This is a genomic window from Bradyrhizobium sp. Ec3.3 (genome assembly GCF_000472925.1).
Taxonomy (GTDB): Bacteria; Pseudomonadota; Alphaproteobacteria; order Rhizobiales; family Xanthobacteraceae; genus Bradyrhizobium.
The window spans coordinates 160172-216044 of the sequence record NZ_AXAS01000008.1; the positions used below are offsets into that span (position 1 = coordinate 160172).

Genomic DNA, 55873 nt, shown 5'->3' on the forward strand with positions numbered 1-55873 from the left:
CGCCGCCGTCGGAATACGAGAACCGGCACCGCCTGCGGCTCGTCTGCGGCAACGGCCTGCGCGGCGACATCTGGGAGGATTTCCAGGCGCGCTTCGCGCTCCCCCGTATCCTCGAATTCTACGCGGCGACCGAAGGTAATTTCTCGCTGTTCAACGTCGAGGGCAGGCCGGGTGCGATCGGCCGCATTCCGCCGCTGCTCGCGCATCGTTTCCCGGCGGCGATCGTCAAGCTCGATCCTGATGCCGGCGTACCCTTGCGCAATGCCGACGGCCTCTGTGTCGCCTGCGCACGCGGCGAGGCGGGCGAAGCCATCGGCCGCATCGGCTCCGCCGATGAAGGCGGAGGCCGTTTCGAGGGCTATACCGACGCCGGCGAGACAGAGAAGAAGATCTTGCGAAATGTCTTCGCTCACGGCGATGCCTGGTTCCGCACCGGCGACCTGATGCAGCTCGACGACAAGGGCTTCTTTCATTTCGTCGACCGCATCGGCGACACGTTCCGCTGGAAGGGCGAAAACGTCGCGACGTCAGAGGTCAACGACGCCGTGCGTGATTGCACCGGCGTGGTCGACGCAACGACCTACGGCGTCAGCATACCCGGCACTGACGGCCGTGCCGGCATGAGCGCGATTGTGGTCAACGAGGGCTTTGATCTCGCCACACTCGCGGGCCATCTCGCCGCGCGTCTGCCTCCTTATGCCCGTCCCGTCTTCATCCGCATCTCGCACGAGCTCGATGCGACCGAGACCTTCAAGCAGAAAAAGAACCAGCTCGCGCGCGAAGGATTTGATCCCGGCGCGATCACCGATCCGCTGTACGTGATGGAACCGAAGTTGGGGGCCTACATTGCGCTGGATCAGCAGGTTCATGCGCAGATCGTCGACGGATCGATCAGGCTCTAACGTATGAATGAATATGCCTCCACGCTAATAGTGCGCTCCCTCCCCCCTTGCGGCCCCTTGCGGGGGGAGGGTCAGGGAGAACGGTAGCCCCAGGGAGGATGCCAGACGCCTGCGGATCGCCGGCAATAGAGCGCTCGCGCGCCTACACCGAGGGAGCGTGCCGTGTGGCACCTCCCTCCCTGCCGCTCCACCGCAAGGGGGGAGGGAATGAGAGAAGGTGCTCACCTCATGTCGGTCACTGCAAAATTGACAGCGGACTTCGACGCTGGAATCTGCAAAAACAGAGATAGGTCCAATTTTATCTGAATTGTCCAAGAAGCCATTTACTTCTGTCCGGTAAACCACGGAGCAACGGGAGGCGGGCACTCCGCCGAAGACGACCAAACGACAACAAACACGAAGCGAGCGCAGCCATGTCGGTAAGGTTAAAGGTCACTGAAGCGATCAAGCAGATTGCCAGGGAGCAGCACGTCACGCTGCCGGAGCTGACGGACGACCTGTCGCTGCATGAGACGGGTTTCGACTCGCTCGCCTTCGCAATCCTGGTCGCGCGCCTCGAGGACGAGATCGGCGTCGATCCCTTCACGATTTCCGAGGACGCTGCCTTCCCCGCGACCGTCGGCGATTTCGTGCGGGCCTACGAAAATGTCCCCGCGTGAGATCCTTGCACTCCGCGACTATCTCGGCGCGGAGCTGAAGGGACGGACGCTGTCGGATGCGCATCATCTGGCGTCGCTGACCGACGTGCTGTCGCAGACGGTCCTGGGCGGTCGTCTCGGCGAGTTGTCCGGCCGGTCGGTGCTGCTGAAACTGTCGGACCAGCTCAAATCCGGCCTTGCCATGATCGAGATCGACGGCATCGCCCGTCGCATGCTCTTGTGCCCGCCGGATCTCAATCCCGCGTATCTCGATGCGCTGATTGCGGACGCGGAGATCGACGCTGTCGTGACCGACGAGCCGGAATTCTGGAAAGACAGCGCGATCCCGCTCGTCGTGATCGCGCAACTGCAGCTCACGCCGGCCGCGCCTGCGAAGACCGAGTGCGCAACCGAATGGCTGATGCTGACCTCGGGCACCTCTGGCGTGCCGAAGATCGCAGCGCATACGCTGGAAGCGCTGACCGGCGCGATCCGGGCCGAGGCGCCTGCGCGCGGTCCCGCGCCGGTCTGGGCTACTTTCTACGACATCCGCCGCTATGGCGGCCTCCAGATTTTCCTGCGCGGGATCCTTTCCGGCGGCTCGATGGTGCTGTCGGACGCACATGAGGTCCTCGCGGACCATGTCGCGCGGCTGAACGCGCGCGGTGTCTCGCACATTTCCGGCACGCCCTCGCGTTGGCGCAAGCTCCTGATGAGCGGTTCGGTCGCGCAATTTGCGCCGCGCTATGTCCGCCTCTCCGGCGAGATCGCCGACCAGGCCGTGCTCGACGGCCTGAAGGCGGCATTCCCCGGCTCCTCGATCGGCCATGCCTATGCCTCGACGGAGGCCGGCGTCGGCTTTGCCGTCAATGACGGGCTCGAAGGTTTCCCCGCCGATTATATCGGCGTGAACCCAAACGGCGTCGAGATGAAGATCGTCGACGGCTCGCTGCGCATCAGGTCGAAGCGCACCGCGCACGCCTATATCGGCCGCAATGCCGGCAAGCTCGCCGAGGATGACGGCTTCGTCGACACCGGTGACATGATCGAGCTGCGCGGTGACCGCTATCATTTCGTCGGCCGCCGCGGCGGCATCATCAATATCGGCGGGCTGAAGGTTCATCCCGAGGAGATCGAGGCGGTCATCAACCGTCATCCGGACGTGCGGATGTCGCGCGCGAAATCGCGGAAGAGCCCGATCACCGGCGGCATCGTCGTGGCCGACGTGATCCTTGCCGACGGCACCGATCCGGCGCGGGCGAAGGAAATCCGCGAGCAGATCCTGGACCAGTGCCGGGCGCAGCTTGCCTCACACAAGGTGCCGGCGGTGATCCGCATCGTCGAGACGCTCGACGTCACTCCGGCCGGAAAGCTGGCGCGCACCGATGCATAACGTCCTCATCACCGGCGGCAGCCGTGGCATTGGCCTTGCGATCGCGACGCGGCTCGTGGGCGCCGGTTACAACGTGATCGCGGTGGCGCGGCGCGAGACCGAGGAACTCGCGGCCGCGGTGCGCACGTCGGAGAAGCGTCTGCATTTCCGTGCCTGCGACCTCGCGGTGATCGACGCGATCCCGGCTTTCGCAAAGCTGGTGCGCGACGAGTTCGGTACGATCTATGGCCTCGTCAACAATGCCGGCCTCGGCACCGAGGGGCTACTCGCGACCATGCACAATTCCGAGATCGAGGCACTGGTGCAGCTCAACGTGCTGTCGCCGATCATCCTCACCAAATATATCGCGCGGCACATGATGGCGGATGGCGCAGGCCGCATCATCAACATCTCCTCGATCATCGCCTCCACGGGCTATAACGGCCTGTCGGTCTATGGCGCGACAAAGGCGGCGGCGACCGGTTTCACGAAATCGCTGGCGCGCGAGGTCGGCAAGCTCGGCATCACCGTGAATGCGATCGCGCCCGGCTTCATCGACACCGAGCTGACGCATAATCTCTCCGACGAAGGCCGCAAGCGCATCGCCGGGCGCAGCGCGCTGCGCCGCTTGCCGGAGACTGACGACGTCGCGCGGATGGTCGAGTATCTGCTCGGCGAGGGCGGACGCAACGTCACGGGAACGGTGTTCACGATCGATGCTGGAAATACCGCTTAGAGCATGATCCGGAAAAGTGTGCAGCGGTTTTCCGAAAGATCATGCTCAAACTAGAATAGGGAACTTTCAGCGCCACAATTGAGTTGATCGGGCTCAATTTCATTTCCGCGCATTTGGTTCTAAGATGCCCCGCAATCGGTTGTGTTACGTCAATCGATCTGCCCTAATCGACAGGGAGCAGTGCATGACCGCATCGAACCTTCCGCGGGTGTCAGCGCAGTCATCTCAAGCAAGAGAGAGCGTCAGTAACTGCAAGCCGATGTCGCATCAGAATTCCGGCGATCACGGCTACGAAATGTATCCGCAGCAATTTGTCCGGCTTGTCGGCTGCCATGATGTGCACGCGCCCTCGGCGGCGGAGAAGGAGAAGCTGCACTAGCGCTTTTGTGCGCTCGTCTCAGCCCTTGCGCTTCGGCAGATCGATCCGTTCATTTGAAAATTCCGGCGGGCCTTCGGTGAGGCGGCGAATGCGCCGTTCGCGCTCCTCTGCCGGCAATGCGGGGTCGAGCAATTGATCGAGCTGCCTCGCCGCGCGCTCCTCGATCTCGATGTGATCGCGCGTGATCGTGCCGTGGACGATGGGGACCGCGCCCGCAGCCTTCAGGCCGAGCATAACCAGCTGGCAGATCGCATCCGAGCGCGCGATCTGGTGGACCTCGGCCCAGGCATCGACTGCGGCGGTCAGGTCTTCCGACATTCGCACCGCGCTGACGGCATCGAGCCCCGTACGCCTGCGCACGGGAGCTGCGGAATCCTTCTTGCCGGTATCAGCCACCCTGATCGTCCCGTGAGCAAGCCTTCAGACGTTTTAATTGTAAGCGCTCCCGGCGGCAGCCGGTTTGATGCCGGTCAATGACAGCCTGCGGCATTGCAGCGCGGTCCCGGCTTGTTGTCCGGCCCCGTTTCAGCCAATGATCGCCAGGGCTCGTCATCGGCGAACCCGGATCAATTCTGCAACGTATCTCCTCTTCGAAGCTCACCAGCCATCCGGCCTCAGGCGATGACAGCAGGCGTCCCCTTCTACGGCAGCATCTCCGTCTTCCGCGGCTTTACCAGCCTGATGGATCCCTCCCTCTATTCACCGCTGCCGGATGACTGGACCATCGGGGTGGCCGACATCGTCGATTCCACCAAGGCGATTGCGGCGCAGCGCTACAAGGCGGTCAACATGGCCGGTGCTGCGGTGATCGCCGCCGTCACCAACGCGCTGGAGGGCAGGGAATTCCCCTTCGTGTTCGGAGGAGACGGCGCGAGCTTTGCGGTTGCGCCCGGCGACCTCGATCGTGCCCGCGACGCGCTGGCGGCAACGGCGACCTGGGTCAGGCAGGATCTCGATCTGAAGATGCGCGTCGCGCTGGTGCCGGTCAGCGCGATCCGCAGCGTAGGCCTGGACGTGCGCGTCGCGCGCTTCGGGCCGTCGGCCAACCTGTCCTATGCGATGTTCTCCGGCGGAGGTTTGGGGTGGGCCGAAGCCGCGATGAAGCGCGGCGAGTTCGCCGTTGCCGAGGCGCCCGACGGGACGCAGCCAGATCTGTCCGGCCTGTCCTGTCGGTTCGAGGAGATCCCGGCCTCGCGCGGGCTCATCCTGTCCGTGCTGGTGGTGCCGGCGCGCGGTGCCGATCCGTCTGCCTTCCGCAAGGTGATCGAGGACGTCCTCCATCTCGTCGAGCGCAGTCCAGATGCGGGGCGGCCGGTGCCGCCGCAGGGCCCGCCGCTGAAATGGCCGCCGCAGGGGCTCGACTATGAGGCGCGTGCGAGGCGCGGCGGCTCGCTGCTCAAGCGCCGCATCAGCGTGCTGGCCTATACACTGTTCGCCTATTTGATCGTGCGCTTCGACATCAAGGTCGGCGGCTTCGTGCCCAAAACCTATACGCGGCAGGTCGTCGAGAACTCGGACTTCCGCAAATATGACGACGGCCTGCGCATGATCCTCGACTGCACGCCGGAGCTCGAGCGCGACCTGAGCGATCGGCTTGCAGCGGCGGCGAAGAGCGGCATCGTGCGCTACGGCCTGCACCGGCAGGATGCGGCAATGATGACCTGCTTCACGCCCTCGGCGCTGCGGAGCGACCACGTCCACTTCATCGACGGCGCGCGCGGCGGCTATGCGTCGGCGGCAACGGCGTTGAAGGCGACGGCGTGACGCCATTCTCGTACCCCGGACGCAGCGCAGCACCGAAAGCGCGTTCACGCGCGTCTTCGACGCGCTATGGTGATGCGCTGCAGGGCCGGGGCCCATAAGCATGTGGGTCCCGGCTCTGCGCAGCGTCACTGCGTGCCGCAGTGCTTCCGGGACATGAGAGATCAGCTCAGCGGCCCACGCGCGTCCAGGTCTCGCCGCCGCACAAGGCACCGACACAGCCTTCGACGCGGAGCGTATCAGTGCCGGTGACGGAGATATTGCTCGCATACATGCTGCCGTCATCAGCGTTGTAGATCTGCCCCGACCATTTGTTGGGACCGGTGGCCTGCATGCCGTTGAATAGCGGCAAGCCGATCAGCGGGCGCCTGGCGAGCGCGGGATTTGGATTCTTGCTGTCGCTCGCGGGCTGGCCGGTTGCGGTGTCGTAGGGCTCCTTCAGCCAGACGATGACGCCGCAGATGCCGCCGCCACATTTGCTGACCTTGACGCGCGCGTCGCCCGCCTGCGTCAGCCAGGTCCCGCTCGCATCCGCGCTCTGCGCGCGTGCCGAGGGCGCACCGAACAGCGCAGCAGAGAGAACGATGAAAACAGCGAATCTGCAAATCATGAGAAGCCCCGAAAATGGAGGCGTCTCCATAGCAGCAAATCGCCATCATGCAACGCGCGGCTGCATCACATTCCTGCGTTCATTTGCCCCAGCGCGCAAGGGCAACGGACGTTGCGGTGGACAGTCCGAATACCGTCATGGCGCCGCCGATCAGGGCGAACAGCGTCCAGGCGGGCGCCTGGGCAGCCGTGAGCGCGACGCCGCCGACGGCAACGATCAGGAGTCGCGCGGTTGACGCAAGCACCGGGCCTCCGACACGCGCGGCACCTTGCGAGGAGAAATACAGCGAAACGCCGACGCCGAAGAACACGAAGGCCGGCCCCGCCCAGTGGAAATAGCTGTGCGCAGCGGCGGTGACGCCGGCATCGCGGGTGAAGAGCGAGACCCAGATCGCCGGATCGAGCGCGACGGTCACGCCGATCAGCCCGACTGTGAGGCCCGCGGCTGCGGCCGCCGTCCACGCGACGCGCCGCGCGCGCTGCAACTGTCCGGCGCCGATCGCCATGCCGACCATCGGCACCGAGGCAATGCCGAAGGCGAAGGTGATCGGGATCAGCAAGAATTCCAGTCGTGAGCCGATGCCATAGCCAGCGAGCATCTCGGTGCCGAAGCTTGCGAGAATTTTCGTGAAGATCAGGATTGTGAGCACAGTCTGCAGCGGCGACAGGCAGGCCACCGCGCCGACCTTGAGGATGTCGAGGAACATGCCGCGCTCGAACCGGAATGCGCCAAAATTCAGCGGCAGGCGGCTGAGACCCGCGAGCAGATACCAGACGAAGAAAATGGCCGCGAGCATGAAGGCGATGAGCTGGCCGGAGGCAACGCCGCGCATACCGAGTTGCGGCACGCCGAACAGGCCGAGCCCCAGCGTGCCGCCGACCACGACCTGCACCAGGCTGGTGCCGATCAGCGTCATCGAGGGCAGGCGCATGTCGCCGGTGCCGCGGATCACGGATGCGAGCGTGTTGACCAGCCAGATCGCGATCGCGCCGGAAAACAGCACCTGCGAATAATTGCAGGCTTCTTCGAGGACATTGCCGCCTCCGCCGAGCAGCGTGAAGAAGCTGCGGCCGAAGACCAGCATCATCACGGTGAAGAACAGCCCGCCGCAAATGCCGATGATGGCGGCGTGCACCGCCAGTATCGCGGCGCGATCCCGGTCGCCCGCGCCGAGCGCCCGGCTGATCGCAGACGACACGCCGCCACCCATCGCGCCCGCGCTCATCATCTGCGTCAGCATCGCGAAGGGAAACACCAGCGCGATCGCGGCGAGCGGAATCGTGCCGAGCCGGCCGATATAGGAGGTCTCGGCGATCGCAACCAGTGTGCTGCCGACCATCGCGATCATGTTGGGGATCGCCAGCCGCAACAGTGTCGGCAGGATCGGCGCGGTCAAAAGGCTGGCTATGGGCGACGTCATCGGGGCACGCGACGGTGCGGCGTCTATGGGGGCGTCGATCGTCATGCGTCACCGGACGAAATTAAATGATGGTCAACATACTACAAGGCAGGCATCGTCCGCGCCAGCCCTCCGTTCACGCAGGGCTCACCACGGCAGGCCGCATAGGTCGATGGTGCCCAGGCGCGGCGCGCGGACGATGTCGAAGACGAACGGCGCCGTGCAGTCGAAGCGGATCCGTCCCTCCGGCTGCTCGCAATAGACATCGCCGGTGAAAGGATGCCAGTTACGAGCCTGGTAGAACGCGAAATTATGTGGCTCGCAGAACAGGAGCGCGAAGCGGACTGCCTCGTTGGCGCGCATGGTGTGAATAGCGGCATCGATTGCGAGCGTCGCGTAGCCGCGTCCACGGCAGTCCTCGCGAGTCACGACGCCGCCGATGCCGCCAATATGGACCTTGCGGCCGTTCCAGGTGATGGTGCGGAAGTAGATGCCTACATGACAGGCAAGCCCACCCTCGGGCGCCTCGATCAACACGCGAAGCTCGGTATTGGCCCATTTGATGTGGCCCCAGGGCCGCTTCTCTACGGCATCGCGCGGCCAGACTGCCTTGAACAGCGGATCGGCGATCGGCCACGAGGCGTCGCCGTTCAAGATGTCGATCTCGATGCTCATGGGTCCGCCTTTGCTAACTCCGCGCGAGGATGCATTCGTTCTCTCTTAAACGCTTCAAAGGCAATGATATTTTACGCCCCGTCCACGAGCCTGGTTGCGGGCCTGATCTTGTGCGTGAGTTTGGGCAATGAGGCCATGCCGTCGCATCAGGCGTTTTCGCAAATTCTAAGGTATTTAACGGCGCAGGAACCTTCTATAAGGGGTGACCGTTAGAACACGTTCCCCACCCAGTTGCGGACAACAAGCCATGACCTTTACGCTCCCCCCTCTCCCTTACGCCTATGACGCCCTCGGCCAGTACATGTCGAAGGAAACGCTGGAATATCACCACGACAAGCATCATCAGGCCTATGTCACCAACGGCAACAACGCGCTCAAGGGGACCGAATGGGAAGGCAAGTCCCTTGAGGAGATCGTGAAGGGCTCCTTCGGGAAGAACCCGGCGGTCTTCAACAATGCCGGCCAGCACTACAACCACATCCACTTCTGGAGCTGGATGAAGCCCAATGGCGGCGGCACCAAGCTGCCCGGCAAGCTCGAGAAGAAGATCAATGAGGACCTCGGCGGCTTCGACAAGTTCAAGGCGGACTTCCAGGCCGCCGGCGTCGGCCAGTTCGGCTCCGGCTGGTGCTGGCTCCAGGTCAAGAACGGCAAGCTCGAGATCTCCAAGACGGCGAACGGCGAGAATCCGCTGGTGCATGGCGCCACGCCGATCCTCGGCTGCGACGTCTGGGAGCACTCCTACTACATCGACTACCGCAACCGCCGCCCCGACTATCTGAAGGCTTTCGTCGAGAACCTCGTGAACTGGGAATACGTGGAGTCGCTGTTCGACAAGGCGTGAGATAGCAACTCGTGTCATTCCGGGGCGATGCGCAGCATCGAACCCGGAATCTCGAGATTCCGGGTTCGCACTTCGTGCCCCCTGAATGACAGAAACAACGAAAGGGCGGTCGCGTCTTGCGACCGCCTTTTTGCTGCGCGGAATTTGCCTCCGCCTCGCATAGCCCTGCGCGGGGCGCGCATCGCCCCCGCCATCACTGTGTTTGCATCGCGTCAGTGGCGCCCTTAAGCAGAACGGGCATCCCCTCGATCCGACCCGAGCCCGTTGTCAGAACCTTTCCCGAACAATCCGGCGCCTGCCGAGGACGCAGAGTCCGAGCCGCGGCCGGGGCGCATCCGCAAGCCGATCGGCTGGTCGACCATCATCATCGCGGTGCTCGTGGCGGTGAGCGCGGCGCTGGTCTGGCGGCGTGACGGCACCGAAGGCGTCCTCGACATTCTCACTCACGATCTCTCGCTGTTTGGCGGCATCCTGCCGCGCGTGCTCGCCGGCTGCCTGCTCGGGGCCTTCATCTCGGAGATCCTGCCGCACGAGAAGGTGTCGCGCTCGCTCGGGCCGAACTCCGGCCTGATGGGCCTTTTGATGGGCACCGCCTTCGGCGCGATCCTGCCGGGCGGGCCGTTTACCGCCTATCCGGTGGCGAGCGCGCTGCTCGCGGTCGGTGCCGATTTCGGCGCCACCATCGCCATGGTCGTGAGCTGGACCCTAATCGGCTATGGCCGGGCGGTCGCCTGGGAAATCCCCATCATGGGCACGGATTTCACGCTGTGGCGGATCGTGATCTCGCTGCCGCTGCCGGTGCTCGCCGGCGCGCTCGGTCGCTTCGTCTATGTCCGGCTCTATCCGAAGCGTGATGCAGAGGACGACGAGACGTGAGCGCCGCACTCCTCATCGATATCCTGTTGTGGGGCTCGGTGCTCGGCGTCGGCCTGCTCGCCTTCCGCCGTGGCAAACCCGTGTTCAAGGCCTCGCTGCGCGAGGGGTCGATGGATTTCATCAACATCGTGCCGCGGATCGCGCTGGGCGTGATCGGCTCCGGCTACATCGCCGCGATCATCCCGCAGGAGGTGATTACCGGCTGGCTCGGCCCCGATAGCGGTTGGCTCGGGGTGGCCACCGCTGTGGTCGCCGGCGCTGCCACGCCCGGCGGCCCCGTGATCGGCTTCTCCATCGGCACAGTGGCGCTGAAGTCCGGCGGCGGCGTGCCGCAGGTGGTCGCCTATGTCGTCGCCTGGGCGCTGTTCGCCTTCCAGCGGGTGATCCTGTGGGAAATCCCCTTCATGCCGGCCCGTTTCGTCTGGTTCCGCTGCGCCGTCTCGGTGCCTTTCCCGTTCGTGGCGGCGGCCATCGCCATGGTGATCGGCAAGCCGTGAGAGGACTTGAACGTTTTGGGACGTCATTCCGGGGCGATGCGAAGCATCGAGCCCGGAATCTCGAGATTCCGGGTTCGGCTCTTTGAGCCGCCCCGGAATGACAGCATTCCGGGCGTGGACAGGGGTAATGTTATAATATAACGTTCCCGGATGGTCCCCGCCGCGTCCCACGCCCATCATCACGACCATTCCCATGACCACGCCCATGCCCATGGGCATGACCATACGCACGCCCACGTCCACGATCCCCTGGCGCCGCACCCGGCCCAGGCCGCGCCCTGGTCGATCCTGCGCATGACCATGGCGGGCCGCCTGGCAGCGGCGCTTGCCGTCTGCGCGGTGCTCTGGGGCATGGTCTTTCTGGCGATGAGGTGACCATGGCGGCGCTCGGTTTCCACAATGTCACCCTCGGCTATGACCGGCACCCGGCGGTCCATCACCTCAAGGGCGAGATCGTGCCTGGGGCGCTGGTCGCGGTGATCGGCCCGAACGGCGCCGGCAAGTCGACGCTGCTGCGCGGCATCGTTGGCATCCTGAAGCCCCTCGCAGGCAGCATTCATCTCGGCGGGATCGATCAGCGCGATATCGCCTATCTGCCGCAGACCGCCGACATCGACCGCAGCTTCCCGATCTCGGTGTTCGATTTCGTCGGCACGGGCCTGTGGCGTGGGATCGGCCTGTTCGGCGGCATCGGCAAAGCGGCGCGCGAGAGGATCCTGCGCGCGATCGCCGCCGTCGGGCTGAACGGTTTTGAGAATCGCCCGATCGGCACGCTCTCCGGCGGGCAGATGCAGCGCGTGCTGTTCGCGCGCGTGCTGCTCCAGGATGCTGCGCTCATCGTGCTCGATGAGCCCTTCAACGCGATCGACAGCAAGACCACGGCCGATCTGCTCGCCCTGGTGACGCGCTGGCATGGCGAGGGCCGCACCGTGCTCGCCGCGCTCCACGACATGGAGATGGTGCGGGCGCACTTCCCGCAAACGCTGTTGCTCGCGCGCGGTCCGGTGGCCTGGGGCGCGACCGCCGAGGTGCTGACGGCGGAGAACCTCATGGTCGCGATGCGGATGTGCGAAGCGTTCGACGACAGCGCGGCGGCCTGCGCCGACGATGACGAGCGCTCGCAGGCGGCATGACGCACGATGTATGACGCGCTGATCGGCCCCTTCACCGAATTCGAATTCATGCGGCGCGCGCTCGCTGCCGTGATCGCGCTTTCGCTTGCGGGCGCGCCGATCGGCGTATTCCTGATGCTGCGGCGGATGAGCCTCGTCGGCGATGCCATGGCGCATGCGATCCTCCCCGGTGCCGCGATCGGCTTCCTGCTCTCCGGCCTCAATCTGTTCGCGATGACTGCCGGCGGCCTGATCGCAGGCTTTGCGGTCGCCATCCTCGCCGGCGTCGTCGCGCGCTCGACGGGCCTGAAGGAGGACGCCTCGCTCGCGACCTTTTATCTGGCTTCGCTCGCGCTGGGCGTCACCATCGTCTCGATCAAGGGCACCAATATCGACCTCTTGCACGTGCTGTTCGGCAACATCCTCGCCATGGACGACCAGACGCTGCTGGTCGTCGCCTTCAATGCCACGGTCACGCTGCTCGTGCTCGCGGTGATCTACCGCCCGCTGGTGATCGAGAGCGTCGACCCGCTGTTCCTGCGCACCGTGAGCCGTGCCGGGGGACCAGCGCATCTCGCTTTCCTCGCCCTCGTCGTCATCAACCTCGTCAATGGCTTTCAGGCGCTCGGCACCCTGCTTGCGGTCGGCCTGATGATCATGCCCGCCGGCATCGCGCGGTTCTGGTCGCGCGATCTCACCGCGATGATCTCTATCGCCGTCATCGCAGCAGGGGTCTCGGGCTATGCCGGGCTCGTGCTGTCGTTCCAGACGCGGATACCCTCAGGGCCGGCGATCATCCTGGTGGCGACCGCGTTCTACGTCGTCTCCGTGCTGTTCGGCAGCGTCGGCGGCCTGGTCCGGCAGATGTTTCCCGGCCGGCATCTGGAGGCGTGATGCGCCGCTTCCTGCTCCTCGTCGTTGCATCCCTCTTGATCACCTCACCGCTTCAAGCGGCGGAGCGGCTCAATGTGGTCGCGAGCTTCTCGATCCTCGCCGATTTTGCCCGCAATATCGGCGGCGATCGCATCAACCTCACCACGCTGGTCGGCGCCGACAGCGACGTCCATGTCTACACGCCGGCGCCGGGGGATGCGAAGCGGATCGCGGACGCGAAACTCGTCATCGTCAACGGGCTTGGTCTCGAGGGCTGGCTGCCGCGGCTGGTGCAGTCCTCGGGCAGCAAGGCGACCGTCGTGACGGCGAGCGCCGGCATCGCGCCGCTCAAGCTCGGCTCGGATTCCGATCCGCATGCCTGGCAATCGATCCCCAACGCGAAAGCCTATGTGACCAACATCGCCGCCGCGCTGGCCGCGGCCGCGCCTGAGGATGCGGAAGTTTTCCGTAGGCAAGCCAAGGCCTATCTGGAAAAGCTCGAAACGCTCGACCGCGAGGTGCGCGAGGCCATCGCAAAAATTCCCCCCGAGCGGCGCAAGGTGATCTCGACCCACGATGCCTTCGGCTATTTCGCTGCCGAATACGGTATCCAGTTCATCGCTCCGCTCGGCGTCTCCACCGAAACCGAGCCCAGCGCCCGCGATATCGCCGGCATCATCGGGCAGATCCGGGCCCAAAAAATCCCGGCCGTGTTCCTCGAAAATATCAGCGACGACCGGCTGATCCGTCGGATCGCCGCGGAGACCGGCTCCAAGGTCGGCGGGACCCTGATTTCCGACGGTTTGACGGGCGAAAAGGGGTCCGCCCCCACTTACATTGACATGGTCAGGCACAATATAAAGGCCCTGACCAGCGCGCTTGACCACTAGGGCAGGGGCCACCCCGCCTCGCGTCGCGCGAAAAAGCCCGATGTCGGAGTAGTTATGTCTGAAGTGACCTCCCCCAAGATTCCCGTGACCGTGCTGACCGGCTATCTCGGGGCCGGCAAGACCACGCTTTTGAACCGCATTTTGTCGGAGAACCACGGCAAGAAATACGCCGTCATCGTCAACGAATTCGGCGAGATCGGCATCGACAACGACCTCATCATCGGCGCCGATGAGGAAGTGTTCGAGATGAACAATGGCTGCATCTGCTGCACCGTGCGCGGCGACCTCGTGCGCATCATGGACGGCCTGATGAAGCGCAAGGGCAAGTTCGACGCCATCATCGTCGAGACCACGGGTCTTGCGGACCCTGCGCCGGTCGCCCAGACCTTCTTCGTCGACGAGGACGTGCAGAAGAACGCGCGTCTCGATGCGGTCGTGACGGTGGCCGATGCCAAATGGCTGTCCGACCGGTTGAAGGACGCGCCCGAGGCCAAGAACCAGATCGCGTTTGCCGACGTCATCGTGTTGAACAAGACCGACCTCGTCTCCAAGGGTGAGCTCGCCGAGGTCGAGGCCCGCATCCGCGGCATCAACCCCTATGCGAAGCTGCACCGCACCGAGCGCTGCTCGGTAGCCTTGGCTGACGTGCTCGACCGCGGCGCCTTCGACCTCGACCGCATTCTCGATATCGAGCCGGACTTTCTGGAGGCCGATGATCATGACCACGACCATGATCATCACCACCATCACGGCCACGACCATCATCACCACCATGATCACGGCCATGGCCTGAAGCACTATCACGACGAGGAGATGCAGTCGCTTGCGCTCAAGACCGACAAGCCGCTCGATCCCAACGTGTTCATGCCCTGGCTGCAGAACCTCGTGCAGGTGGAGGGTCAGAAGATCCTGCGCTCCAAGGGCATCCTCGCCTTCCACAACGATGACGACCGCTACGTCTTCCAGGGCGTCCACATGATGCTGGAGGGCAACCACCAGCGGAAGTGGAAGGAGGGCGAGCCGCGCGAGAGTCGTCTCGTCTTCATCGGTCGCGAATTGCCGGAACAGGCGATCCGCGAGGGTTTCGAGAGCTGCATCGTCTCGTGATGAAAGAGTTTACGCCAGCTCCCGATTCACCCTCGATCGTCTCGGTCACCGACCGCGTCAAGCCGGTCGCGCTCGGGATGGCCGTGACGTCGGTGCATTTTCTTGGCCCGCGCGCCGCCTTCGTCGGCGGCGAGGAGAACGTCGCATTAGTCGACGCGAGCGGTGAAATCAATATGGTCGCCGTCCACGGCGGTGGCATTCTGTCCACGGCCAGCGATGGCAAGCGCCTCATTATGGGTGGCGACGACGGCAAGGTCGTCTCGCTCGACGGCAAGGGCGAGGTGACGCTGCTCGCGACCGATCCCAAGCGGCGCTGGATCGATGCGGTGGCGCTGCATCCCGACGGCGCCTTCGCCTGGTCGGCCGGCAAGTTCGCCTTCGTCAAGAGCGGCAAGCTAGAGGAGAAGTCGATCGAGGTGCCCTCGACCGTCGGCGGCCTTGCATTTGCGCCGAAGGGCCTGCGACTTGCCATCGCGCATTACAACGGCGCGACGCTGTGGTTTCCGAACATGGCGGGATCTGCCGAATTCCTGCCCTGGGCCGGCTCGCATCTCGCCGTCACCTTCAGCCCGGACAACAAGTTTCTGGTCACCGCGATGCACGAGCCTGCGCTGCATGGCTGGCGGCTCGCCGATAACAGGCATATGCGCATGACCGGCTATCCCGGCCGCGTCCGCTCGATGTCCTGGAGCGCCGGCGGCAAGGCACTGGCGACGTCGGGCGCCGATACCGTGATCCTGTGGCCGTTCGCGAGCAAGGACGGCCCGATGGGCAAGGAGCCCGCGATGCTCGCGCCCCTGCAGGCGCGCGTTTCGGTCGTCGCCTGTCATCCGAAGAACGACATCTTTGCCGCCGGCTACAGCGACGGCACCGTGCTGATGGTGCGGCTGGAGGACGGCGCGGAGATTCTGGTCCGCCGCAACGGCACCGCGCCGGTCGCGGCGCTCGCCTGGAACGCCAAAGGTACGCTGCTTGCATTCGCCGACGAGACCGGCGATGGAGGGCTGCTCGAGCTTTGAGTGGGATGGGTCTTGGCGAAATCGACGCCGCGGCTCGCTTCACCTCTCCCGCTTGCGGGAGAGGTCGCGCCGAAGGCGCGGGTGAGGGCTCTCTCCGCATCGGGGTTCTCGATTGCGGTGACACCCTCACCCCAACCCTCTCCCGCAAGCGGGAGAGGGAGCGCACCTGCTTCTTGGCGCGCAGCTAGACCACGTTTACCGCCGCGAGGGGCCATGCGGTTTCTGACGACCTTCCAGCTTGCTGACTTCCTCGACACGCTGATCAGCCTGTTCACGGCCTTCGTGCTGGGAACGCTGATCGGTGCCGAGCGGCAATATCGCCAGCGCACCGCGGGCCTGCGCACCAACGTGCTGGTCGCAGTCGGTGCCGCTGCGTTCGTCGATCTCGCCATGCACCTGACGGGTGCCGACGGCGCGGTCCGCGTCATCTCCTACGTCGTCTCCGGCATCGGCTTCCTTGGCGCCGGTGTCATCATGAAGCAGGGCATGGACGTGCGCGGGCTGAACACCGCGGCGACGCTCTGGGCCTCGGCCGCCGTGGGCTCCTGCGCCGGCGCCGACCTGGTCGCGCAGGCCGTCGCACTCACGGTGTTCATCATCGCGGGCAACACGCTGCTGCGCCCCCTGGTAAACGCGATCAACCGCATCCCGCTGAACGAGAAGGCACTGGAGGCGACCTACTACTTCAAGGTCGCGGTCACGACGGAAGCCTTGCCCGACATGCGCGACCGCATCGTCGACAAGCTCGAAGCTGCGAAATATCCCGTGGCGGATGTCGAGGTCGCCGAGATCGGCGACGACATCCTGGAAATCGTCGCAAAGCTGGTCGCGACCGCCGTCGATCCGAACGAGCTGAACGCCGTGGCGGTCGACATGCAGCGCCAGTCCGGCGTCCGGCACGCCACCTGGGAAGTCAGCACGACGGACTGAACGCGGTGCTTCCACAGGTTCCCTGCGGCGACATCGCGCGGAACTGCGGTCGGGCCATTTCGTTGATGCTGCGAACGAATTCGCGGGTAGCGTTATGGCCGGCAAGCAAGACAAGCTCAGATTTCACCGGGATCTCTTGATCGCCTGTTTCCTGTTCGGAGCGGGCGTCCTGATCTCCGGCCTGTCGCTGGCGCAGATCCGGGCCGAGAGCCGGATGCAGACCGCCCAGGCCACGCCGCCGCTGCAGGGTACGCCGGCGCCGGATGATCACAGCAGGACGCCTGCGCAATCAAAGCCGGGCGGCGAACGCCCCACCACCCCGGCGCCTGAGCCCGCGCACCCGGATCCGCAGACCCAGGGTGCCGCCAAGCCGGTGTTGCCACAGGCGCCAGCCGAGAAGATCGCCCCGCCGATCAAGGAGCCGCCGCTCAAGGAGAAGTAGTAGGCGTTATCCACGTCCTCGGTGTCATCACCCGCGAAGGCGGGCATCCAGTATTCCAGAGACAGCAAGAGGATACGGAGAGGCCGCGGCGTACTGGATGCCCCGCCTTCGCGAGGGCATGACAGCGTGTTGGGGGCAGAACAGGCCCAGCCAGCCGTCACCGGCTACTTTGCATGGGGTTGTTTTCGACATTTTTGATGCCCCGCCTTGGCAGGGCATCACGCTGGCGCGCCGTCAGCGCACCAGAATATTCCGGAACTGCCAGGGATCGCTCGTATCGATGTCTTCCGGAAACAGTCCCGGACGATCCGTCAGCGGCGTCCAGTCGGTGTAGAAACCCTTCACCGGGCCGAGATACGGCATCTGGATTTCCAGCAGACGATCGAAATCCATCTCGTCGGCTTCGACGATGCCTTCGTTCGGGTTTTCCAGCGCCCACACCATGCCGCCGAGCACGGCGGAGGTCACTTGCAGGCCGGTGGCGTTCTGATACGGCGCGAGTTTGCGGGTCTCTTCGATGGAGAGCTGCGAGCCGTACCAGTAGGCATTGTTGTCATGGCCGAACAGCAGCACGCCGAGTTCGTCGATGCCATCGACGATTTCATTCTCGTCGAGGATGTGGTGCTTTTCCTGCATCTTCGCGGCGCGGCCGAACATTTCATGCAGCGACAGCACGGCATCGTCGGCCGGATGATAGGCATAGTGGCAGGTCGGCCGATAGATCGCCGTGCCCGATGCGTCACGCACCGTGAAGTAATCGGAGATCGAGATCGATTCGTTGTGGGTGACGAGGAAGCCATACTGCGCGCCGCGGGTCGGGCACCAGGTGCGCACGCGCGTGTTGGCGCCGGGCTGCATCAGATAGATGGCGGCGCCGCAGCCGGCTTCGTGGGTACGCGCATTCTCGGGCATCCATTTTTCGTGGGTGCCCCAACCGAGTTCGGACGGCTGCACGCCTTCCGACAGGAAGCCTTCCACCGACCAGGTGTTGACGAAGACATCAGGCTCTTTCGGCGACTTGGAGCGCTGGGTGTCGCGTTCGGCGATGTGGATGCCCTTGACGCCAGCCTGCCGCATCAAGTCCGCCCATTCGGCTTTGGTCTTCGGCTTGGGGGCATTGAGCTTCAGGTCGGCGGCGACATTGAGTAGCGCCTGCTTGACGAAAAACGAGACCATGCCGGGATTGGCGCCACAGCAGGAGATGGCCGTCGTCGAGCGCGCGGCGCGCGCCTTCTTGGCGGCCAGCGTCACTTCGCGAAGGGCGTAGTTGGAGCGCGCTTCGGGACCCTTCGAGGCATCGAAATAGAAGCCGAGCCAGGGCTCGTTGACGGTGTCGATATAGAGAGCGCCGAGTTCGTTGCAGAGCTCCATGATGTCGGTCGAGCCGGTATCGACCGAGAGATTGACGCAAAAGCCCTGGCCGCCGCCTTCAGTGAGCAGCGGGGTCAGCAAGTCGCGATAATTGTCCTTGGTCACGCCCTTCTGGATGAACCTGACATTGTGCTTCTCGCAATGTGCCTTGCGGCCCTCGTCCTTGGGATCGATCACGGTGATGCGCGACTTGTCGTAATCGAGGTGCCGCTCGATCATCGGCAACGTGCCTTTGCCGATGGAGCCGAAGCCGACCATGACGATGGGACCGGTAATCTTCGCGTAGATCTGCGAGGGGGGGCTCATGGGATGGTTTCTCCGGAACGTGCTGGCGGACAAAGGGTGAGGGTGGATCAGGCGCTGCGGCGCTTGGCGGTCACTTCGATCTCGACCTTCATCTCGGGCTTGTAGAGCGCCGAGACGGCGAGAAGCGTGGCGGCCGGGCGGATGTCGCCGAGGACTTCCCCGCAGACGGCGAAATGGGCATCGGCATCCTTGATGTCGGTGAGGTAGTAGGTCACGCGGACGATGTCGGCCATCTCGAATCCGCCCTCCTTTAGGGCGGCCTCGATGGTCTTGAAGCAGTTGCGTGACTGGCTCGTGACATCTGATGGCATCGTCATGGTCGTGTAGTCGTAGCCGGTGGTTCCGGCGACGAAGGCGAACTCGCCGTCGATCACGGCGCGGCTGTAGCCGGCGGTCTTCTCGAAAGGCGAGCCGGTGGAAATCAGGCGACGGGACATCTGTTCGACCTCGACTGAAGGGGTGTGTTTCGCGGGGTTAAAGGGCCTTTCGAGGCCCTGCGCAACCCCCGAGAAGGCGGTGAAGGGAGCTCAGCGGGACTGCTGCGTCGTAGCTTGCGACGGCGGCGGCGAGCCGCTCCACCGCCGCACCAGGATGTCCCTGGCGATCATGATCGCGATCAGGACGAACAGCACCGATGTGATCAGGCTGCGCAGGCGCGGGCGGGCATCGCCGCTGGATGCGGCCGGGGTCTTCGCCATGATGGACGTCCCCTTTTAGGCCGCGTGCGCGTGCAGACGCGCTGCCCGCCGTTTGGGCAGCGTTGCGCCGGTCGGAACGATCATCCCGGCCGCGTCGTCCAGTGCGCCCGCCTGGAATTCGAGGCCGAGCAGCCGCTCGCGCTCGAACGGGCCGGGCAGCGAGAGCGCGCCGGTCTTCTCGGCCGAGAAGCCGAAGCGGGCGTAATACGGGGCATCGCCGAGCAGGATCACGGCGGCATGCCCGCGCGCCCGGGCGGCGGCCAGCGCTTGATGCATCAGCGCGGCGCCGATCCCGAGCTCGCGGCAGGCAGGATCGACCGCGAGCGGTCCGAGGACCAGAGCGGGCCTGCCTCCGGCGCTGACGTGCCACAGCCGCACGGTTCCCACGAGCTTCCCCTCGCGCATCGCCGACAGGGCAAGGCCTGCGGCAGGTGCACGTCCGTCGCGCAGGCGCTGGCAGGTGCGGCCGTGGCGGTTCTCGCCAAAGCAGGCATCGAGCAGCGCTTCACGCATCGCAACGTCGGCAGCACGCTCCGCACGGATCGCGAACGGAGCGGCTTTCGAGATGAGGGCGACCTGTGGCTTCCGAAGAGCAGTCATGACACGTCAGTCCTCGCTTGGAGCCGCGGACATGCGTCCACGAGCACAAGCGTCGTCAGAAATCGCAATATCAGGGAAGGGAGCCGGCAAGCCGGCCCCCGGTTTATCAGGCCTCGAAAGCGAGGCGGATCAGATGTGATACGTCTTCAACGGCGGGATGCCGTTGAACGCCACCGACGAGTAGGTCGACGTATAGGCCCCGGTCCCTTCGATCAGCACCTTGTCGCCGATCTCGAGCGTCACCGGGAGCGGATACGGGCTCTTCTCGTACAGCACGTCGGCGGAATCGCAGGTCGGGCCCGCGAGCACGCACGGCGTCATGTCCGCCCCGTCATGCGGAGTGCGGATGGCGTAGCGGATCGACTCGTCCATGGTCTCGGCGAGACCGCCGAACTTGCCGATGTCGAGATAGACCCAGCGCACCTCGTCCTCGTCGCTCTTCTTCGAGATGAGCACGACCTCGGACTCGATCACCCCAGCGTTGCCCACCATGCCGCGACCCGGCTCGATGATGGTCTCGGGGATCTGGTTGCCGAAGTGCTTGCGCAGCGCGCGGAAGATCGACCGGCCATAGGTCACTACCGGCGGCACGTCCTTCAGGTACTTGGTCGGGAAGCCCCCGCCCATGTTGACCATCGAGAGGTTGATGCCGCGCTCGGCGCAGTCGCGGAACACCTGCGAGGCCATCGCCAGCGCACGGTCCCACGCCTTCACCTTGCGCTGCTGCGAGCCGACATGGAAGGAGATGCCGCACGGCTCCAGGCCCAGACGCTTGGCGAGGTCGAGCACCTCGACCGCCATCTCCGGGTCGCAGCCGAACTTGCGCGACAGCGGCCACTCGGCGCCGGCGCAGTCATAGAGGATGCGGCAGAACACCTTCGCAGCTGGGGCGGCGCGGGCGACCTTCTCCACCTCGGCAGCGCAATCGACCGCGAACAGCCGAATGCCGAGCGCGAAGGCGCGCGCGATGTCGCGCTCCTTCTTGATCGTGTTGCCGAAAGAGATGCGGTCGGGCGTCGCACCCGCGGCCAGCGCCATCTCGATCTCGGCGACGGTTGCGGTGTCGAAGCAGGAGCCCATGGACGCCAGCAGCGCCAGCACTTCCGGCGCGGGGTTCGCCTTGACGGCATAGAACACGCGGCTGTCGGGCAGCGCCTTGGCAAAGCTCTGGTAATTGTCGCGCACGACCTCGAGGTCGACGACGAGGCACGGCTCGGTGTCGAGGCCCTCGCTGCGGCGGTTGCGCAGGAAATCCCTGATGCGATCGGTCATAGCACCCTCCAAACGGCCCCAGCGACGGAGCCCGTTCAAAATGTTCTCGGACAGGGGTGCTTTGGCGCTGCCGCACGATGGAGACGCGACAGGGCCGAGAACCCGAGACCGAATTGTGCTGCCGTGGATTGGTTGGGAATTTTCCCGCCCGCTCACCTGGCAATGAAGGACAAGCCTTTTCAGTAGCCCGCGCCGGCGTTGGAATGCCGGTAGAGACCAAAAAAGCCCGATCCGTCGTTGCTTTAAGTCGCGTCCCCCGTTGAGAACGAGGTGCGCCGGTTCGCCTCCGGCTGCCAGTCACGGTTGCAAAGAGCAAAGTCACCTTCGACTAGGCATCTCTTTGAGAGAGATGCTGGACACTCCGGGTTTGCTTCAGTCTTCCGACTTCTGCACTTCCGAAGAGCCCCTCGGCTTCTTCACCCCTTGGCGGCTGTCCGGCCTCTTGTCCGGATACCTACCGACTGACACACGACCACAGGCACGTGCGAAATTGGGCAAGAACGCACATAAGCGTTTTGACTCTGCTTCGCAAGAAATTTTTTAGGCTGAGAGCAGAATTGCCTAACGACTGCTTGCGCTGTGATGCGCGAGCGACGCTGAAGATGAACGGCTGTTAAGTTTGCGCGCGCTGCGAAGCGTGTCGTGCTCGCGCGCGTCGCCTCACGCGCGCTTCGTGAACGGCTCGACGCGTTGAGCCGCGCGGATGAACGCGGTCATGACGAGCACGCCGAGTGCGAACAGCACGGCCTGCACGATGTGCGCGCCGGTGTCGTCGAGCCCGAACAGAATTGCGAGCGCCCAGCCGCCGGCAAACGCCGCGCCGAACACCTCGGCGCCGATCAGGATGGCGGCGCTGATGACAGTGATGACGCTCGGCCAGACGATCCGGCGGGAGGAGGAGGCAGGCGCGTTCATGAGCTTTAGATCCGTGGTCTTTGAGGGCCGCAATCTCCCCGAAAAGGGGCCCGGGAGCAAGGCCAAATGGCGCAAAAAAGCCCCATCGCGTGCTATAGCTGGCTGCAACAAACCCAGCTCAAAAAAACGGGACAAGTCATGTCAGAACCCAGCGAAAATACCGGCGCCGCGCCGGCCGAGACGAACCCGCTTCTGAAGGCCTGGGTGACGCCATTCGCAACCCCGCCGTTTGACGAGATCAGCCCGGAGCACTTCCTGCCGGCCTTCGAGCAGGCCTTCGCCGATCACTCCGCGGAGATCGCGGCGATCGTCCACGATCCGGCAGCCCCCGACTTCGCCAACACCATCACGGCGCTCGAGCGCTCCGGCAAGCTGCTCAACAAGGTCTCGGCCGTGTTCTACGACCTCGTCTCCGCGCACTCCAATCCGGCGATCCTGGAGATCGACAAGGAGGTCTCCTTGCGGATGGCGCGGCACTGGAATCCGATCATGATGAACGCGGTGCTGTTCGGCCGCATCGCCCAGCTCCACGAGAATCGCACCAGCCTCAATCTGACGCCGGAGCAGCTGCGCCTGCTCGAGCGCACCTACACCCGCTTCCACCGCGCCGGCGCCGGCCTCTCCGAAGAGGCCAAGGCGCGCATGGCCGAGATCAACGAGAAGCTCGCCCAGCTCGGCACCAGCTTCAGCCATCATCTGCTCGGTGACGAGCAGGAGTGGTTCATGGAGCTCGGCGAGGACGACCGCCAGGGCCTGCCCGAGAGCTTCGTCGCGGCCGCCAAGGCTGCGGCAGAAGATCGCGGCATGGCCGGCAAGGCCATCGTCACCCTGTCGCGCTCCTCGGTCGAGCCATTCCTGAAGGGCTCGGCGCGGCGCGACCTGCGCGAGAAGGTCTACAAGGCCTTCACCGCGCGGGGCGACAATGGCAACGCCAACGACAACAACGAGACCATCGTCGAGATCCTGAAGCTGCGCGAGGAGAGCGCCAATCTCCTGGGCTATCCGACCTTCGCCGCCTACCGGCTCGAGGATTCGATGGCCAAGACGCCGGACGCGGTGCGGGTCCTGTTGGAGCGGGTCTGGAAGCCCGCGCGGGCGCGCGCGCTCGCCGATCGCGACGAGATGCAGGCGCTGATCACGACCGAGGGCGGTAATTTCCAGCTCGCGCCCTGGGACTGGCGGTACTACGCCGAAAAGCTGCGCCTCCAGCGCGCCAATTTCGACGACGCCGCGATCAAGCCATTCTTGACGCTCGATCACATGATCGCGGCGGCCTTCGACTGCGCCACGCGCCTGTTCGGCATCACCTTCGAGGAGCGCAAGGATGTCCCGGCCTGGCACCCGGACGTCCGCGTCTGGGAGGTGAAGGACCGGGACGGCAAGCACAAGGCGCTGTTCTATGGTGACTACTACGCCCGGCCATCAAAGCGCTCCGGTGCCTGGATGACGTCGCTGCGCGACCAGCAGAAGCTCGACGTCGAGACCGCGCCGCTCGTCATCAATGTCTGCAACTTCGCCAAGGGAGCCGGCGGGGAGCCCTCGCTGCTGTCGCCCGACGATGCCCGCACCCTGTTCCACGAATTCGGCCACGGCCTGCACGGCATGCTCTCCAACGTGACCTATCCGTCGCTGTCGGGCACCTCCGTGTTCACCGACTTCGTCGAGCTGCCCTCCCAGCTCTATGAGCACTGGCAGGAGCGGCCGGAGGTGCTGCAACAGTTCGCCCGCCACTATCAGACCGGCGAGCCGCTGCCCGACGACCTGCTCCAGCGCTTCCTCGCGGCGCGCAAGTTCAACCAGGGCTTTGCCACCGTCGAATTCGTCTCCTCGGCACTTCTCGACCTCGAATTCCACACCCAGCCGGCGGCGGCCGCGCAGGACGTGCGCGCCTTCGAGAGACAAGAGCTCGAGAAGATCGGCATGCCCGGGGAGATCGCGATGCGGCACCGGCCCACGCAATTTGGCCACATCTTCTCCGGCGACCACTATGCTGCCGGCTATTACAGTTACATGTGGTCGGAGGTGATGGACGCTGACGCCTTCGGCGCCTTCGAGGAGGCCGGCAACATCTTCGATCCGGCGGTGGCAAAGCGCCTGCACGACGACATCTACTCCACCGGTGGATCGGTCGATCCGGAAGCCGCCTACGAGGCCTTCCGTGGCCGGCCGCCCGAGCCGGATGCGCTGCTGCGCCGGCGCGGCCTGCTCGACGCCGCGCAGGCGGCCTGATGGGCATGCGCGCCCTGTTCGGATGGCTGCTCGCCGCTGGCCTCTCGCTTGCGGCGGGGGTGGCGCAGGCGCATCCGCACGTCTGGATCACCGCGACCAGCGAGTTGATCTACGCGCCCGACGGCTCGATCACCGGTGTCCGCCACGCCTGGACTTTCGACGACATGTTCTCGGCCTATGCGACCCAGGGGCTCGAGGGCAAGACCAAGGGCAGCTACACGCGCGAGGAACTGGCTCCGCTCGCCCAGACCAATGTCGAGTCGCTGAAGGAATATGCCTACTTCACCTTCGCCAAGGCCGACGGCAAGAAGGAGCGCTTCAATGAGCCGGTCGACTATTTCCTCGACTACAGGGACACCGTGCTGACCCTGCACTTCACGCTGCCGCTGAAGACGCCGCTGAAGCCGAAACAGCTCGTGCTGGAGGTGTTCGACCGCTCCTTCTTCATCGACTTCCAGATGGCCAAGGACAACCCGGTCAGGCTGGTCGGCGCGCCCGCCGGCTGCCAGATGAAGCTGGAGCGGCCGAATGACGGCACCGCGAGCGCCCAGAAGCTCAACGAGCAGACCTTCATGAACGGCGAAAACTCGAACTTCGGCATGATGTTCGCCAACAAGATCACCGTGGATTGCCCGTGACCTCTTTCCTTCGTTCTCCGCTTGCGCGTGCACTCGGCACCGGCGCGGCCGTCCTTGTCGCGGTCTGGGCCGTCGATGCAGCGCTTCATGATCTCTTCGCGCAAAACCCCTTCGGCGGGCCGCGCCCCGCGCCCGAGCCGGAGGCCGGCGGCATCATCGGCTGGCTGCTGGCCAAGCAGTCGGAATTTTACCGCGAGATGTCTGCAACTATCCGCGCCGCGAAATCCGACGGTTCGGTGTGGACGCTGCTCGCGATCTCCTTTGCCTACGGCATCTTCCATGCCGCCGGCCCCGGCCACGGCAAGGCGGTGATCTCCTCCTACCTCGTCGCCAACCAGGAAACGGCACGGCGCGGCATCGTGTTGTCCTTTGCCTCGGCGCTGATGCAGTCGCTGGTCGCGGTCCTCATCGTCGGCATCGCGGCCTGGGCGCTGAACGCGACCGCCAAGACCATGTGCAGCGCCGAGAAGGTGATCGAGATCGCCAGCTACGCCCTGATCGCGGCGTTTGGGCTCCGCCTCGTCTGGGTCAAGGGCGGCGCCTTCATCCGCGCACTCCAGGCCTCTCAGCCGGTGCCCGCGATAGCCGGCGTGCCGCATCACCACGATCATCACGGCCACCATCACAATCATCATGACGAGCATGGTCATGGTCACGACCACCATGACCATCACCACCACGGCCATGGCCACGCGCATGCCCACGACCAGGTCCATGGCGAGCATTGCGGCCACTCCCATGGCCCCACGCCGGGCGAGCTTGCCGGCCCCGGCGGCTGGCGGCGTGGCCTCGCGGCAATCCTCACCGTCGGCATCCGCCCCTGCTCGGGCGCGATCCTGGTGCTGGTGTTCGCGCTCGCCCAGGGACTGTTCTGGGCCGGCATCGCCGCGACCTTCCTGATGGGGCTCGGCACCGCGATCACGGTCGCGACCATTGCGGTCATCGCCGTCTCCGCCAAGGACGTCGCCCGGCGCCTGAGCGCCGGCCGCGACGGCGGCGGCGCGCTCTTCATGCGCGGCATCGAATTCGCGGCCGCCGGCCTCGTGCTGCTGTTCGGCGCAGGCCTGCTGCTGGGCTACCTCGCCGCCGAACGCACGACGTGTTTTTGAGATGCACTCTTTTTCCCTCTCCCCTTGTGGGAGAGGGTGGCTCGGCGCTGCGAAGCAGCGGCGAGACGGGTGAGGGGTCTCTCTCTCCACGCATGAATCACTCAACCTGAACGCGCGGAGATAGCCCCTCATCCGGCGCGTCGCGCCACCTTCTCCCGCAAGGGGAGAAGGGAAGAGAGAAGTCACACCGGCAGAAACCGCTTCAGGGCGGGCATGAAGAAGATCGCGACATTGATCGCAAAACCGATGCTCCAGAGGATCGACCGCAGCGTCGGACGGTTGCCGAGATAGGTGAAGACGTAGGCGACCCGCACGATCAGGAAGAGCGCGGCGAGCTCATCGACCAGGCGCTGCGGGGAATCGCGGAATTCGGCGAGCAGCACGGCAATCGCGAAGAACGGGAAGGTCTCGATGCCGTTCTGGTGCGCGCCCAGCGCGCGCTGCGAGATGGCATCCTCATAGAAGGCCGGGTCGCGCGGTTTCGAATTGTCGAAACGACCGAACCTGATCCATTTGATCGAGGCGATCGTCGCAAGATAGAGCAGCAGCGCTCCAAATATGCACCATTCCGCGAGCGTCATGGTTCCTTCCCCCTGCACCCCCGAAACCCTAGCGAAGTCGGCCCAATCTTGACAAGTTCGGCCCAACGCGCGAACCCGTTGGGCCATGACGCGCGTTCTCCCGATCGACACATCGAAGGCCACCGCAGCTCCGGCCGCTTCGCGTGTCGGCGTGCTGCTCGTCAATCTCGGAACGCCCGACACCGCGGATGCCCCGGGCGTGCGCGTCTACCTCAAGGAATTCCTGAGCGATCCCCGCGTCATCGAGGACCAGGGCCTGGTCTGGCAGTTCGTGCTGAACGGCATCATCCTGCGCAGCCGGCCGCGCAGCAAGGCGCTCGACTATCAGAAGATCTGGAACACCGAGAAGAACGAGTCGCCGCTCAAGACCATTACCCGCTCGCAGGCCGACAAGCTCGCCGCCGCACTCGCCGACCGCGCGCATGTCGTGGTGGACTGGGCGATGCGCTACGGCAACCCGTCGATCAAGTCCGGCATCGATGAGCTGGTCGCGCAAGGTTGCGACCGGATCCTGGCGGTGCCGCTCTATCCGCAATATTCCGCCTCGACCTCGGCGACCGTCTGCGACGAGGTGTTTCGCGTTCTCGCCCGCCTGCGCGCGCAGCCGACGCTGCGGGTGACGCCGCCTTACTACGAGGACGAGGCCTATATCGAGGCGCTCGCGACCTCGATTGAGGCGAGCCTGGCGAGCTTGCCGTTCAAGCCGGAGCTGATCGTCGCCTCCTTCCACGGCATGCCGAAATCCTATGTCGACAAGGGCGATCCCTACGAGAGCCACTGCGTGGCGACGACCGAGGCGCTGCGCCGCCGGCTCGGCATGGACGCCTCAAAGCTGCTGCTCACCTTCCAGTCGCGCTTCGGTAATGACGAGTGGCTTCAGCCCTATACGGACGCGACCATGAAGCGCCTGGCGCAGCAAGGCGTGCGCCGCATCGCGGTGGTGACGCCGGGCTTTGCCGCCGACTGCCTGGAGACGCTGGAGGAGATCGCGCAGGAGAATGCCGAGATCTTCAAGCACGGTGGCGGCGAGGCGTTTGCCGCGATCCCCTGCCTCAACGACAGCGAGCCCGGCATGGACGTGATCCGCACCCTTGTGCTACGCGAGCTGCAGGGCTGGATCTGAGGGGCGCCCCATGAAGCGGCGCGAGGTTCTGGCACTTCTCGGCTGCGCCGCGCTGCTGCCGCTGCCGGCGGTGGCGCAGCCGGCGCCGGCCGGGCTGCGCCGGCTCGGCGTGCTCACAGTGACGGCAGCCGATGACGCGATCGGGCAGATGCGCGCGACGATCCTGACCGATGCGCTGGCTACACTTGGCTGGAAGGAGCAGGACAATCTGCGGATCGAATGGCGCCATGGCGGCGGCGATCGGGCGCTGATCGCGCGGCAGGCCGGCGAGCTGCTTGCGCTCAATCCCGACATCCTGCTCGCCATCGGCACGCCGTCGGTCGTGGAATTGCGCAAGCGCGCCGCGGCAACGCCGATCGTGTTCGCCGTCGTCACGGATCCCGTTGGCCAGGGTTTTGTCAAAACCCTTTCGCATCCGGGCGGCAACATCACCGGTTTCACCGACTATGACGGGCCGATGGCCGGCAAATGGCTGGAGATGCTGACGCAGATCACGCCGAAAGTCTCCCGCATCGCCGTGGTCTACAATCCATCCACGGCGCCTTTCGCCGGCCTCATGCTGCCCGCGATCGAACAGGCGGCCCGCTCGCTCGGCGTGTCGGTCGACCCAGTGCCGGTCCATGACGCGGCCTCGATCGCGGCGCTCGCGGCCCGCAAGGGCGAAGGCCTGCTCGTCCTGCCCGATTTCTTCACGCTGGCGAATCGCGCGCGCCTCCAGGCGGCGGTCGCCGAGGCACGCATCCCTGCGGTCTACTGGAGCCGGACCTTCGTCGATGAGGGCGGCCTGATGTCGTACAGCACCGATAGCGCCGAGCAGGTGCGGCGCGCCGCCGCCTATATCGACCGCATATTGAAGGGCGCAAGGCCTGCCGATCTTCCGGTGCAAAACCCGACCAAATTCGAGCTTGCGATCAACTTGCGGACTGCACGAACGCTCGGCGTCACCATCCCGCCGGCGCTGCTTGCGATCGCCGACGAGGTCATCGAGTAGCAGGCGCATCCGTTGGGGTGGCCCGGCCGCCTTTCAAGAGCCTCGCCGCCAATACTTAATGGCCGTCGTTCCGGCTTCGTGCGTCTTGTGAAATGATCGCCGCAGGCCGACGTAAAGAGTGCCGCTGAACCGGTCGGGACGGGAATCCGACCAATGAACGGCGCGGGAAACGCCTTTTCCCGCCTTGGAGGACCTATGAGCGGTTTCGATATTTTTGCTATTGCACTGGTGTTTCTCGTCATCGTCACGCTGCTTGCCGGTGTGAAGACGGTGCCTCAGGGCTACGACTGGACCATCGAGCGGTTCGGCAAATACACCCAGACGCTGTCGCCCGGGCTCAACCTGATCGTGCCCTATTTCGATCGCGTCGGGCGCAAGATGAACATGATGGAGCAGGTGATCGACATTCCCGAGCAGGAGGTGATCACCAAGGACAACGCGACGGTGAGCGTGGACGGCGTTGCCTTCTACCAGGTGTTTGATGCTGCGAAGGCGAGCTACGAGGTCGCCAACCTCAACAACGCGATCACGGTCCTGACCATGACCAACATCCGCTCGGTGATGGGCTCGATGGATCTCGACCAGGTGCTGTCGCATCGCGACGAAATAAACGAGCGTCTGCTGCGTGTCGTCGACGCCGCGGTCTCGCCCTGGGGCGTCAAGGTCAACCGCATCGAGATCAAGGACATCGTGCCGCCGGCGGATCTCGTCGAGGCCATGGGCCGGCAGATGAAGGCCGAGCGCGTCAAGCGCGCCGACATTCTGGCCGCCGAAGGCCAGCGGCAGTCCGAGATCCTGCGCGCCGAGGGCGCCAAGCAGGGCCAGATCCTGCAGGCTGAAGGCCGCCGGGAGGCCGCATTCCGCGACGCCGAAGCGCGCGAGCGCCTCGCGGAGGCCGAGGCCAAGGCGACGCTGATGGTGTCGGAGGCGATCGCCAAGGGCGACGTCGCCTCATTGAACTATTTTATCGCCGACAAATATATCAAGGCGTTCGGGCAATTTGCGGAGGCCCCGAACCAGAAGATCATCATGCTGCCGATGGAAGCCGTGAGCCTGCTTGGCTCGCTGGCCGGCATCGGCGAGATCGCCAAGGCGACCTTCGGCGAGAGCGCGGCGTCCGCATCCGCCGCCGCCCGCCGCGGCTCGGTGCCGCCGGCGGGAAGCTCGCCGCCGGTAGTGCCGCCGCAGCAATAAGATAACCCAGAGGTCGTGTCATGACCGACATGTTCGTCACCCTCGGCACCTGGAACTGGCTGATCTTCGGCTTCATCCTGATGGCGCTGGAGGTATTCGCGCCGGGCGTGTTCCTGTTCTGGCTCGGGCTCGCTGCGCTGCTGGTCGGGCTGGTCTCGTTCGTCGCCCATCCCGCCTGGCAGGCGCAGCTCGTGATGTTCGCGCTGTTCGCCGCCGCCGCAGTCCCGCTATGGCGGCGCCTCGCGCGCGGCAGGATCGACACCAGCGCGAGCCCGCACCTCAACAAGCGCACCGAGGCGCTTCTGGGCCGCGAGTTCACGTTGGAGAAGCCGATCATCGATGGAAGCGGCACCGTGCGCATCGGCGACACCGTCTGGCGCGTCGCCGGCCCCGATACACCAGCCGGGACGCGGGTGAAGGTGGTGCAGGTCGACGGCGCGAACCTGACGGTGGCAGCGGCGTAGCTCCTCTTACCCTCCTCCCTTGCGGGGGAGGGTGGATCGCCGCGGAGCGGCGAGACGGGTGAGGGGTCGCTCTCCGCGTGTGCTTCTCGCGATCGAGTTTGTGGATGCAACCCCTCATCCGGCGCTTCGCGCGACCTTTTCCCACAAGGGGCGAAGGGAGGTTGAGGTGCGCGGCTGTTCGAATTCTACTTCCTCCACCTTTCCGCAAACCGGTGCAGCGGCATGAAGGTCTCGCACAATTCCCGCCCGAGCGGCGTCAGGCTGTAGCCCCCGGCATCTCCGAGCTCCACGAAGCCCGCCTCGCGCAACTCCGTGAGCCGGGCTTGTAGCACCGTGGGGGATGCCTCGTCACAGGCGCTGCGGAGCGCGCGGGAGGTGAGGGGAGCGCCGCGCAATTCCCAGAGGATCCGCAGACTCCAGCGTTTCCCCAAGAGGTCCAGCAGGGCCATGATCGGCCGGCCCGTGCGCGAGCCGCGTACGCTGCGTTGCCCTGCCAGTCTCGCCATGTCGCCCGCCCCCCTTGCGCGCTGCTACGGATAGTGTAGCGTATCGCTACAAGTATTGTAGCAGAGGGATCGGCCATGTCACAGACGATGTCGCGCATCGCGCCGCTGGATCCGCCTTATCCGCCCGAGATCGATGAGCAGTTCAACCGCATCATGCGCGGCGCGCCACCCCTGATGCTGTTCCGGGTGATGGCGGGACACAAGCGCGCCTGGGACAAGTTCCGTGCCGGCAGCCTCCTGGATCCGGGGCCGCTGTCGTTGCGCGAGCGCGAGATCGTCATCGACCGCACCTGCGCGCTGAACACATGCGAATATGAATGGGGCGTGCATGTCGCGATCTTCGCGGGAGCCGCGGGTCTCACGGATGAACAGGTCCGCGCCACCGCTCATGGCGAGGCGACTTCAGCCTGCTGGTCTACGGCCGAGCAGGCGCTGATCGCGGCCGTCGATGCCTTGCATCACCGCGCAACGCTTGATGACGTGGAGTTTGCCGCGCTCGCAGCGCATTACGACGACGCCCAGATTTTGGAGATCATGATGCTGTGCGGGGTCTATCGGACGGTGTCGTATCTGGCGAACGGGCTGAGATTGCCGCTGGAGGAGAAGGCGGCGCGATTTCCGGCGAACTAAGCGTCTCAGAATCTCTCCGCGGTGACAGTCTGGATTGGTTCGCTGCGCTCGCAATGACGGAGAGGAGGCAGGCAGTGCGCGCCCTACATCCTCCGTGTCATTTCGCGGCGCGCCTCTTGGCGCGAGCCCCGAATCCATTTCGCCACGGGTCACGCGGATGAATGGATCCCGGGCTCATCGCTGCGCGATGCCCCGGGATGACGAGAGTTGGCTTAAGCCACGCCGGCCCGCAACAGATCGTGCAGGTGCACGATGCCGACCGGCTTGCTCGCTTCGGCCACGATCAGCGTCGTGATCTTGCGCGTGTTCAGCACCTCAATCATCTCGGTCGCGAGCATGGAGGGCGGCACGGTCTTCGGCTGCTTCGTCATGATGTCGTCGACCGTCGCGGTCAGCAGATCCGGCCGCATGTGCCGGCGCAAATCGCCGTCGGTGATGATGCCGGCGATCTCGCCCGTACTGCTCACGATGCAGACGCACCCCAAACCCTTGGCCGACATCTCGACTACCGCTTCCGACATCTTCGTGCCGACCGGCTTGACGGGGATCTCCGTGCCGGTGCGCATGTAGTCGCGGACGAATTTCAGCATCGCGCCGAGCTTTCCGCCGGGGTGGAAATGCGCGAACTCCAGCGCCGTGAAGCCGCGGCCTTCGAGCAGCGCGATCGCGATGGCATCGCCGATCGCGGCCTGCATCAACGTCGAGGTGGTCGGCGCCAGATTGTGCGGGCAGGCTTCGCGCGCCTTGGGCAGCTCGATCACGATATCGGCGGCCTGTCCGAGCGCGGAGCCTGCGTTCGACGTCACCGCGATCATGGGAATCGCAAAGCGCGCCGAGTAATTCACGAGGTTCTTCATCTCCGGCTGCTCGCCGGACCAGGACAGCGCCATGATGACGTCGTCGGTGGTGATCATGCCGAGGTCGCCATGGCCGGCTTCGGCGGCGTGGACGAAGAAGGCGGGCGTGCCGGTCGAGGCGAGCGTCGCTGCGATCTTGCGCGCCATGTGCCCGGACTTGCCGAGCCCGGTGACGACGACGCGCCCCTTGGCGTTGCGGATCTTGTCGATCGCCGCTGTGAAGCTCGCCCCTAGCGGCCCCTTCAGCGCGGTTGCGAGCGCGCCGATGCCGCCGCTCTCCGTCTCCAGCGTGCGCAGCGCGGATTCGATGTCGGAGGAGGCGGGGCCGGATGATGGGGTCATCAGCGGTTTCGAGCTCGGCATGTTTTGATCCAGGGAAGAGGGGCAAACCCGGTTTGCGCGTGGCCGCTTGCTTAGCACGGCCGCGGCGGGGAGGCGACGTGAGGAGGTCCGCCCTCAACGGGTCATTAACCATAATTGTTTTAACTCCATTAACGATGGTTCCCGCGTCCCCCGCGGAAGCCGTCGCGGAAGTGTCGGAATTCGTTGGAGTTTTTTCCATCGTGGGGTCGCCTCCAGGCAGGAGCCGGAGCAAGCGCGCGCACGTCTTGCGCGCCGTCTTGCCATGCCTTGCGCTGACCATGCTGGAGCGCGCGCCCGCCGCCGCCCAGAGCCTCACACCGGACCTCTTCAATCCGAACCGCGGCGGCTTCGTCTCGCCGGACACGCTCCCCACGCGGCGCACGGCCACGACGACGTTCGCGCAGCCCCCGTCGGATGGCTTGCCGGCGCTGCCCGATCCCGGCGCCGATCCGCGCAAGAGCAAGGACACACCGGCGCCCTCGCGCGTCGGCCAGGTGCCGACCTATGGCCTGCCCGCCGCCAATGGCTCTGGCGCCTCGGGCTATGACTCGCTCAATCGCAAGCGGCAGCAGCCAAAGCTTTATCCGGGGCAGCCGAAGCCGAAACGCGCGCCCGGTCCCGGCACCCCGGCTCCGGCCGCGACGTCCGCACCAGGCATCGGCCTGCCGCGCATCGCGCCGCCGCCGTCGGAGACCGCCAACAAGACGCCGGTGCCGGCGGCGATGGCCGGCACCGTGCCCGGCCAGCCGCTGCGCCGGCGCCTCAAGCTCGACGATGATCCCTTCGGCCCCGTCGGCGATTATGCCGGCAGCTTCCTGATCAAGGGCGCGCTCGAGCTCTCCGGCGGCTATGACACCAATCCGGCGCGCCTCAACAAGCCGATCGGCTCGCCGCTCTATGTCGTGGCACACGAGCTCGTCGTGATGTCCGACTGGGAGCGCCACGCGCTGGTCGCGGACCTGCGCGGATCCTTCACCGGCTATGGCAACCAGTTGCCTGCGACGATCGACGGCGTCGCCTCGCCCGCGCCCGTCGAGATCAACCGCCCGGATTTCACCGGCCACATCGACGGCCGCATCGACGTCGACCGCGATCTCAGGCTGACTTCGGAGCTCCGCCTGCGGCTTGCCACCGACAATCCCGGTAGCCCGAACATCCAGGCGGGACTTCAGAGATATCCGATCTACGCCACCTACGGCACGACACTCGGCGTCGACCAGACCTTCAATCGTTTCGAGGTCGCCGCCGGTGCCACGGTCGACCGCACGGCGTACACCAACTCCAAGCTCACCGACGGCACGGTTTCCAGCAACGACGACCGCGACTTCAACCAGTATGGTGGTGTGGGGCGCTTCTCCTACGATCTCAAGCCGGGCCTGAAGCCATTCCTGGAGATCGAGGGCGACACCCGCGTGCACGACCAGGCTGCCGACCGCAATGGCTATTTGCGCGATTCAAACGGTGGCTACGCCAAGGTCGGCACGTCCTTCGAGTTCTCGCGCATCCTCACCGGCGAAATCTCGATCGGCTACGCCGCGCGCAACTATGTCGATCCAAGGCTCAGCCAGCTCAGCGGCTTCCTGACCACGGGCTCGCTGGTCTGGAACGCGAGCGGACTGACCACCGTGAGATTCAATTCCGACACTCAGATCCAGGAGACGACGCTTGTGGGCTCCCCGGGCATCCTGGTGCGCACTTACGCCGTTGAAGTCGATCACGACTTCCGTCGTTGGCTGACCGGCATCGGCAAGTTCACCTACGGCACGTATGACTACCAGGAGAATGTGCGTAAGGACAAAACGTACTCGATCGAAGGCGATCTCATCTACAAGCTCAACCGCAACCTCTGGGTCAAAGGTACCCTGCGCCACGACATCCTGAATTCGAACGTCCCGCTGTCGAGCTCGCAGGCGACCGTGGTGATGCTGGGGGTGAGGTTGCAGAATTGACGTGAAGGAAGAGTGATTGTATTGGCGGACACGTGCCCGCTACGCACTCCGCCGTCATGCCTCGCCAAGGCAGGGTATCCAGTACGCCGCGGCTGATCCGTATACGTTTGACGTCTCTGGAATACCGGATCGCCCGCTCCAGTGCGCAATTGCGCACAAGGCGGGCGATGACAGTCTCACATGTGGCAGCCAGCTCGCGAAAACTTATCGCGGCAAATCCGTCTTCCCCATCAGGAACGTGTCGATCGACCGCGCGCAGAGGCGTCCCTCGCGGATCGCCCACACCACCAGCGACTGGCCGCGGCGCATGTCGCCGGCGGAGAACACGTTGGGGCGAGAGGTCTGGTAGTCGAGCGTGTTCGCCTTGACGTTGCCGCGCGGGTCGAGGTCGACCGAGAGCAGCTTCAAGAGGCCCTCGTGCACGGGGTGCACGAAACCCATGGCGAGCAGCACGAGCTCGGCATCGAGCTCGAATTCGGTGCCGGCCATCGGCTTGAACTTGTCGTCGACGCGCACGCAGTGCAGCTTCTTGACCTTGCCGTTCTCGCCGGAAAACTTCTGCGTCAGCACGGCATATTCGCGGATTGCGCCTTCAGCTTGGCTCGAGGACGTCCGCATCTTGAGCGGCCAGTTCGGCCAGGTCAGGCCCTTGTTCTCGCGCTCGGGCGGCGCCGGCATGATCTCGAGCTGGGTCACGGACTTGGCGCCCTGGCGCAGCGAGGTGCCGATGCAGTCGCTGCCGGTATCGCCGCCGCCGATGACGACGACATGCTTGCCGCCGGCGAGGATGTCGGTGACGCCGTTCAAAGGCTCCTCGGAGTTGCGGCGGTTCTGCTGCGGCAGGAAGTCCATCGCGTATTGGATGCCGTCGAGGTCGCGGCCAGGGATCGGCAGGTCGCGCGGCGCTTCCGCACCGCCGGTCAGCGCGATGGCGTCGTACTCGTTGAGCATCTCGCGCGGATCGACGTTGCCGGCGGCACCGACATGGCTGTTGTAGTGGAAGGTGACGCCCTCCGCCTCCATCTGCGCGACGCGGCGGTCGATGATGTCCTTTTCCATCTTGAAGTCGGGAATGCCATAACGCAGAAGGCCGCCGGCCTTGGCGTACTTCTCGTAGAGATGCACGTCATGACCGGCGCGTGCCAACTGCTGTGCGCAGGCCATGCCGGCCGGACCCGAGCCGATCACCGCGACCTTCTTGCCGGTCTTCTCGGTGTTGATCTCCGGCTTCAGCCAGCCGTTCTCCCAGGCGCGGTCAACGATCGCGCACTCGATGGTCTTGATGGTGACCGGGTTGTCGTCGATGTTGAGCGTGCAGGAGGCTTCGCACGGCGCCGGGCAGATGCGGCCGGTGAACTCCGGGAAATTGTTGGTCGAATGCAGGTTGCGCGAAGCCTCTTCCCAGTTGCCCTGGTAGACGAGGTCGTTGAAGTCGGGGATCTGGTTGTTGACCGGACAGCCGGGCGTGCCCGGCGCGACCGAACCGGTGCCGTGGCAATAGGGAATGCCGCAATTCATGCAGCGCGCGGCCTGGTCGCGCGTTTCCTTCTCCGAGAGCGGAACGACGAATTCCTTGAAATGCTTCAAGCGCTCGGCGACCGGGGTGTACTTGCGATCATACCGTTCGATTTCGAGAAAGCCCGTGATCTTGCCCATTAAACCCGTAGTCCCTGCCGCTTCGTTTTTCATTTCGAACCCCATTCCTGAGGAACGCGGAATACGCGTCTCGAAGGATGACGGCCCGGATGGAGGCCTCATGGTTCGAGACGGCGCTTTCGCGCCGCCTCTGCCCACGAGGGGTTAGACTTACGCGCCGATCGCGATTTTCGGCTCGGCGTCCGCGTTGGCCTGCATTTCGCGCAGTGCACGCCGGTACTCGACCGGCATCACCTTGCGGAATTTGGGCAGCCATTCCTTCCAGTTCGCGAGGATCTCGATCGCGCGCCTGGAGCCGGTCGCCTTTTCATGGCGCGAGATCAGGACGTGCAAGCGCTCGACGTCGGAATCGAGCAGGTTCTCGAACACGTCGACCCGGCCATGCGCCTCGAGATCACCGGAGTGGTTGTAGGTGCCGGCGTTGATCAGTTCCTCCGACAGCACCGGCTCGAGCTCGACCATCGAGAGATTGCAGAGCTTGTCGAAATCGCCGGCCTCGTCGAGCACATAGGCGATGCCGCCGGACATGCCGGCCGCGAAGTTGCGCCCGGTCTTGCCGAGCACGACCACGATGCCGCCAGTCATGTATTCGCAGCAATGATCGCCCGCGCCCTCGACCACCGCCACGGCGCCCGAATTGCGCACGGCAAAACGTTCGCCGGCGATGCCGCGGAAGTAGCACTCGCCTTCGATCGCGCCGTACATCACGGTGTTGCCGACGATGATGCTCTCTTCCGGCACGATACCGCCGTTGCGCGGCGGCTTGACGATGATCTTGCCGCCCGACAGGCCCTTACCGACATAGTCGTTGCCTTCACCCTCGAGCTCGAAGGTGACGCCGTGGGCGAGCCACGCGCCAAAGGCCTGGCCGGCGGTGCCCTTGAGGCTGACATGGATCGTGTCATGCGGCAGTCCTGCATGGCCGTAGATCTTGGCCACCGCGCCCGACAGCATCGCGCCGGCGGAACGATCGGTGTTGTTGATCTCGGCCTCGATCTTCACGGGCGCGCCGCGGTCGAGCGCGGGCGTCGCGTTCTCGATCAGCTTGCGATCGAGCACGGCCTCCAGATGATGGTTCTGGCGCTCCGAGTGATAGATCTTCTGGCCCTTCTCTTCCTTCTGCTTGACGAACAGCTTCGAGAAGTCGAGGCCCTTGGCTTTCCAATGCGCGACCAGGCGGGTCTGGTCGAGCATCTGGGTCTGGCCGACCATCTCGTTGAAGTTGCGGAAGCCGAGGCTCGCCATGATCTCGCGAACCTCTTCGGCGACGAAGAAGAAGTAGTTGATCACGTGCTCGGGCTGGCCGGTGAAGCGCTTGCGCAGGACGGGGTCTTGCGTGGCGACCCCGACCGGGCAGGTGTTGAGATGGCACTTGCGCATCATGATGCAGCCGGCCGCAATCAGCGGCGCGGTCGCAAAGCCGAACTCGTCGGCGCCGAGTAGCGCACCGATCACGACGTCGCGTCCGGTGCGGAAGCCGCCGTCGACCTGGACCGCGATGCGGCTGCGCAGCCGCTCGCGCACCAGCGTCTGGTGGGTTTCGGCGAGGCCGATCTCCCAGGGCGAGCCTGCATGCTTGATCGAGGTCAGCGGCGATGCACCAGTGCCGCCCTCGAAGCCCGCGATGGTGACATGGTCGGCGCGCGCCTTGGCAACGCCCGCGGCCACCGTGCCGACGCCGATCTCCGAGACGAGCTTGACCGAGACGTCGCCCGTCGGGTTAACGTTCTTGAGGTCGTAGATGAGCTGCGCCAGGTCCTCGATCGAGTAGATGTCATGGTGCGGCGGCGGCGAGATCAGGCCGACGCCCGGCGTCGAATGCCGGACTTTTGCGATCGTCGCGTCGACCTTGTGGCCGGGCAACTGGCCGCCTTCGCCGGGCTTGGCGCCCTGCGCCATCTTGATCTGCATCATGTCGGAGTTGACGAGATATTCCGTCGTCACGCCGAACCGGCCCGAGGCGACCTGCTTGATCGCCGAGCGCATGCTGTCGCCGTTCGGCAGCGGCTTGAAGCGGTCAGCTTCTTCGCCGCCTTCGCCGGTGTTCGACTTGCCGCCGATCCGGTTCATGGCGATCGCAAGCGTCGTATGCGCCTCACGCGAGATCGAGCCGAAGCTCATTGCACCCGTGGCGAAACGCCTGACAATGTCCTTGGCCGGCTCGACCTGGTCGAGCGGCACGGGCTTGCGCTTCTCTTCTTCCGCGCTCTTGATCCGGAACAGGCCGCGCAGCGTCAACAGGCGCTCCGACTGCTCGTTGAGGATCTTCGCGAAGGCGCGATAGCGCTCCTGCGAATTGCCGCGGGCGGCGTGCTGGAGCAGCGACACCGATTCGGCCGTCCACGCGTGGTCCTCGCCGCGGGTGCGGTAGGCATATTCGCCGCCGACATCGAGCGCGGTCTTGTAGACCAGCGCCTCGCCGAACGCGTCGGCATGGCGGCGCACGGCCTCTTCCGCGATCTCGGCCAGACCCACGCCCTCGATGCGGGTGTGGGTGCCGGCGAAGAACTTGGACACGAAGTCCGCCTTCAGACCGACCGCGTCAAAGATCTGGGCGCCGCAATAGGACTGGTAGGTCGAGATGCCCATCTTGGACATCACCTTCAGCAGGCCCTTGCCGATCGACTTGATGTAGCGCTTGACGATCTCGTAGTCGTCGAGCGGGCCGGGCAGGCGGTCCTTCATCGCGATGATGGTCTCGAACGCGAGGTAGGGATTGATCGCCTCCGCGCCGTAACCGGCAAGGCAGGCGAAGTGATGCACCTCGCGCGGCTCGCCGGATTCGACGACGAGGCCGACCGAGGTGCGCAGGCCGGTGCGGATCAGATGATGATGCACGGCGGCGCAGGCCAGCAGCGAGGGGATCGGCACGCGGTCCGTGCCGACCATGCGGTCGGACAGGATGATGATGTTGACGCCTTCGCGCACCGCGGCTTCCGCACGCGCGCAGAGTTCGTCGAGCACCTGGTCCATGCCGGCCGCGCCGAGGCCGGCATGGAAGGTGGTGTCGAGCGTGCGCGACTTGAAGTGGGTATCGCCGAGATCGGCGATCGAGCGGATCTTTTCGAGATCCGCGTCGGTCAGGATCGGCTGGCGCACTTCGAGGCGCTTGGTGGTGGCGAGGCCCTGCAGATCGAACAAGTTCGGCCGCGGTCCGATGATCGAGACCAGGCTCATCACCAGCTCCTCGCGGATCGGGTCGATCGGCGGGTTAGTGACCTGCGCAAAGTTCTGCTTGAAGTAGGTGAACAGCGGCTTGGGCTTGGCAGACAGCGCCGAGACCGGCGTGTCGTTGCCCATCGAGCCCGTGGCTTCCTCGCCGGTGGAGGCCATCGGCGTCATCAGGATCGTGATGTCTTCCTGGCTGTAGCCGAACGCCTGCTGCCGGTCGAGCAGCGACAGGTTCGAGCGCACGCCGGTGGTCGGCGCCTTCGGCAGCTCCTCCAGCACGATCTGGGTGCGGTCGAGCCACTCCTTGTAGGGATGGCTCTTGGCAAGCTCAGCCTTGATCTCGTCGTCGGGAATGAGGCGACCCTGGTCGAGGTCGACCAGCAGCATCTTGCCCGGCTGGAGCCGCCACTTGGTGACGATCTGGTCCTCCGGAATCTTCAAGACGCCCATTTCGGACGCCATCACGATGCGGTCGTCCTTGGTCACGAGATAGCGCGCGGGCCGCAGGCCGTTGCGGTCGAGCGTGGCGCCGATCTGGCGGCCGTCGGTGAAGGCGATCGCGGCCGGGCCGTCCCACGGCTCCATCAGGGCGGCGTGATATTCGTAGAAGGCGCGGCGCTTCTCATCCATCAGGGGATTGCCGGCCCACGCCTCCGGAATCATCATCATGACGGCATGCGGCAGCGAGTAACCGCCCTGCACCAGGAATTCGAGCGCGTTGTCGAAGCAGGCGGTGTCGCTCTGCCCTTCATAGGAGATCGGCCAGAGGCGGCTGATGTCCTTGCCGTAGAGCTCGGAGCTCACGGAAGCCTGACGCGCCGCCATCCAGTTGACGTTGCCGCGCAGCGTGTTGATCTCGCCGTTATGCGCGATCATCCGGTAGGGATGCGCCAGTGACCAGGTCGGGAAGGTGTTGGTCGAGAAGCGCTGGTGCACGAGCGCGAGCGCGCTCTCGAAATCTTTCTCGTGCAGGTCGGGATAGTACTTGCCGAGCTGGTCGGCGAGGAACATGCCCTTGTAGATCACGGTGCGGCAGGACATCGAGCAGGGGTAATAGCCCGCGAGGCCGCGGTCGCGGCGCTGGTAAATCGCCTGCGAGATCGACTTGCGCAGGATGTAGAGCCGGCGCTCGAACTCCTCGTCGGTCTTGGCGGCGCCGTTGCGGCCGATGAAGACCTGCATGTGGTTCGGCTCGGTCGGCTTCACGGTGACACCGAGCGAGGAGTTGTCGGTCGGCACGTCGCGCCAGCCGAGCAGCTTCAACCCTTCGGCCTTGATCTGATCGGTGATGATGCTCTTGATGACGTTGCGCCAGGCGCTGTCGCGCGGCATGAACAGCGCGCCGATGGCGTATTCACCCGGAGCGGGCAGCGAGAAGCCGAGCTCCTTGGCCTTGCGGGTGAAGAAGGCGTGCGGGATCTGCACGAGGATGCCGGCACCGTCGCCGAAGCGCGGATCGGCGCCGACCGCGCCGCGATGCTCGAGGTTGCAGAGGATGCTGAGCGCGTCCGAGACGATCTGGTGCGACTTCTTGCCCTTGATGTTGGCGATAAAGCCGACGCCGCAGGAATCCTTTTCCAGGGTCGGATCGTACAGGCCTTCGGCCGGCGGGCGGTACGTGTGCTTTTCAAGCGGACGATCAGTCGTTTTCGAGGCGACCGTCGCCGACAGCTCTTCTGCCACGATGTTTGCGCGCTCGAATTGCGACCCGTTCATTGTTCCGTCCTCTTCATGCGGCAAGCTGTCTCACCGCCATCTTCGGCGCACCTTGGGCGTACCGCGGCACCCGCTCTTTGGGCCACCGCTCGTCCGTTGCGAGCCGCATTTTCTTAAATTCAGGCCTGGGCGTTCCACGTCCCCGAGAACGGCTTTAGCCTGCAACTTCTTGGCGCTCGAGAGCGCCGCTTTGCGTTGCAATCCCTGTGCCGGGATCACAAGCGGAATTAAGACAGCTTTCCTGTCCTAACCATCACCTTGCCAAAATTTTGTCTAGCACACAAGCACGCAAAAGTCCCGATTCCCAAGGTGTCAATCACGCGCTTTCCCGCATCAGGTCCGCCCCGGATTTAAGGCAAACGCGCCGCGATCCGGCCCTGAGGGCGTCGGAATCCCGGGGGAAGCTTCGGATCAGCCCTTCGAAAGGCGCGCCATGGCTGAACAAGCGAAAGAGCGCATGCCGTCCGCGGGCCTGACAGGAGCGTTTCGACCATGAAGTTGTTCACAGGATGGGTGGCTACCGCCGCATGCGTGCTGGCGGTATCTGCTGCCGACGCGCAGGTGCTGGGGAACGGAGGGCTCCGCGGGCCCGCCACTACCGTCTCGGATTTCGACGGGCCCTATGGCCCGCCGGAGGCGCCGCCGCCGTCGCGTGCCTATGGTTACGGCTATGAATATGAGCGCCCGCCCGTCCCGGCGCTGCTGCCGGCAACCGAGGTCTACGCCGTGCTGCGTGAAAACGGCTTCTCGCCGTTGGGCATCCCGCGCCTGCGTGGGCTGGTCTACACCATCGCCGTGATCGACCGCCGCGGCGACGACGGCCGGCTTGTGATCGACGCCCGTGACGGGCGGATTTTGCGCTTCATGCCGGCCTTCGGCCCCGGCTTCGGCATGGGGCCGGCCTATGACGAAGGTGCGGTAGCACCTTACGGGCCGCAGGGCGCGCTGCCGCCGCCGACTGTGATCCGCAGCGCCGCGCCGCGGCCACCGGCTCCGATCCCGCATGTCGCAAGCCGCACCGTTCCGATTCCGAAGGCCGCCCCGCTACGCGGCGAGACTCCGGTGGCCGCCGCCAAGCCGGCAGCATCCGAGCCCGCGTCGCAGCAGGTTCAGGCGCCCCGGGCTCGGGCCGAAGCCTCGCAGCAGGCCGCAGCCGTGCAGGCCAAGCCCAGCGAGGCCGCGCCGCAAGCAAGCGCGCCGACAGTCGGCCAGACCAAGCCCGTCCCGACCATCTTGCCGACCCAGGACATGCCGGCCGCGCAGGGATTGGAGTAGGCGACGAGGCGCGCAGTTGAACGGTCGCTTGATGCGAAAACTGCGCGCCACACTCACGGCTTCGTCCCGGACTTCGCCGGGACGACTTGGGGGGAGAACCGAGCGAGACGAAAGGCGCCAGGAAAATCCTGGCGCCTTTTGCGTTCAATCGCGTTGCGCACTCAGCTCTGCCCGTATCCGGCCGCTTGCAGGATCAGATTCGCCACCTCCTTCGGACGCGACACCAGCGACAGGTGGCCGGCGTCGAGTTCGACGGTGGTCGCGTGCATGCGCTTGGCGAGGAAACGTTGCAGGTCGGGGTTGATGGTGTCGTCGTTCTTCGACACCGCATACCAGCTCGGCTTCGCATGCCACGCGGCGTCCGTCGTGCGGCCGGCGAAGATCGAGGCCGCCGTCGGCCACTGCACGGCGTAGAGCTCCTTGGCCTTCTCCGGCGTAACGCCGTTGGCAAAATATTTCAGGAACGCGTCCCCGGAGAGTTTTGTGAAGCCGTCGCGCTCGACGATGCCGGCGCGCACCGGGCCGGTCGGGAATTGCTTCGACAGCGCCACGAAATCCTCGTTCGCATCCGGCGCTCGCGCGGCGATGTAGACGAGCCCGGTCACCTTTGGATCGGTGCCGACCTGGCTGATCACGGTGCCGCCCCAGGAATGCGCGACCAGAACCGTCGGGCCGTCCTGTTCGGCCAGCGCGCGCTCTGTGGCCTCGACGGATTCGGAGAGCGACGTAAGCGGGTTCTGCACGGCCGTGACATGCAATCCTGCCGCCTGCAAGATCGGGATGACCTCGGACCAGCTCGAACCATCAGCCCAGGCGCCATGCACCAGCACGACATTCTTCGCCTTCACCGGCGCCGTCGATTGCGCGTAGGCGAGGGTGATGGGCGCGGCCAACAGGCTCGCTGCGACTAACAGGGTACGCCAAACTTTCATGGTCGATCTCCGTCTGTCTTGTTCGATGCCAGGAAGGACGGACTGCGCCGCAGCCTCGTTACGCCGCTTCACCGCTCTGTGATGCAGTGCAAACAGGACAAACAAAAACGCCCCGGGGCACCGGGGCGTTTTCGCAACTTGAAAGTCGAATGTGATGGACGCCTTAGGCGGCGGCCTTCTCGCCCTCGATCACCTGCGTGGCCTGCGCGCTGGCGTTGATCGCGATCTGGCGCGGCTTCTTGGCCTCGGGAATCTCGCGCACGAGGTCGACATGGAGCAGACCGTTCTCGAGCGAGGCGTCCTTCACCTGCACGAAATCGGCAAGCTGGAAGGCGCGCTCGAAGGCGCGTGCGGCGATACCGCGATAGAGCACTTCGGACTTGCTGTTCTCATTGGCGACTTTCTCGCCCTTGATCGTCAGCGTGTTTTCCTTCGCGACGATGGATAGCTCGTCCTTGGAGAAGCCGGAGACCGCAACCGTGATGCGGTAGGAGTTCTCGCCGGTGCGCTCGATGTTGTAGGGGGGATAGCCGGGGCTGCCGTCCGAGGTCGTCTGGTCGAGCAGGTTGAAGAGACGGTCGAAGCCGACGGTGGAGCGATAGAAGGGAGTCAGGTCGTAGGTACGCATGGTTAGTCCTCCATTGAGCGACTGATCTGGTAACCCGCCCGCCAATCGGGCCGGGCTTTAGTCTGTGTGCAGCCTGATGCTCGGGTTCCCGAAGCACTGGTAGCGGCCTGCACGAAAATGATATGGGTGGGGTGAAACAGCGTTCAAGAGGGCGATAGCAGCGCCTTTTCGGCGCTCCCGCCCCTTGATTCCTGGCATTTCCTGCCCATGACGCTGGTCTCGATTCCCGCCAATCCCGTTCCCGAAAACGTCGTCAGCGGCACCATCAAGACGCCCGACGGCGCCGAGCTGCGCTTTGCGCGCTGGGCGCCGCCTGCGGGGCGCAAGGGCACGGTCTGCGTCTTCACCGGCCGTAGCGAGCAGATCGAAAAATACTTCGAGACGGTGCGGGATCTGCGCGATCGCGGCTTTGCGGTGGCGATGATCGACTGGCGCGGGCAGGGCCATTCCTCGCGCCGCCTGCGCGATCCACGCAAGGGCTATGTACGGTCCTTCTCCGACTTCGAGATCGACGTCGAGACCTTCGTGCAGCAGGTGGTGCTGCCGGATTGCCCGCCGCCCTTCTTCGCGCTCGCCCACTCCATGGGCGGCGCGGTGATGCTCAGGGTTGCACATTCCGGCAAGCGCTGGTTCGACCGCATGGTGCTGTCGGCGCCGATGATCGATCTGCCGGGCCGCGCCACCTCGTTTCCGTCGCGGGCCTTGCTCAGGACAATGCGGCTGCTCGGGCAGGGTGGCCGCTACATTCCCGGCGGCAACGACCGCATCACCGGCATGGATCCCTTCATCAACAATCCCCTGACCAGCGATCCCGTGCGCTACGCGCGCAATGCCGCCCTCCTCGAGGAGGATCCGACGCTCGGCCTTGCCTCGCCAACGGTCGCCTGGGCCGACACCGCGTGCCGTGCGATGCACACCTTTAAGGGCATGTCTTATCCGTCCGAGATCCGCCAGCCGATCCTGATGCTGGCGGCCTCCAACGACAGCATCGTTTCCACCGCCGCGATCGAGGAGTTCGCCTATCACTTGCGCGCCGGCTCTCACCTCGTGATCGCCGGTGCAAAGCACGAGATCCTCCAGGAGCAGGACCGTTACCGCTCCCAGTTCTGGGCGGCCTTCGATGCCTTCGTCCCCGGCACGCCGCTGTTCGGGTGAGGGGCGGGCGGTACGCTCCCACGTCCCGCTTGGGGGGCGAGGGAAGAAGGCGCGCTACAGCGTCTTCAGATACTCGATCAGGTCGTAGCGCTCTTGCTCTTTGAGCACGCGGCCGATGGTGCCGTCCTTGCCGGGACCCGGCGTGCCATCGAACGAGTGGCCGGCATTGCTGTTGCCGAACAGCTCGGTGCCGTCAGACGCTCGCGTCGAGAAACGCGACTGCCCGGTCTTGCAGCTCTCGCCGTCGACGACCGCGAATCCGACCTGTTTCGGATCGTAGTCGCGACCACCACCCATGCAGAACGATTTGGGGCGCTCGGCCGCGGGGCTCAGCATCCAGTAGAGCGAGGGCACCGATCCGTTGTGCAGGTAAGGCGCGGTGGCCCAGACGCCGTTGAGTGGGCGCGCGCGATACCAGGGCGGCGGCTCCTTTTTATCGGGCGGCTGCGGACCGGGGTTCGGGCAGTTCTTGCGCTTACCCCACCAGGCCTCCTGAACCTTCGGGTCGATCTTCGCATCGTCCATCGCCTTGCGGCTGACGATGTCGACGAGCACCATCAGGCCGAGCGAGTACGGCATATCGGTCGAAGAGACATCCGGCAGGTTGCAGCTCCACCAGGCATTGAGTTTTTGCGTGGGATCGAGCTTGAGAAAGCCCGGCACCTGAACCGTTCGCGTCGCCAGCACACTGGCCTGAGCGGGATCGGTCCCCATGCCTTTGACGCCTTTCTGGACCTCGTTCAGGAATTTGTCGCTGCCGATGGTCTCCCAGCGCGTCGGGGTCCAAATGCTCTGGTCCGGAAATTCGGCGTCGAACACGGGATCGTTGACCGGCCCGAGATGGCACTCGGCGCAGATCTGCGCGTAGAGCTTACGGCCGTTCTTGACGCGGTCACCATCGATCTTCCAGGCATCATCGCCGAAGATGTCCGACGGCCATTTCGGTGATGTCAGTCCCGAGAGCTGCTTTTTCGGATAGGGCGCCGACCCCTTCAGCAGATCCTCGATCCAGTTTAGATTCTTGATGTCCATCGACGAGCGGAACAGCGTGTCCTTGGGTGTATTGTCGGACAGATTGAGCAGCGCGGTCACGCCGAGCGCCTCGCCGGCGTTGCGGATCAGCGGTTGTTCGATGGAAGCGTCATATTGCGCGAATTTGAGCCAGGGCACGGTCCAGATCGGCGGGAAGCTGACCGGCGCGTCCTTGGCATGGAGATTCTTCTCGAAGCCGCTGAGGCCGCTGAGCGCCATGTCCTGGGAGAAGACCTGGTTGCCGATGCGGTTGAGCGCGTCGAGACGGCCGTATCCTTCCTCCGTGTCCTGCTGCTGCTCTTCCCGCTTCGTCTTCTCGTTGAACCTCGTCTTGCCGTCGATGGTCTTCTTGTAGGTCTTCTCCCAGTCGATCAGGAACGTGCTGATCGCACGCAGCTTCTGCTTCAGCGCATCGCGATCCGCATCGCTGGCGGAGGGTCCGAGCACACGGTCGGCGAAGCGCGTAAAGCGGCCCGGCACGAGGAGCGTGTAGGCGATCGACAGGCCGGTCGTGATCTCGAGCTTCCTCAGGTCGGTCATCGCCGGGCCGCCGTCGAAGCGGATGTCGATGCCTTTGTAGTGGATCTGGCCAGTGTGGCAGGCGGCGCAGGTCAGGCCGATCCGGTCCTCACCGATTTGGCCGGTCGTGGGATCGGGCACACCGGTCATGCGCGCAAAGCCGACGGGCAGGCCGTCGACGTTTTCAGCCTGGGTGCCCCAGTCAACCGGGGGATCCCAAAGCCGCGCCGGCACCGGCTTCGTCTTGTCGTAGACGTTGGCATAGCCGAACCGGCGCAGCGTGGTGTCGTCGGTGTTGATCGTCTGTGGGCTGGGGATGAAGCCGAAGCGCTGCAGATGGTCGCTGTCATGCAGCATCCCGGGTTTTGCGAAAAAATGAAGCCGCGGCTGCTCCAGCGCCATGAACCAGCGATAGGGCACCGGGAAGGTCGCGGTGCCCTGGCTTGCGTGATGAAACCAGTGTCGGTCCTCGAGCGCCCAGTTTTGCTCGAGCCAGTACGCGGCCCGGGGTTCGACGTGCTCCGGCAATGGCGGCGCCACCAGGTCCCCGAGGATGCCGGGCAGCATCGGCTGGAATTGATCGGGAAAACGCAGCGCCACGACGCCAAAGACGAGGAGCGCGGCGACGAGTCCGCCGGCAACGCGGAATATGAGCGAGGGCGGCGTGACCGGCTGGCTGACGACCCGCTGGGTGATCCTGTCAGGAAATTTGCGCTCGTTGAACAATGTCCTCACCTCGGCCACGCTGAGATAGCGGTCGTCACCCTGACCCTTGCCCATGATCTTGAGCAGGATCGGCCATTCGAACTTCATCAGGATCGGGTAGTACCAGCGCGATTGATTGCCGGCGCGCTTGAGATTGTCGTCCATGAAGGTCTGGATTTGCGAGGCGTTGAGCCCAGTCTCGGTGCCGCCGTCGGGATCGGCGTAGGTGCTGCCGAAACTTGCGAGCCGCGCGATCTCGTCCTCGTTGACGCTCCCGTCGACGCCGAGGATGCGCGAGCCGGCACCGAGCTTGTCGAGCGGGCCGCCGCGCAGCCTATTGAGCTGCGCGCCCCAGAAGATGCTTTGCAGGATGTGACAGGCGCCGTTGGCGATCAGTGCAACGCCTCGGACCTGGATGCGGGCCGAGGTCTTCTTCAGCCCGGTCTCGCCGCTCGCATTCGCGATCGTTTGCGATAGCGTGCGGAGCGGGACGGTCCCGCCATCGACAAAGCCTTGGCCAACGAGGCCGCGCAGGAACGGACAGGGATTGTTCGGCGAGACCTGGATCGAGGGGTCGAGGGGGGGCTTCGAAGCGGGGTCATGCATGGCCCAAAATCCTGAAAATAGCGAATCGTGAAAAGCAGACGCGCCGATAGAGCGCGGAAAATCCTAACAAAGATAAAGCGCTGGACCGGCAGCTTATGCTACTACAGCGTGCAACGAAGTGTGGCCGAATTCGCTGTCCTGTCAACAGAAGCGCGCGTGACGGCGCCGCCCTGTTGCGGTTTGCGCTCTTAGGAATCGGCGGCGCGTTTGACGTCGCTCTGGACGAGGCTGAGCTTGACGAGCGGGACGCCCGCCTTCAGGAGCCCTTCGCGGTAATGGGCGAGGTCCGAAGCCTGCTTCCAGTGAAAATTCCTCAGGTGCCGCTCGACCGTCAGGCTCGGGTAGTTGCTCATCAGCACCTCGGCCGCCTCAGTGGCTTCTTCGGCCCGTCCGAGCTGCGCCAGTGCCGCGGCGCGGATCGCGAGCGCCTGCATGTGGTTCGGATTGATGTAGAGCTGCTCCCGCGCCCACGACAACGTCGCGTCGTATTGGCCCAACATATAATGGCTGAACGCGTTCAGCGCCGCCCATTGGTAGCGCGGATCGCTGTTGCCGCGCTGCGCCGCCATCGAGAACAGCTCGATCGCCTGGCGATGCTCGCCGATGACGAAGTGGCAGATGCCGAGCACGCCGCGCGCGCCCATGTCGTAGGGGTTGAGCGCGACCGCGCGCTTGGCGGCGTCCATCGCGGCCTCGTAATGCCCGTCCTGCGCATGAACCCAGGACAGGATCGAGAATGCGAAAGAGGAGCGCGGGTCGAGCCGGACACTGGTCTCGGCCAGATGCATCGCCGCGACCCACATCTCGCGCGAGCCCTTGACCCAGCCGAACTGGATGCTCTGGAGCTGGATCGTGGCGAGATAGGCATGCGCGATCGACAGCTTGGGATCGAGCGAGATCGCTTCCTTGAACAGCGCGATGGCGGTGTCGAAGTCCTCCTTGGTCTGCCGGTAGTAGTGTGACAGCCCCTTCAGGAAGCGGTCCCAGGCGGTGACGTCGTTGGTCTGGCGCGCTGGAGCGGAGGCTTCCGCACGGAAAATTTCGGTCGCGATCGCAGCCGACAGGTTGGTCGTGATCTCGTCCTGCATGGCGAAGAGGTCGCCGATGTCGCGGTCGTAGCGGCCGGTCCAGAGCTGCTCGCCGGTCTCCGGCGCGATCAGCTCGGCCGTGACGCGGATCTTGCTGCCGGCGCGCCGCACCGAACCCTGGATCAAGTAGGTCGCGTCGATCTCGCGCGCGATCAGCCGGGTCGAGAGGTTCCTGCCCTTGAAGGCGAAGGTCGAGTTGCGGCTGAGCACGCGATAGAAGGATTGCAGGGCCAGCGCGTGAATCAGATCCTCGGTGAGGCCGTCGGAGAAATATTCGTCGCCGGCGTCGCTCAAATTGGCAAAGGGCAGCACGCCCACGATAGCGGTGCGATATTGCTGCGGCAGCGCCGAGACCTCTTTGGTCTGCGCCACCTGAGCGGACGTGCCGTCCGGCGTCCAGGTGAAGACGCCGATCGGCTCCTTGATGTTCTTGAAGCGGTGCGTCCCGGCGTTGGCCAGCGGCATGTTGAGGTGCTTGCCGGCCTCGCCAAAGGCCTTGGCCGAGATTGCGAACCCGCCGGGGCTCGCCACCGATTCGAGGCGGACGGCGATGTTGACGTCGTCGCCGAACACCTCGTCCTCGTCGGCGATGATGTCGCCCATGTGGATCCCGAGTCGGAACTGCATGGCGCGGTCGGCGGGCAGGTGGTCGTTGCGCTCCGCCATCAGGAGTTGCATCGCGATCGCGGCTTCGGTCGCGCCGACGATGCTGGGGAATTCCAGCAGGAAGCCGTCGCCGGTGTTCTTCACGACGCGGCCTCCATGATTGAGGATAATGGGATGGATCGCACTGCGATGGGCCTTGAAGGCGGCATGGGTGCCGGCCTCGTCAGTGCCCATCATGCGCGAATAGCCGGCGACGTCGGCGCAGACGATGGCGGCCAGGCGTCTCTCCATATTCTCGCGGGCTCCAAGGGATCGGGAACCGGCCACCGGCGTGACGGTCTTCCGCGAATCCGTGCATTTCCAGAACCTACCCCTTATAGAGCACGCGCAGGCAAGCGGAAGTATGATCCGCATTGCAATTTCGTTGCAAATCCTAGGCAAATCCGGTGGTGGACGCAGCTCGCCGAACCGACTAAGCCGGCCGCTTGGGTGGCCTTCAGGGACGCGAGACATGCTCGGCATTCACGAACTCTGGCTCTTCGTCCTGTCGGGCGTGGCCCTCAACATCACGCCGGGACCGGATACGGTCTATGTCATCGGCCGCAGCATGCAATTGGGCTGGCGCGGCGGCGCCGCGGCGGCGTTCGGCATCAGTTGCGGCTGCTTATTCCACGTCACGGGCGCGGCAATCGGTCTCTCCGCACTGCTGATGGCCTCGTCCACCGCGTTTTCGGTCGTGAAGCTGGTGGGTGCTGCCTATCTCGTGCTGACCGGTTTGCAGATGCTGTGGTCGCGGCCGGTGCTCGCGGGTTCCCTGACGGGCGAGGATGGGCGGACGCCGCTGCGGCGAGTCTTCCTCCAGGGCGTCTTCACCAACGCGCTCAATCCCAAGGTCGCGCTGTTCTTCCTGGCCTTCCTGCCGCAATTCGTCGCAGTCGATGCCCCGCACAAGCCGCTCGCCTTCCTGACGCTCGGCCTGATCTTCATCTGCACGGGCACTTTGTGGTCGCTGTTCCTGGCGGCGTTTGCCGCGAAGGCTGCGCTGCGGCTCCGGCGGTCCGACGGAATCATCGCCTGGATCAACCGCGCGCTCGGCGGGCTCTTCGTCTATCTCGGCTTCCGCGTTGCGATGCTGGAAGCGCGCTAAATAAACTCTTTCAGCAGCGCGCTGCCGGCGAGGTAGAGTCCGAGCAGGACCATCGCGATCAAAAACCAGCGGCGAAACGTCTCGGCCGGCATCTTCGAGCGCAGCGACTGGCCGATGAACATGCCGGCAAAGGCGCAGGCCATGGCGACGATGCCCGGCACGGCGTTGGCTGGTGTCAGTAGTCCGCCCGCGGTGAGGTTGAAGGCGAGCGCGAGCGTTGCGACCGTGAAGAACACGCCGAGCGCCTGCACCAACTCGTCCTTCTCCATGCCGATCGCCTGCATGAACGGCATCGATGGAATCACCTGCACGCCGGTCGAGGCCGAGATCACGCCGGTGACGACGCCGACGGCGCCGCCGACCCATTTCTCGTTCCTTGGCGCGACACGAAACTGGAACTTGTTCAGCCCGACGATCGCGTAGATCACCAGCAGCAGGCCGAGCACCACAGAGCCGTAGCGCGCATAGGGGCCGGTCAGCGCGCCGGCATTGAGCCAGCTCCCGATCACGGTGCCGAGCATCAGCGGCCACAGCCGGCGGAGGATGTCGAGCAAATGAGGGCCGACGAAAGTCTGCCAGATGTTGGTGATGATTGCCGGCACGATGACGATGGCGATCGCCCGGCCCGGCGCCATGGTCACTGCGAGCAGGCCCATCGACACGGTTGGCAGGCCGAGCCCGATCACGCCCTTGACGAATCCGGCAGTCAGGAAGACGGCGGCAATGAGAATGATGAGCGGGTCGATCATGCCGGCCACATTGACCGATCGGTGGAGAAGGCACAATCTGGAGGTTACGGAGACAGCCTTCGCCTAGGACGAAGGCTAAAGGAGATTTGTCCCGTGCGATTCGACCTTGTTGACCTCCAGCTCTTCATCGCGGTGGCGGACCAGCGCAGCATCACCCGCGGCGCCGAGCGCTCGCATCTGGCGCTGGCCTCCGCAAGCGCACGGATCAAGGGCCTGGAGGACGCGTTCGGCGTAGCGCTTCTGAAGCGCGGACGGCGCGGCGTGGAATTGACCGCCGCGGGCGAAAGCCTGCTCGATCATGCGCGGCTCGTCATCCACCAGGTCGAGGCAATGCGCGGCGATCTCGCGGGCTTTGCCAGCGGCGTGCGTGCGAGCGTGCTGTTGCTCGCCAACACGTCGGGGCTGTCGGAGCACCTGCCGCGGGCGCTCGCAACTTTCCTGCGCGAGCATCCCGACATCAACGTCGACGTGGAGGAGCGCGAGAGCGCCGATATCGCGACCGCGATCGCGAGCGGCGCTGCCGATCTCGGCTTCGCCGCCGAGCACGCTTTGCCCGACAGCATCGAGCGATTCCTGTTCAGCGAGGACCGGCTAACCCTCGTGGCCGCCCGGCGCAGCGAGCTCGGTAGTCGCCGCCAGATCGATTTCCAGGAAGTGGCGGATCGCGATTTCGTCGGCCTGACGGCATCGACCGCGTTGCAGGTTCATATCGCGCGGCATGCGGCGAAGCTCGGCGCGCGTCTGCGCGTCCGTGCCCGCTTGCGCGATTTCGATGCGATCTGCCAGATGGTCGCTGCCGATGTCGGGGTCGCCGTCGTTCCGGAGACTGCGGCGAAGCGCTGCGCGCGATCGATGCCGATCGTGGCGATCCGGATCCGCGACGGTTGGGCCAATCGGAGGTTGACGATCTGCGCCCGAAGCTTCAAGGCATTGCCTCGCCCGGCCAAGCAACTGGTCGAGTACCTTCGCGCCGCAGTTCAGAGGTGAGACCATATGTTGAAGGTGTGGGGACGACGCAGCTCGTTCAATGTGCAGAAAGTGATGTGGCTGATCGGCGAACTCGATCTCGCCCACGAGCACATCAATGCCGGCGGCTCCTTTGGCGGCCTCGATGCGCCGGAATTTCTGGCGATGAATCCGCACGGCCGTGTTCCGGTCATCGATGATGGCGGGACGATCGTCTGGGAATCGCATGCCATCCTTCGCTATCTCGCGGCGCGCCACGGGGCGGAACGCTTTTGGTCGGAGGATCCGGCCGTGCGGGCGCGCGTCGACGGCTGGATGGACTGGTCGCAGACTGCGCTACAGCCGGATTTTCTCAACGGCGTGTTCTGGGGTTTCTTCCGCACGCCCGAGGACCAGCGCAATTGGCCGGCAATCCGCGCAGCCCTTGCGCGCTGCGTGCAGCATTTCACCAAGCTGGAACGGCTCCTCGAACAGCGATCGTTCCTGCTCGGTGCGGAGTTGTCGCTTGCCGACATCACGGCCGGCACGTCGCTCTACCGCTATTTCGAACTGGAGATCGAGCGCCCCGCGCTGCCGGCGGTCGAGCGCTGGTACCGCACACTGCAGGAGCGGGCGGCGTTTCGCACGCATGTGATGATTCCGTTTGGGGAATTGCGCGGCCGTCTCGCCTATTAGAGCATGATCCGGAAAAGTGTGAAGCGGTTTTCCCTCGCGACAAACGCGGAACGCGTTTTGCGCGGAGATCATGCTAAAACAATAAGCCAAAGCGCGATGACTATTCACATCGCGCTTTAGCGTCACTTCGCCGTCTCGACGCCGGCGTCCTTGATCACCTTGGCCCATTTCGCGGTCTCGTCCGCGATGAATGTGCGGAAATGCTCGGGGCTATCGCCGATCAGCGTCGCGCCTTGGGCGGCGAGCTTCTCCTTCACCGCTGCATCAGTCATCGCTTGCGTTGCGAGGCGGTGCAGCTTGTCGACGATCTCTTTCGGCGTGCCCTTCGGCGCCACCATGCCGTACCAGTTCTCGATCCGCAGGTCCGGAAAACCCGCTTCTGCCGTGGTCGGCACCTCGGGCGCGGTGGGCGCGCGGTCGGGCGAGCCGACGGCGATGGGTTTCAAGGCGCCTGCCTTGATCTGCGGCAGCAGCACGGGGAGATCGAGGAAGGTCATTTGCACCTGCTGGCCCAGGAGATCGTTCACCGCGGGCGCCGCGCCGCGATAGGGCACGTGGACGATGTCGATTTTCGCCGTCAGCTTGAACAATTCGCCGGCAAGATGCGGCAGGCTGCCGGGCCCAGAGGAGGCGAAGTTGAGCTTGCCCGCTTGAGCCTTCGCGAGCGCGACCAGCTCACTCATGTTCTGCGCCGGCACGTTGGTGGCGACGACCAGCATCTCCGGCACGGTTGCGACCAGCGTGACCGGCGTCAGGTCGGCGAGCGTGTCATAGGCGACCTTCTCCATGCTCGGGCTGATCGCGAGCGCGCCCGCGCTGGAGATCGCGATGGTGTAGCCGTCGGGAGCGGCCTTTGCGGCGGCGTCGGTGCCGAGTACGCCGCCCTGGCCGCCGCGATTGTCGATCACGACCGGCTGGCCACAGATTTCAGACATGCGCTGGCCGATCACGCGGGCGATGATGTCGTTGGGGCCGCCGGCCGGGAACGGAACGATCAGCTTGATCGGCTTGGCGGGGAAATCCTCGGCCATCGCCAGCGACGGCAGGAGCAGCAGCAATCCCAATAGCAATTGAGAGAGAAGCCTGCGTGAGACGGTCATGCAAGCCTCCGCTCGCTTTGTTATTGGTTGAGGAGTTTTAGCGCTTCTTCGTGCACGCGGGGATCACCGGCGGCGATGATACGGCCGCCGCCTTGCGCCGGCTTGCCTTCCCAGGTGGTGACGATGCCGCCGGCACCGGTGACGATCGGGATCAGCGCAGCGATGTCGTAAGGCTTCAGTTCGGTCTCGACCACGAGGTCGACGTGGCCGGCGGCCAGCATGCAATAGGAGTAGCAGTCGCCGCCATAGCGCGACAGCCGCGCGCCCTTTTCGATGCGGCCGAAGGTGGCGCGGTCGCGCTCGTTCATCAGAAGCGGGCTCGTGGTGTAGGTCGTAGCCTCTGCAAGCGAGGCGCAGCGGCGGACCTGCAGGCGGCGCTCGCCGGAGGGACCTTTATAATTGGCCGAGCCGTTGTCGCCGGAAAACCGCTCGCCGATGAAGGGTTGGTGCATCATGCCGAACACCGGCGCGCCCCTGTACAAGAGTGCGATCAGCGTGCCCCAGATCGGAAAGCCGCCGATGAAGGATTTCGTGCCGTCGATCGGGTCGAGCACCCAGACGTAGTCGGCGTCCTCACGCTCATTGCCGAATTCCTCGCCGACGATGCCGTGCTGGGGGAAATTGGCCTTGATCAGCCGCCGCATCACCGCCTCCGCGGCGCGGTCGGCCTCGGTGACGGGATCGAAATCCTTGGTCTTGCTCTTGTCGTCGATGGACAGGGAGGTGCGGAAGAACGGCAAAATGGTTTCGCCGGAGGCGGTGGCAAGCCGTCCGATGAAGGCTGAGAAATCGATCACCGTCACAGGCCTGTCCCTTGAACCCGAAAGCCAAACGAATGCTGGTTATTGCCTAGCTCAAATCGAGAGGCTCGGGCAGCGCTGTCTTGAATTGCACCCTGGTATTTTGGATGCAGTCGCCCGGTCGCCCTGTCGAGCCATCCGCTGGCCAAATATCGATCACGGGCTTGAGAGCTTAGTTCCGGGCCTGCCTCGTTGGTATGCAAACGATAATCAACCCATTGAAATTCCTTATCAAAGAAACTGAATCCGGGTTTCTGCGGAGACATTGGAGCCCTGTGTTTTTTGCATGGGAAACGGCTCAAAAGCCCTTGCACTTTGTGCAGCGCAGTCGCATATTGTTGCGGTGCGGTAGCGCCTCGCGTTACCGCTGCCCTCCTTGGGCGTTTCCTCCCTAGACTTGGGCCGCTTGCTCATAACAAGCGGCCCTTTTTTCTTGCCCGCATTCTGCGTCCATCACTTTCGTTTCGATGCGCGCATGAACGCGAAGCG

The 55873-nt window shown here is 64.8% G+C and carries 53 protein-coding genes (1 of these 53 only partly in view); 31 read left to right on the forward strand and 22 right to left on the reverse strand.

Annotated features, from left to right (window positions below; genetic code table 11):
• The 5 genes from YUU_RS0109920 to YUU_RS0109940 form a co-directional block, all read left to right on the forward strand.
• Positions 1-902: the 3' end of a long-chain-acyl-CoA synthetase gene (locus tag YUU_RS0109920; protein WP_027522218.1), read on the forward strand. Its footprint begins 913 nt before the window's first position; 902 of the gene's 1815 nt are visible here — the last part of the coding sequence; the start codon falls outside the window, past its left edge; it ends in the stop codon at positions 900-902.
• A 413-nt stretch (positions 903-1315) separates the two neighbouring features.
• On the forward strand, positions 1316-1561 hold the full coding sequence (locus YUU_RS0109925; protein ID WP_027522219.1) for an acyl carrier protein: 246 nt from the start codon (positions 1316-1318) through the stop codon (positions 1559-1561).
• Positions 1548-2933 (forward strand): fatty acid--CoA ligase family protein, encoded by a 1386-nt coding sequence (locus YUU_RS0109930; protein ID WP_027522220.1) that lies wholly within the window; start codon positions 1548-1550, stop codon positions 2931-2933. Before YUU_RS0109925 ends, YUU_RS0109930 begins: the two co-directional genes overlap by 14 nt.
• The gene (locus YUU_RS0109935) at positions 2926-3648 is read left to right on the forward strand and encodes an SDR family NAD(P)-dependent oxidoreductase (protein ID WP_027522221.1); all 723 of its coding nucleotides are present in this window, start codon (positions 2926-2928) and stop codon (positions 3646-3648) included. Before YUU_RS0109930 ends, YUU_RS0109935 begins: the two co-directional genes overlap by 8 nt.
• Positions 3649-3832: 184 nt before the next feature.
• Positions 3833-4027 (forward strand): hypothetical protein, encoded by a 195-nt coding sequence (locus YUU_RS0109940; protein WP_027522222.1) that lies wholly within the window; start codon positions 3833-3835, stop codon positions 4025-4027.
• An 18-nt stretch (positions 4028-4045) separates the two neighbouring features.
• Here YUU_RS0109940 and YUU_RS0109945 read toward each other — a convergent pair whose 3' ends face one another.
• Complete coding sequence (locus YUU_RS0109945; protein ID WP_027522223.1) at positions 4046-4423, reverse strand: hypothetical protein; 378 nt, start codon at positions 4421-4423, stop codon at positions 4046-4048.
• A gap of 225 nt (positions 4424-4648) precedes the next feature.
• On the opposite strand from YUU_RS0109945, the gene YUU_RS0109950 reads away from it, so the two are divergent.
• Positions 4649-5791 carry a DUF3095 domain-containing protein gene (locus tag YUU_RS0109950; protein ID WP_027522224.1) on the forward strand — a complete coding sequence of 381 codons (1143 nt, stop codon included), beginning with the start codon at positions 4649-4651 and terminating at the stop codon, positions 5789-5791.
• Positions 5792-5957: 166 nt separating this feature from the next.
• On the opposite strand, the gene YUU_RS0109955 is transcribed toward YUU_RS0109950, so the two are convergent.
• From YUU_RS0109955 to YUU_RS0109965, 3 genes are all read right to left on the reverse strand, one after another.
• Positions 5958-6398: a DUF2147 domain-containing protein gene (locus YUU_RS0109955; protein ID WP_027522225.1), complete on the reverse strand. Its 441-nt coding sequence runs from the start codon at positions 6396-6398 to the stop codon at positions 5958-5960.
• 79 nt (positions 6399-6477) lie between these two features.
• Positions 6478-7863, reverse strand: coding sequence for an MATE family efflux transporter (locus tag YUU_RS0109960; RefSeq protein WP_027522226.1), 1386 nt, complete (start codon positions 7861-7863; stop codon positions 6478-6480).
• A gap of 81 nt (positions 7864-7944) precedes the next feature.
• Entirely contained in the window at positions 7945-8472 is a 528-nt protein-coding gene (locus YUU_RS0109965; RefSeq protein ID WP_027522227.1) for a GNAT family N-acetyltransferase, read from the reverse strand.
• A 247-nt stretch (positions 8473-8719) separates the two neighbouring features.
• Between YUU_RS0109965 and YUU_RS0109970 the strand changes: the two genes are divergently transcribed.
• The 11 genes from YUU_RS0109970 (at position 8720) to YUU_RS60145 (ending at position 17062) form a co-directional block, all read left to right on the forward strand.
• Positions 8720-9316 (forward strand): superoxide dismutase, encoded by a 597-nt coding sequence (locus YUU_RS0109970; protein ID WP_027522228.1) that lies wholly within the window; start codon positions 8720-8722, stop codon positions 9314-9316.
• Positions 9317-9580: 264 nt separating this feature from the next.
• Positions 9581-10192 carry a permease gene (locus YUU_RS0109975; RefSeq protein WP_027522229.1) on the forward strand — a complete coding sequence of 204 codons (612 nt, stop codon included), beginning with the start codon at positions 9581-9583 and terminating at the stop codon, positions 10190-10192.
• Positions 10189-10689, forward strand: a complete 501-nt coding sequence (locus tag YUU_RS0109980) for a hypothetical protein (RefSeq protein WP_027522230.1) — start codon at positions 10189-10191, stop codon at positions 10687-10689. The genes YUU_RS0109975 and YUU_RS0109980 overlap by 4 nt, the downstream gene beginning before the upstream one ends.
• 150 nt (positions 10690-10839) lie before the next feature.
• A complete protein-coding gene (locus YUU_RS61110) occupies positions 10840-11064 on the forward strand; it encodes a hypothetical protein (RefSeq protein ID WP_027522231.1) in 225 nt (74 codons plus the stop codon).
• 2 nt (positions 11065-11066) lie between these two features.
• On the forward strand, positions 11067-11822 hold the full coding sequence (locus YUU_RS0109990; RefSeq protein ID WP_027522232.1) for a metal ABC transporter ATP-binding protein: 756 nt from the start codon (positions 11067-11069) through the stop codon (positions 11820-11822).
• A 6-nt stretch (positions 11823-11828) separates the two neighbouring features.
• Positions 11829-12695 (forward strand): metal ABC transporter permease, encoded by an 867-nt coding sequence (locus YUU_RS0109995; RefSeq protein ID WP_027522233.1) that lies wholly within the window; start codon positions 11829-11831, stop codon positions 12693-12695.
• A complete protein-coding gene (locus YUU_RS0110000) occupies positions 12695-13564 on the forward strand; it encodes a metal ABC transporter substrate-binding protein (protein WP_027522234.1) in 870 nt (289 codons plus the stop codon). The genes YUU_RS0109995 and YUU_RS0110000 overlap by 1 nt, the downstream gene beginning before the upstream one ends.
• A gap of 54 nt (positions 13565-13618) precedes the next feature.
• On the forward strand, positions 13619-14671 hold the full coding sequence (locus tag YUU_RS0110005; RefSeq protein ID WP_027522235.1) for a GTP-binding protein: 1053 nt from the start codon (positions 13619-13621) through the stop codon (positions 14669-14671).
• The gene (locus YUU_RS0110010) at positions 14671-15690 is read left to right on the forward strand and encodes a WD40 repeat domain-containing protein (protein ID WP_027522236.1); all 1020 of its coding nucleotides are present in this window, start codon (positions 14671-14673) and stop codon (positions 15688-15690) included. Before YUU_RS0110005 ends, YUU_RS0110010 begins: the two co-directional genes overlap by 1 nt.
• A gap of 213 nt (positions 15691-15903) precedes the next feature.
• Complete coding sequence (locus YUU_RS0110015) at positions 15904-16620, forward strand: MgtC/SapB family protein (protein WP_027522237.1); 717 nt, start codon at positions 15904-15906, stop codon at positions 16618-16620.
• Between the two features lie 94 nt (positions 16621-16714).
• Positions 16715-17062, forward strand: coding sequence for a hypothetical protein (locus YUU_RS60145; protein ID WP_027522238.1), 348 nt, complete (start codon positions 16715-16717; stop codon positions 17060-17062).
• Between the two features lie 234 nt (positions 17063-17296).
• Here the strand turns inward: YUU_RS60145 and YUU_RS0110025 are convergent, their stop codons facing one another.
• The 6 genes from YUU_RS0110025 to YUU_RS0110050 all read right to left on the reverse strand — a co-directional run bounded on the left by YUU_RS0110025 (position 17297) and on the right by YUU_RS0110050 (position 22224).
• Positions 17297-18739 carry a homospermidine synthase gene (locus YUU_RS0110025; protein WP_027522239.1) on the reverse strand — a complete coding sequence of 481 codons (1443 nt, stop codon included), beginning with the start codon at positions 18737-18739 and terminating at the stop codon, positions 17297-17299.
• A 47-nt stretch (positions 18740-18786) separates the two neighbouring features.
• On the reverse strand, positions 18787-19176 hold the full coding sequence (locus YUU_RS0110030; RefSeq protein ID WP_027522240.1) for a RidA family protein: 390 nt from the start codon (positions 19174-19176) through the stop codon (positions 18787-18789).
• A 90-nt stretch (positions 19177-19266) separates the two neighbouring features.
• Positions 19267-19437, reverse strand: a complete 171-nt coding sequence (locus tag YUU_RS60150; protein WP_198031730.1) for a hypothetical protein — start codon at positions 19435-19437, stop codon at positions 19267-19269.
• A gap of 15 nt (positions 19438-19452) precedes the next feature.
• Positions 19453-20037 carry a GNAT family N-acetyltransferase gene (locus YUU_RS0110040; RefSeq protein ID WP_027522241.1) on the reverse strand — a complete coding sequence of 195 codons (585 nt, stop codon included), beginning with the start codon at positions 20035-20037 and terminating at the stop codon, positions 19453-19455.
• A 129-nt stretch (positions 20038-20166) separates the two neighbouring features.
• Entirely contained in the window at positions 20167-21309 is a 1143-nt protein-coding gene (locus tag YUU_RS0110045) for a type III PLP-dependent enzyme (RefSeq protein ID WP_027522242.1), read from the reverse strand.
• 660 nt (positions 21310-21969) lie between these two features.
• Positions 21970-22224, reverse strand: coding sequence for a hypothetical protein (locus YUU_RS0110050; RefSeq protein ID WP_027522243.1), 255 nt, complete (start codon positions 22222-22224; stop codon positions 21970-21972).
• Between the two features lie 138 nt (positions 22225-22362).
• Here YUU_RS0110050 and YUU_RS0110055 point away from each other — a divergent pair, with 138 nt between their 5' ends.
• The 3 genes from YUU_RS0110055 to YUU_RS0110065 are packed head-to-tail and all read left to right on the forward strand — an operon-like array spanning position 22363 to position 26200.
• Positions 22363-24453 carry a M3 family metallopeptidase gene (locus YUU_RS0110055; protein WP_027522244.1) on the forward strand — a complete coding sequence of 697 codons (2091 nt, stop codon included), beginning with the start codon at positions 22363-22365 and terminating at the stop codon, positions 24451-24453.
• Entirely contained in the window at positions 24453-25091 is a 639-nt protein-coding gene (locus YUU_RS0110060; protein ID WP_027522245.1) for a DUF1007 family protein, read from the forward strand. The genes YUU_RS0110055 and YUU_RS0110060 overlap by 1 nt, the downstream gene beginning before the upstream one ends.
• Positions 25082-26200: a nickel/cobalt transporter gene (locus YUU_RS0110065; protein WP_027522246.1), complete on the forward strand. Its 1119-nt coding sequence runs from the start codon at positions 25082-25084 to the stop codon at positions 26198-26200. The genes YUU_RS0110060 and YUU_RS0110065 overlap by 10 nt, the downstream gene beginning before the upstream one ends.
• A 182-nt stretch (positions 26201-26382) precedes the next feature.
• Here the strand turns inward: YUU_RS0110065 and YUU_RS0110070 are convergent, their stop codons facing one another.
• Positions 26383-26781, reverse strand: a complete 399-nt coding sequence (locus YUU_RS0110070; protein ID WP_027522247.1) for an MAPEG family protein — start codon at positions 26779-26781, stop codon at positions 26383-26385.
• An 85-nt stretch (positions 26782-26866) separates the two neighbouring features.
• On the opposite strand from YUU_RS0110070, the gene hemH reads away from it, so the two are divergent.
• The 4 genes from hemH (at position 26867) to YUU_RS0110090 (ending at position 30553) form a co-directional block, all read left to right on the forward strand.
• The gene (gene hemH / locus YUU_RS0110075; protein WP_027522248.1) at positions 26867-27904 is read left to right on the forward strand and encodes a ferrochelatase; all 1038 of its coding nucleotides are present in this window, start codon (positions 26867-26869) and stop codon (positions 27902-27904) included.
• Positions 27905-27914: 10 nt separating this feature from the next.
• The gene (locus YUU_RS0110080; protein WP_027522249.1) at positions 27915-28895 is read left to right on the forward strand and encodes an ABC transporter substrate-binding protein; all 981 of its coding nucleotides are present in this window, start codon (positions 27915-27917) and stop codon (positions 28893-28895) included.
• A gap of 195 nt (positions 28896-29090) precedes the next feature.
• On the forward strand, positions 29091-30089 hold the full coding sequence (locus tag YUU_RS0110085; protein WP_027522250.1) for an SPFH domain-containing protein: 999 nt from the start codon (positions 29091-29093) through the stop codon (positions 30087-30089).
• 20 nt (positions 30090-30109) lie between these two features.
• Positions 30110-30553, forward strand: a complete 444-nt coding sequence (locus YUU_RS0110090) for an NfeD family protein (protein ID WP_027522251.1) — start codon at positions 30110-30112, stop codon at positions 30551-30553.
• A 185-nt stretch (positions 30554-30738) separates the two neighbouring features.
• Here the strand turns inward: YUU_RS0110090 and YUU_RS0110095 are convergent, their stop codons facing one another.
• Positions 30739-31059, reverse strand: a complete 321-nt coding sequence (locus tag YUU_RS0110095) for a helix-turn-helix domain-containing protein (RefSeq protein ID WP_027522252.1) — start codon at positions 31057-31059, stop codon at positions 30739-30741.
• 75 nt (positions 31060-31134) lie between these two features.
• Between YUU_RS0110095 and YUU_RS0110100 the strand changes: the two genes are divergently transcribed.
• Positions 31135-31689, forward strand: coding sequence for a carboxymuconolactone decarboxylase family protein (locus YUU_RS0110100; protein ID WP_027522253.1), 555 nt, complete (start codon positions 31135-31137; stop codon positions 31687-31689).
• Positions 31690-31901: 212 nt separating this feature from the next.
• Here the strand turns inward: YUU_RS0110100 and YUU_RS0110105 are convergent, their stop codons facing one another.
• Positions 31902-32909 (reverse strand): SIS domain-containing protein, encoded by a 1008-nt coding sequence (locus YUU_RS0110105; RefSeq protein ID WP_027522254.1) that lies wholly within the window; start codon positions 32907-32909, stop codon positions 31902-31904.
• Between the two features lie 200 nt (positions 32910-33109).
• Between YUU_RS0110105 and YUU_RS0110110 the strand changes: the two genes are divergently transcribed.
• Positions 33110-34858 (forward strand): outer membrane beta-barrel protein, encoded by a 1749-nt coding sequence (locus tag YUU_RS0110110; RefSeq protein WP_027522255.1) that lies wholly within the window; start codon positions 33110-33112, stop codon positions 34856-34858.
• A gap of 204 nt (positions 34859-35062) precedes the next feature.
• Here the strand turns inward: YUU_RS0110110 and YUU_RS0110115 are convergent, their stop codons facing one another.
• Positions 35063-36514, reverse strand: coding sequence for a glutamate synthase subunit beta (locus YUU_RS0110115; protein WP_027522256.1), 1452 nt, complete (start codon positions 36512-36514; stop codon positions 35063-35065).
• Between the two features lie 150 nt (positions 36515-36664).
• Positions 36665-41401: a glutamate synthase large subunit gene (gene gltB / locus YUU_RS0110120; RefSeq protein ID WP_027522257.1), complete on the reverse strand. Its 4737-nt coding sequence runs from the start codon at positions 41399-41401 to the stop codon at positions 36665-36667.
• Between the two features lie 492 nt (positions 41402-41893).
• On the opposite strand from gltB, the gene YUU_RS0110125 reads away from it, so the two are divergent.
• Positions 41894-42676 (forward strand): hypothetical protein, encoded by a 783-nt coding sequence (locus tag YUU_RS0110125; RefSeq protein ID WP_027522258.1) that lies wholly within the window; start codon positions 41894-41896, stop codon positions 42674-42676.
• A gap of 161 nt (positions 42677-42837) precedes the next feature.
• Here the strand turns inward: YUU_RS0110125 and YUU_RS0110130 are convergent, their stop codons facing one another.
• Both YUU_RS0110130 and YUU_RS0110135 read right to left on the reverse strand, forming a co-directional pair.
• Complete coding sequence (locus YUU_RS0110130) at positions 42838-43608, reverse strand: alpha/beta fold hydrolase (protein ID WP_027522259.1); 771 nt, start codon at positions 43606-43608, stop codon at positions 42838-42840.
• 163 nt (positions 43609-43771) lie between these two features.
• Positions 43772-44236: an Hsp20 family protein gene (locus YUU_RS0110135; RefSeq protein WP_027522260.1), complete on the reverse strand. Its 465-nt coding sequence runs from the start codon at positions 44234-44236 to the stop codon at positions 43772-43774.
• A gap of 207 nt (positions 44237-44443) precedes the next feature.
• On the opposite strand from YUU_RS0110135, the gene YUU_RS0110140 reads away from it, so the two are divergent.
• Complete coding sequence (locus YUU_RS0110140; RefSeq protein WP_027522261.1) at positions 44444-45391, forward strand: alpha/beta fold hydrolase; 948 nt, start codon at positions 44444-44446, stop codon at positions 45389-45391.
• Between the two features lie 54 nt (positions 45392-45445).
• Here YUU_RS0110140 and YUU_RS0110145 read toward each other — a convergent pair whose 3' ends face one another.
• Together YUU_RS0110145 and YUU_RS0110150 are read right to left on the reverse strand one after the other, a co-directional pair.
• Positions 45446-48253, reverse strand: a complete 2808-nt coding sequence (locus YUU_RS0110145) for a cytochrome c (RefSeq protein ID WP_027522262.1) — start codon at positions 48251-48253, stop codon at positions 45446-45448.
• 188 nt (positions 48254-48441) lie between these two features.
• Positions 48442-50238 (reverse strand): tetratricopeptide repeat protein, encoded by a 1797-nt coding sequence (locus YUU_RS0110150; protein ID WP_027522263.1) that lies wholly within the window; start codon positions 50236-50238, stop codon positions 48442-48444.
• A 220-nt stretch (positions 50239-50458) separates the two neighbouring features.
• On the opposite strand from YUU_RS0110150, the gene YUU_RS0110155 reads away from it, so the two are divergent.
• A complete protein-coding gene (locus tag YUU_RS0110155; RefSeq protein ID WP_027522264.1) occupies positions 50459-51094 on the forward strand; it encodes a LysE family translocator in 636 nt (211 codons plus the stop codon).
• On the opposite strand, the gene YUU_RS0110160 is transcribed toward YUU_RS0110155, so the two are convergent.
• On the reverse strand, positions 51091-51843 hold the full coding sequence (locus tag YUU_RS0110160; RefSeq protein ID WP_027522265.1) for a sulfite exporter TauE/SafE family protein: 753 nt from the start codon (positions 51841-51843) through the stop codon (positions 51091-51093). The two genes, YUU_RS0110155 and YUU_RS0110160, sit on opposite strands and share 4 nt — an antisense overlap.
• Positions 51844-51936: 93 nt before the next feature.
• Between YUU_RS0110160 and YUU_RS0110165 the strand changes: the two genes are divergently transcribed.
• The gene (locus YUU_RS0110165; RefSeq protein WP_027522266.1) at positions 51937-52830 is read left to right on the forward strand and encodes a LysR substrate-binding domain-containing protein; all 894 of its coding nucleotides are present in this window, start codon (positions 51937-51939) and stop codon (positions 52828-52830) included.
• Positions 52831-52836: 6 nt separating this feature from the next.
• Positions 52837-53484 carry a glutathione S-transferase family protein gene (locus tag YUU_RS0110170; protein ID WP_027522267.1) on the forward strand — a complete coding sequence of 216 codons (648 nt, stop codon included), beginning with the start codon at positions 52837-52839 and terminating at the stop codon, positions 53482-53484.
• Between the two features lie 122 nt (positions 53485-53606).
• Here the strand turns inward: YUU_RS0110170 and YUU_RS0110175 are convergent, their stop codons facing one another.
• Positions 53607-54584 carry a tripartite tricarboxylate transporter substrate binding protein gene (locus tag YUU_RS0110175; protein ID WP_027522268.1) on the reverse strand — a complete coding sequence of 326 codons (978 nt, stop codon included), beginning with the start codon at positions 54582-54584 and terminating at the stop codon, positions 53607-53609.
• Positions 54585-54604: 20 nt separating this feature from the next.
• Positions 54605-55387, reverse strand: a complete 783-nt coding sequence (hisN, locus tag YUU_RS0110180) for a histidinol-phosphatase (RefSeq protein ID WP_027522269.1) — start codon at positions 55385-55387, stop codon at positions 54605-54607.
• Between the last annotated feature and the right edge of the window lie 486 nt (positions 55388-55873).

Excerpts from the sequence above, each read along its gene's own strand:
- YUU_RS0109925 (WP_027522219.1), top strand. The coding sequence starts at position 1,316 with ATGTCGGTAAGGTTAAAGGTCACTGAAGCGATCAAGCAGATTGCCAGG.
- YUU_RS0109930 (WP_027522220.1), top strand. The coding sequence starts at position 1,548 with ATGTCCCCGCGTGAGATCCTTGCACTCCGCGACTATCTCGGCGCGGAG.
- YUU_RS0109935 (WP_027522221.1), top strand. The coding sequence starts at position 2,926 with ATGCATAACGTCCTCATCACCGGCGGCAGCCGTGGCATTGGCCTTGCG.
- YUU_RS0109940 (WP_027522222.1), top strand. The coding sequence starts at position 3,833 with ATGACCGCATCGAACCTTCCGCGGGTGTCAGCGCAGTCATCTCAAGCA.
- YUU_RS0109950 (WP_027522224.1), top strand. The coding sequence starts at position 4,649 with ATGACAGCAGGCGTCCCCTTCTACGGCAGCATCTCCGTCTTCCGCGGC.
- YUU_RS0109955 (WP_027522225.1), bottom strand. The coding sequence starts at position 6,398 with ATGATTTGCAGATTCGCTGTTTTCATCGTTCTCTCTGCTGCGCTGTTC.
- YUU_RS0109960 (WP_027522226.1), bottom strand. The coding sequence starts at position 7,863 with ATGACGATCGACGCCCCCATAGACGCCGCACCGTCGCGTGCCCCGATG.
- YUU_RS0109965 (WP_027522227.1), bottom strand. The coding sequence starts at position 8,472 with ATGAGCATCGAGATCGACATCTTGAACGGCGACGCCTCGTGGCCGATC.
- YUU_RS0109970 (WP_027522228.1), top strand. The coding sequence starts at position 8,720 with ATGACCTTTACGCTCCCCCCTCTCCCTTACGCCTATGACGCCCTCGGC.
- YUU_RS61110 (WP_027522231.1), top strand. The coding sequence starts at position 10,840 with ATGGTCCCCGCCGCGTCCCACGCCCATCATCACGACCATTCCCATGAC.
- YUU_RS0109990 (WP_027522232.1), top strand. The coding sequence starts at position 11,067 with ATGGCGGCGCTCGGTTTCCACAATGTCACCCTCGGCTATGACCGGCAC.
- YUU_RS0109995 (WP_027522233.1), top strand. The coding sequence starts at position 11,829 with ATGTATGACGCGCTGATCGGCCCCTTCACCGAATTCGAATTCATGCGG.
- YUU_RS0110000 (WP_027522234.1), top strand. The coding sequence starts at position 12,695 with ATGCGCCGCTTCCTGCTCCTCGTCGTTGCATCCCTCTTGATCACCTCA.
- YUU_RS0110005 (WP_027522235.1), top strand. The coding sequence starts at position 13,619 with ATGTCTGAAGTGACCTCCCCCAAGATTCCCGTGACCGTGCTGACCGGC.
- YUU_RS0110010 (WP_027522236.1), top strand. The coding sequence starts at position 14,671 with ATGAAAGAGTTTACGCCAGCTCCCGATTCACCCTCGATCGTCTCGGTC.
- YUU_RS0110015 (WP_027522237.1), top strand. The coding sequence starts at position 15,904 with ATGCGGTTTCTGACGACCTTCCAGCTTGCTGACTTCCTCGACACGCTG.
- YUU_RS60145 (WP_027522238.1), top strand. The coding sequence starts at position 16,715 with ATGGCCGGCAAGCAAGACAAGCTCAGATTTCACCGGGATCTCTTGATC.
- YUU_RS0110025 (WP_027522239.1), bottom strand. The coding sequence starts at position 18,739 with ATGAGCCCCCCCTCGCAGATCTACGCGAAGATTACCGGTCCCATCGTC.
- YUU_RS0110030 (WP_027522240.1), bottom strand. The coding sequence starts at position 19,176 with ATGTCCCGTCGCCTGATTTCCACCGGCTCGCCTTTCGAGAAGACCGCC.
- YUU_RS60150 (WP_198031730.1), bottom strand. The coding sequence starts at position 19,437 with ATGGCGAAGACCCCGGCCGCATCCAGCGGCGATGCCCGCCCGCGCCTG.
- YUU_RS0110040 (WP_027522241.1), bottom strand. The coding sequence starts at position 20,037 with ATGACTGCTCTTCGGAAGCCACAGGTCGCCCTCATCTCGAAAGCCGCT.
- YUU_RS0110045 (WP_027522242.1), bottom strand. The coding sequence starts at position 21,309 with ATGACCGATCGCATCAGGGATTTCCTGCGCAACCGCCGCAGCGAGGGC.
- YUU_RS0110050 (WP_027522243.1), bottom strand. The coding sequence starts at position 22,224 with ATGAACGCGCCTGCCTCCTCCTCCCGCCGGATCGTCTGGCCGAGCGTC.
- YUU_RS0110055 (WP_027522244.1), top strand. The coding sequence starts at position 22,363 with ATGTCAGAACCCAGCGAAAATACCGGCGCCGCGCCGGCCGAGACGAAC.
- YUU_RS0110060 (WP_027522245.1), top strand. The coding sequence starts at position 24,453 with ATGGGCATGCGCGCCCTGTTCGGATGGCTGCTCGCCGCTGGCCTCTCG.
- YUU_RS0110070 (WP_027522247.1), bottom strand. The coding sequence starts at position 26,781 with ATGACGCTCGCGGAATGGTGCATATTTGGAGCGCTGCTGCTCTATCTT.
- hemH (WP_027522248.1), top strand. The coding sequence starts at position 26,867 with ATGACGCGCGTTCTCCCGATCGACACATCGAAGGCCACCGCAGCTCCG.
- YUU_RS0110080 (WP_027522249.1), top strand. The coding sequence starts at position 27,915 with ATGAAGCGGCGCGAGGTTCTGGCACTTCTCGGCTGCGCCGCGCTGCTG.
- YUU_RS0110085 (WP_027522250.1), top strand. The coding sequence starts at position 29,091 with ATGAGCGGTTTCGATATTTTTGCTATTGCACTGGTGTTTCTCGTCATC.
- YUU_RS0110090 (WP_027522251.1), top strand. The coding sequence starts at position 30,110 with ATGACCGACATGTTCGTCACCCTCGGCACCTGGAACTGGCTGATCTTC.
- YUU_RS0110095 (WP_027522252.1), bottom strand. The coding sequence starts at position 31,059 with ATGGCGAGACTGGCAGGGCAACGCAGCGTACGCGGCTCGCGCACGGGC.
- YUU_RS0110100 (WP_027522253.1), top strand. The coding sequence starts at position 31,135 with ATGTCACAGACGATGTCGCGCATCGCGCCGCTGGATCCGCCTTATCCG.
- YUU_RS0110105 (WP_027522254.1), bottom strand. The coding sequence starts at position 32,909 with ATGCCGAGCTCGAAACCGCTGATGACCCCATCATCCGGCCCCGCCTCC.
- YUU_RS0110115 (WP_027522256.1), bottom strand. The coding sequence starts at position 36,514 with ATGGGCAAGATCACGGGCTTTCTCGAAATCGAACGGTATGATCGCAAG.
- gltB (WP_027522257.1), bottom strand. The coding sequence starts at position 41,401 with ATGAACGGGTCGCAATTCGAGCGCGCAAACATCGTGGCAGAAGAGCTG.
- YUU_RS0110125 (WP_027522258.1), top strand. The coding sequence starts at position 41,894 with ATGAAGTTGTTCACAGGATGGGTGGCTACCGCCGCATGCGTGCTGGCG.
- YUU_RS0110130 (WP_027522259.1), bottom strand. The coding sequence starts at position 43,608 with ATGAAAGTTTGGCGTACCCTGTTAGTCGCAGCGAGCCTGTTGGCCGCG.
- YUU_RS0110135 (WP_027522260.1), bottom strand. The coding sequence starts at position 44,236 with ATGCGTACCTACGACCTGACTCCCTTCTATCGCTCCACCGTCGGCTTC.
- YUU_RS0110140 (WP_027522261.1), top strand. The coding sequence starts at position 44,444 with ATGACGCTGGTCTCGATTCCCGCCAATCCCGTTCCCGAAAACGTCGTC.
- YUU_RS0110145 (WP_027522262.1), bottom strand. The coding sequence starts at position 48,253 with ATGCATGACCCCGCTTCGAAGCCCCCCCTCGACCCCTCGATCCAGGTC.
- YUU_RS0110150 (WP_027522263.1), bottom strand. The coding sequence starts at position 50,238 with ATGGAGAGACGCCTGGCCGCCATCGTCTGCGCCGACGTCGCCGGCTAT.
- YUU_RS0110155 (WP_027522264.1), top strand. The coding sequence starts at position 50,459 with ATGCTCGGCATTCACGAACTCTGGCTCTTCGTCCTGTCGGGCGTGGCC.
- YUU_RS0110160 (WP_027522265.1), bottom strand. The coding sequence starts at position 51,843 with ATGATCGACCCGCTCATCATTCTCATTGCCGCCGTCTTCCTGACTGCC.
- YUU_RS0110170 (WP_027522267.1), top strand. The coding sequence starts at position 52,837 with ATGTTGAAGGTGTGGGGACGACGCAGCTCGTTCAATGTGCAGAAAGTG.
- YUU_RS0110175 (WP_027522268.1), bottom strand. The coding sequence starts at position 54,584 with ATGACCGTCTCACGCAGGCTTCTCTCTCAATTGCTATTGGGATTGCTG.